General features: G+C 46.6%; 40 protein-coding genes and 1 pseudogene (1 of these 41 only partly in view). 20 read left to right on the top strand and 21 right to left on the bottom strand.

What is annotated here, in order from left to right:
- Positions 1–12 precede the first annotated feature (12 nt).
- From EOPP23_RS16435 to EOPP23_RS16420, 4 genes are all read right to left on the bottom strand, one after another.
- Positions 13–2,868, bottom strand: a complete 2,856-nt coding sequence (locus tag EOPP23_RS16435; protein WP_153767069.1) for a valine--tRNA ligase — start codon at positions 2,866–2,868, stop codon at positions 13–15.
- Between the two features lie 140 nt (positions 2,869–3,008).
- On the bottom strand, positions 3,009–3,380 hold the full coding sequence (locus EOPP23_RS16430; protein ID WP_153767068.1) for a hypothetical protein: 372 nt from the start codon (positions 3,378–3,380) through the stop codon (positions 3,009–3,011).
- Positions 3,377–3,835, bottom strand: a complete 459-nt coding sequence (locus EOPP23_RS16425; RefSeq protein ID WP_153767067.1) for a DNA polymerase III subunit chi — start codon at positions 3,833–3,835, stop codon at positions 3,377–3,379. The genes EOPP23_RS16430 and EOPP23_RS16425 overlap by 4 nt, the downstream gene beginning before the upstream one ends.
- Positions 3,836–4,027: 192 nt before the next feature.
- Entirely contained in the window at positions 4,028–5,518 is a 1,491-nt protein-coding gene (locus EOPP23_RS16420) for a leucyl aminopeptidase (protein ID WP_153767066.1), read from the bottom strand.
- Between the two features lie 585 nt (positions 5,519–6,103).
- Here EOPP23_RS16420 and lptF point away from each other — a divergent pair.
- Together lptF and lptG are read left to right on the top strand one after the other, a co-directional pair.
- On the top strand, positions 6,104–7,225 hold the full coding sequence (gene lptF / locus EOPP23_RS16415) for an LPS export ABC transporter permease LptF (protein ID WP_153767065.1): 1,122 nt from the start codon (positions 6,104–6,106) through the stop codon (positions 7,223–7,225).
- Positions 7,218–8,276 carry an LPS export ABC transporter permease LptG gene (lptG, locus tag EOPP23_RS16410; protein ID WP_153767064.1) on the top strand — a complete coding sequence of 353 codons (1,059 nt, stop codon included), beginning with the start codon at positions 7,218–7,220 and terminating at the stop codon, positions 8,274–8,276. The genes lptF and lptG overlap by 8 nt, the downstream gene beginning before the upstream one ends.
- Before the next feature lie 561 nt (positions 8,277–8,837).
- On the opposite strand, the gene EOPP23_RS16405 is transcribed toward lptG, so the two are convergent.
- Positions 8,838–9,317: an RDD family protein gene (locus tag EOPP23_RS16405; RefSeq protein ID WP_153767063.1), complete on the bottom strand. Its 480-nt coding sequence runs from the start codon at positions 9,315–9,317 to the stop codon at positions 8,838–8,840.
- A gap of 78 nt (positions 9,318–9,395) precedes the next feature.
- Between EOPP23_RS16405 and EOPP23_RS16400 the strand changes: the two genes are divergently transcribed.
- Both EOPP23_RS16400 and EOPP23_RS16395 read left to right on the top strand, forming a co-directional pair.
- Entirely contained in the window at positions 9,396–10,970 is a 1,575-nt protein-coding gene (locus EOPP23_RS16400) for a bifunctional aspartate transaminase/aspartate 4-decarboxylase (RefSeq protein ID WP_153767062.1), read from the top strand.
- 370 nt (positions 10,971–11,340) lie between these two features.
- Positions 11,341–12,642, top strand: a complete 1,302-nt coding sequence (locus EOPP23_RS16395) for an anaerobic C4-dicarboxylate transporter (RefSeq protein ID WP_153767061.1) — start codon at positions 11,341–11,343, stop codon at positions 12,640–12,642.
- A 103-nt stretch (positions 12,643–12,745) separates the two neighbouring features.
- Here EOPP23_RS16395 and EOPP23_RS16390 read toward each other — a convergent pair whose 3' ends face one another.
- The gene (locus EOPP23_RS16390) at positions 12,746–13,177 is read right to left on the bottom strand and encodes a globin domain-containing protein (RefSeq protein ID WP_153767060.1); all 432 of its coding nucleotides are present in this window, start codon (positions 13,175–13,177) and stop codon (positions 12,746–12,748) included.
- 213 nt (positions 13,178–13,390) lie between these two features.
- Positions 13,391–16,102 carry a hypothetical protein gene (locus tag EOPP23_RS16385; protein WP_153767059.1) on the bottom strand — a complete coding sequence of 904 codons (2,712 nt, stop codon included), beginning with the start codon at positions 16,100–16,102 and terminating at the stop codon, positions 13,391–13,393.
- A 613-nt stretch (positions 16,103–16,715) separates the two neighbouring features.
- Between EOPP23_RS16385 and EOPP23_RS16380 the strand changes: the two genes are divergently transcribed.
- On the top strand, positions 16,716–17,297 hold the full coding sequence (locus EOPP23_RS16380; protein ID WP_153767058.1) for a hypothetical protein: 582 nt from the start codon (positions 16,716–16,718) through the stop codon (positions 17,295–17,297).
- 69 nt (positions 17,298–17,366) lie between these two features.
- Here EOPP23_RS16380 and gcvP read toward each other — a convergent pair whose 3' ends face one another.
- Both gcvP and EOPP23_RS16370 read right to left on the bottom strand, forming a co-directional pair.
- Positions 17,367–20,249, bottom strand: a complete 2,883-nt coding sequence (gene gcvP, locus EOPP23_RS16375) for an aminomethyl-transferring glycine dehydrogenase (protein WP_153767057.1) — start codon at positions 20,247–20,249, stop codon at positions 17,367–17,369.
- A 148-nt stretch (positions 20,250–20,397) separates the two neighbouring features.
- Positions 20,398–21,765, bottom strand: coding sequence for an L-serine ammonia-lyase (locus EOPP23_RS16370; protein WP_153767056.1), 1,368 nt, complete (start codon positions 21,763–21,765; stop codon positions 20,398–20,400).
- A 424-nt stretch (positions 21,766–22,189) separates the two neighbouring features.
- On the opposite strand from EOPP23_RS16370, the gene EOPP23_RS16365 reads away from it, so the two are divergent.
- The 3 genes from EOPP23_RS16365 to sthA all read left to right on the top strand — a co-directional run bounded on the left by EOPP23_RS16365 (position 22,190) and on the right by sthA (position 25,200).
- Positions 22,190–23,308 (top strand): FAD:protein FMN transferase, encoded by a 1,119-nt coding sequence (locus EOPP23_RS16365; RefSeq protein WP_194842641.1) that lies wholly within the window; start codon positions 22,190–22,192, stop codon positions 23,306–23,308.
- A 48-nt stretch (positions 23,309–23,356) separates the two neighbouring features.
- Positions 23,357–23,605: a (Na+)-NQR maturation NqrM gene (gene nqrM, locus EOPP23_RS16360; RefSeq protein ID WP_153767054.1), complete on the top strand. Its 249-nt coding sequence runs from the start codon at positions 23,357–23,359 to the stop codon at positions 23,603–23,605.
- Between the two features lie 200 nt (positions 23,606–23,805).
- Positions 23,806–25,200, top strand: a complete 1,395-nt coding sequence (gene sthA / locus EOPP23_RS16355) for a Si-specific NAD(P)(+) transhydrogenase (protein WP_153767053.1) — start codon at positions 23,806–23,808, stop codon at positions 25,198–25,200.
- Positions 25,201–25,220: 20 nt separating this feature from the next.
- Here the strand turns inward: sthA and EOPP23_RS16350 are convergent, their stop codons facing one another.
- Positions 25,221–30,047, bottom strand: a complete 4,827-nt coding sequence (locus EOPP23_RS16350; protein WP_153767052.1) for a hypothetical protein — start codon at positions 30,045–30,047, stop codon at positions 25,221–25,223.
- A 241-nt stretch (positions 30,048–30,288) separates the two neighbouring features.
- Here EOPP23_RS16350 and EOPP23_RS21850 point away from each other — a divergent pair, with 241 nt between their 5' ends.
- Together EOPP23_RS21850 and EOPP23_RS16335 are read left to right on the top strand one after the other, a co-directional pair.
- Positions 30,289–30,486 (top strand): FAD:protein FMN transferase, encoded by a 198-nt coding sequence (locus tag EOPP23_RS21850; protein WP_153767239.1) that lies wholly within the window; start codon positions 30,289–30,291, stop codon positions 30,484–30,486.
- Positions 30,458–30,913, top strand: a pseudogene (locus EOPP23_RS16335) (NAD(P)(+) transhydrogenase); the annotation flags it as partial. The gene EOPP23_RS21850 and the pseudogene EOPP23_RS16335, both read left to right, overlap by 29 nt.
- Positions 30,914–30,933: 20 nt before the next feature.
- Here EOPP23_RS16335 and EOPP23_RS16330 read toward each other — a convergent pair.
- Positions 30,934–35,877: a hypothetical protein gene (locus EOPP23_RS16330; RefSeq protein ID WP_153767050.1), complete on the bottom strand. Its 4,944-nt coding sequence runs from the start codon at positions 35,875–35,877 to the stop codon at positions 30,934–30,936.
- Between the two features lie 252 nt (positions 35,878–36,129).
- Between EOPP23_RS16330 and EOPP23_RS16325 the strand changes: the two genes are divergently transcribed.
- Together EOPP23_RS16325 and EOPP23_RS16320 are read left to right on the top strand one after the other, a co-directional pair.
- On the top strand, positions 36,130–37,524 hold the full coding sequence (locus EOPP23_RS16325; protein WP_194842639.1) for an alkaline phosphatase: 1,395 nt from the start codon (positions 36,130–36,132) through the stop codon (positions 37,522–37,524).
- A 115-nt stretch (positions 37,525–37,639) separates the two neighbouring features.
- Complete coding sequence (locus EOPP23_RS16320) at positions 37,640–38,560, top strand: patatin-like phospholipase family protein (protein WP_153767048.1); 921 nt, start codon at positions 37,640–37,642, stop codon at positions 38,558–38,560.
- Between the two features lie 7 nt (positions 38,561–38,567).
- On the opposite strand, the gene EOPP23_RS16315 is transcribed toward EOPP23_RS16320, so the two are convergent.
- Positions 38,568–39,128: a Smr/MutS family protein gene (locus tag EOPP23_RS16315; RefSeq protein WP_153767047.1), complete on the bottom strand. Its 561-nt coding sequence runs from the start codon at positions 39,126–39,128 to the stop codon at positions 38,568–38,570.
- 189 nt (positions 39,129–39,317) lie between these two features.
- Here EOPP23_RS16315 and prmB point away from each other — a divergent pair, with 189 nt between their 5' ends.
- The 3 genes from prmB to EOPP23_RS16300 all read left to right on the top strand — a co-directional run bounded on the left by prmB (position 39,318) and on the right by EOPP23_RS16300 (position 42,933).
- Positions 39,318–40,277: a 50S ribosomal protein L3 N(5)-glutamine methyltransferase gene (gene prmB / locus EOPP23_RS16310; RefSeq protein ID WP_370514790.1), complete on the top strand. Its 960-nt coding sequence runs from the start codon at positions 39,318–39,320 to the stop codon at positions 40,275–40,277.
- A gap of 66 nt (positions 40,278–40,343) precedes the next feature.
- The gene (gene aroC, locus EOPP23_RS16305; RefSeq protein ID WP_153767046.1) at positions 40,344–41,438 is read left to right on the top strand and encodes a chorismate synthase; all 1,095 of its coding nucleotides are present in this window, start codon (positions 40,344–40,346) and stop codon (positions 41,436–41,438) included.
- Between the two features lie 205 nt (positions 41,439–41,643).
- The gene (locus tag EOPP23_RS16300; protein WP_153767045.1) at positions 41,644–42,933 is read left to right on the top strand and encodes an MFS transporter; all 1,290 of its coding nucleotides are present in this window, start codon (positions 41,644–41,646) and stop codon (positions 42,931–42,933) included.
- 31 nt (positions 42,934–42,964) lie between these two features.
- Here EOPP23_RS16300 and EOPP23_RS16295 read toward each other — a convergent pair whose 3' ends face one another.
- The 9 genes from EOPP23_RS16295 to EOPP23_RS16255 all read right to left on the bottom strand — a co-directional run bounded on the left by EOPP23_RS16295 (position 42,965) and on the right by EOPP23_RS16255 (position 53,137).
- Entirely contained in the window at positions 42,965–43,522 is a 558-nt protein-coding gene (locus tag EOPP23_RS16295) for a DUF3157 family protein (RefSeq protein ID WP_153767044.1), read from the bottom strand.
- A 94-nt stretch (positions 43,523–43,616) separates the two neighbouring features.
- Complete coding sequence (locus EOPP23_RS16290) at positions 43,617–45,419, bottom strand: long-chain fatty acid--CoA ligase (protein WP_153767043.1); 1,803 nt, start codon at positions 45,417–45,419, stop codon at positions 43,617–43,619.
- Between the two features lie 292 nt (positions 45,420–45,711).
- On the bottom strand, positions 45,712–45,804 hold the full coding sequence (locus EOPP23_RS16285) for a MetS family NSS transporter small subunit (protein WP_153767042.1): 93 nt from the start codon (positions 45,802–45,804) through the stop codon (positions 45,712–45,714).
- Positions 45,805–45,807: 3 nt separating this feature from the next.
- A complete protein-coding gene (locus EOPP23_RS16280) occupies positions 45,808–47,298 on the bottom strand; it encodes a sodium-dependent transporter (RefSeq protein WP_153767041.1) in 1,491 nt (496 codons plus the stop codon).
- 237 nt (positions 47,299–47,535) lie between these two features.
- Positions 47,536–48,576: a hypothetical protein gene (locus EOPP23_RS16275; RefSeq protein WP_153767040.1), complete on the bottom strand. Its 1,041-nt coding sequence runs from the start codon at positions 48,574–48,576 to the stop codon at positions 47,536–47,538.
- Positions 48,577–48,861: 285 nt separating this feature from the next.
- Positions 48,862–49,458: a hypothetical protein gene (locus EOPP23_RS16270; RefSeq protein ID WP_153767039.1), complete on the bottom strand. Its 597-nt coding sequence runs from the start codon at positions 49,456–49,458 to the stop codon at positions 48,862–48,864.
- A 116-nt stretch (positions 49,459–49,574) separates the two neighbouring features.
- Positions 49,575–51,017, bottom strand: a complete 1,443-nt coding sequence (locus tag EOPP23_RS16265; RefSeq protein ID WP_153767038.1) for a TrkH family potassium uptake protein — start codon at positions 51,015–51,017, stop codon at positions 49,575–49,577.
- Positions 51,018–51,209: 192 nt separating this feature from the next.
- Positions 51,210–52,187, bottom strand: coding sequence for an MDR family oxidoreductase (locus EOPP23_RS16260; RefSeq protein ID WP_153767037.1), 978 nt, complete (start codon positions 52,185–52,187; stop codon positions 51,210–51,212).
- A gap of 134 nt (positions 52,188–52,321) precedes the next feature.
- Positions 52,322–53,137 carry an inositol monophosphatase family protein gene (locus tag EOPP23_RS16255; RefSeq protein ID WP_153767036.1) on the bottom strand — a complete coding sequence of 272 codons (816 nt, stop codon included), beginning with the start codon at positions 53,135–53,137 and terminating at the stop codon, positions 52,322–52,324.
- Positions 53,138–53,559: 422 nt separating this feature from the next.
- Here EOPP23_RS16255 and trmJ point away from each other — a divergent pair, with 422 nt between their 5' ends.
- The 5 genes from trmJ to EOPP23_RS16230 form a co-directional block, all read left to right on the top strand.
- Positions 53,560–54,369, top strand: a complete 810-nt coding sequence (gene trmJ, locus EOPP23_RS16250) for a tRNA (cytosine(32)/uridine(32)-2'-O)-methyltransferase TrmJ (RefSeq protein WP_370514789.1) — start codon at positions 53,560–53,562, stop codon at positions 54,367–54,369.
- A 178-nt stretch (positions 54,370–54,547) separates the two neighbouring features.
- Positions 54,548–55,342, top strand: coding sequence for a serine O-acetyltransferase (cysE, locus tag EOPP23_RS16245; RefSeq protein ID WP_153767034.1), 795 nt, complete (start codon positions 54,548–54,550; stop codon positions 55,340–55,342).
- A 166-nt stretch (positions 55,343–55,508) separates the two neighbouring features.
- The gene (locus EOPP23_RS16240; RefSeq protein ID WP_153767033.1) at positions 55,509–56,402 is read left to right on the top strand and encodes a hypothetical protein; all 894 of its coding nucleotides are present in this window, start codon (positions 55,509–55,511) and stop codon (positions 56,400–56,402) included.
- A gap of 347 nt (positions 56,403–56,749) precedes the next feature.
- Entirely contained in the window at positions 56,750–57,226 is a 477-nt protein-coding gene (gene iscR / locus EOPP23_RS16235) for a Fe-S cluster assembly transcriptional regulator IscR (protein ID WP_153767032.1), read from the top strand.
- A gap of 94 nt (positions 57,227–57,320) precedes the next feature.
- Positions 57,321–57,671, top strand: partial view of an IscS subfamily cysteine desulfurase gene (locus tag EOPP23_RS16230; RefSeq protein WP_153767031.1) — the start only. 864 nt of this gene lie beyond the right edge of the window; the window shows 351 of its 1,215 coding nt (coding positions 1–351); it begins with the start codon at positions 57,321–57,323; the stop codon falls past the right edge of the window.

Raw genomic sequence — 57,671 nt, 5'->3', positions numbered from 1 at the left:
TTTGATTATGTCTTACAGAGCTTTAATCGCTTCCAGTTGCTCAACCAGACGATCTCTGGCAGACAAAGCATCTTTCAGTTTACCGCGCTCTTTTTCAACCACATCCGGCTTGGCATTGCTGATAAACTTCTCGTTGGACAGCTTGCCTTCAAAGCGGCTCACTTCCTTGTTCAGTTTTTCAACCTCCTTGCTCAGACGGGCAACTTCCTTCTCTTTGTCGATTAGGCCAGCCATTGGCACCAGAACTTCCATCTCGCCCACCAGCTGAGTGGTCGACATGGGTGCGTCTTCACCGTCGGCCAGAACTGCAATATCATCCAGCTTCGCCAGAGATTTCAGGAAGGCGGTATTGTCAGTCAAACGACGCTGATCGTCAGAAGACAGGCTTCGAACCAGAACGTTCAGTCCCTTGTTCGGGCCAATGTTCAGTTCAGCTCGGATGTTACGAATACCGGTGATAAAGCCTTTCAGCCATTCGATATCCTGTTCAGCCTGTGCATCCAGTTTACTCTCATCCAGAACCGGGTAGCTCTGGGTCATCAGGGTTTCACCCTCAACACCGGCTTCTGCCTTGAGATTCTGCCAGATTTCCTCGGAAATGTACGGCATGAACGGGTGAATCAGGCGAGTGATGGTTTCCAGAACACGAACCAGTGTACGACGAGTTCCGCGTTTCAGTTCAGCAGACGCATCTTCATCCCACAGAACCGGTTTGGACAGTTCCAGATACCATGCGCAGTATTCGTTCCAGATAAAGTCGTAAAGATTCTGGGAAGCGTGGTCGAGACGGAAGTCAGCCAGATTTTTTTCAACCTGAGCTTCAACGCGCTGCAGGCGGGAAGTGATCCAGCGATCAGCCAGAGTCAGTTCAACGTCACCGCCGTTCTGACCACAGTCTTCACCCTTGGTGTTCATCTCAACGTAGTTGGCTGCGTTCCAGATCTTGTTACAGAAGTTTCTGTAACCTTCCAGACGCTTCATGTCCCAGTTGATGTCACGGCCGGTGGAGGCCAGTGAGTACAGGGTGTAACGCAGAGCGTCGGTACCGTGAGCAGAAATGCCTTCCGGGAACGCCTTGCGGGTACGCTTTTCAATCTTGGCGGCCAGTTGAGGCTGCATCATGTTGCCACAACGCTTCTCAACCAGATCTTCAAGTTCAATACCGTCAATCATATCCAGAGGGTCAAGCACGTTACCCTTGGATTTGGACATCTTGTCGCCGCTTTCATCACGAATCAGGCCGGTGATGTAAACGTGTTTGAACGGAACCTGTGGTTTACCGTCTTCGTCTTTCATGAAGTGCATGGTCATCATGATCATTCTGGCGACCCAGAAGAAGATGATGTCAAAACCAGTCACCAGAACGTCGGTCGGGTGGAACGTCTTCAGGCGTTCAGTGTTTTCAGGCCAGCCCAGAGTACCAAAGGTCCAGAGTGCGGAAGAGAACCAGGTATCCAGTACATCGTCATCCTGTCTCAGGGCAACGTCAATCGGGATATTGTTCTGTTCACGGACGTCAGCTTCATCACGACCAACAAATACATTGCCTTCGTCGTCGTACCAGGCTGGGATTCTGTGTCCCCACCAGAGCTGACGGGAAATACACCAGTCCTGAATATCACGCATCCAGGAGAAGTACATGTTTTCGTACTGTTTAGGGACGAACTGGATCTCACCGTCTTCCACGGCTTTAAGAGCGGGTTCTGCCAGTGGCGCAGCACGAACAAACCATTGGTCTGTCAGCAGAGGTTCAATAACGACACCGGAACGGTCACCGTAAGGAACGGTCAGATCGTGGTCTTTAATTTCTTCCAGCAGGCCGGCTGCTTCAAAGTCAGCAACGATCTGTTTACGAGCGGCAAAACGCTCCATACCACGATACTGTTCAGGAATATGAGTATCGATCTCGTTGTTAACTGTGCCGTCAGTATTAAACGCTTCTGCCTGATCGCGAATGTCGCCATTCAGGGTCATGATGTTGATCATGGGTAGGTTGCAGCGCTTGCCGACTTCGTTATCGTTGAAGTCGTGAGCTGGCGTGATCTTTACACAACCCGTGCCTTTTTCCATGTCAGCGTGTTCGTCAGCGACAATGGAAATACGACGGTTAACCAGTGGTAGCAGGATGTCTTTGCCAATCAGAGCCTTGTAACGCTCATCTTCAGCGTTTACAGCAACACCGGTATCACCCAGCATGGTTTCCGGACGGGTAGTTGCGACAACAATGTAGTCTTTGCCTTCAGAGGTCGTTTCACCGTCAGCCAGTGGATAACGTAAGTGCCACATGTGGCCATTGACGTCTTTGTTTTCCACTTCCAGGTCGGAAATAGCGGTGTGCAGTTTCGGGTCCCAGTTCACCAGACGTTTGCCACGGTAGATCAGGTCGTCCTTATGCAGACGGATAAAGACTTCCTGAACCGCCTTGTAGAAACCCGGGTCCATAGTGAAACGTTCGTTGTCCCAGTCTACGGAAGCACCCAGACGACGCAGTTGGCGGGTAATGTTACCGCCGGACTCTTCTTTCCATTCCCAGATTTTATCGGTGAACGCATCACGACCATAGTCGTGACGGGTCTTGCCTTCTTCGGCCTGAACTTTACGTTCCACAACCATCTGGGTAGCAATACCGGCGTGGTCGGTACCGACCTGCCAGAGCGTGTTGCTGCCTTTCATGCGCTGGTAACGAATCAGGGCGTCCATAATGGAATCCTGAAAGGCGTGGCCCATATGCAGACTACCAGTCACGTTGGGCGGCGGAATCATAATGGTGTAAGAATCACCTTCACCGGAAGGGGCAAAATAGCCTTTCTCTTCCCAGGTCTGATACCGGCTGCGCTCAATAGCGTGTGGGTTGTATGTTTTTTCCATAACTTCAGGATTCGACTGGTTCTGAACTAAACCGCGAATTATACAAGAAAGGGTGAGGCAGTGTTACTGGTTAATTACCGGTAGTCTGATGGCTGGTGAGGACTGCAAACACCGCAGGGTACGGTGTTTGCATAGAGGTATCAGCTTTTTGTGAGTTCCTGCTGATTCAGCCAGTGCTCGAGATAGCTATTCAGTTCACGATTCAGACGGCTTTCAACACGCACCAGCTCTTCGTCGATGATTTCCTGAATGACCAGCTGAGCCTGATTTTTCAGCTGAGTACGTAAGCCGGGTTCAGCATTGACTGATGTAAGGCTTGCCATAGTGCCGGTTACAGTATTCGGAGTAAAACGGGCAGCTGACAGGTGTTCAGTGCCCGTAGCCAGACCTTCCGCAACATCGGTCAGTACCGGAATATGCTGATTCAGGTCGCTTCGGTCTTTTTCTTCTCTGAGCAGTTGACGCAGTCGTTCCAGCTCGTCCAGTAATCCGTGGGTGCTTTCTGTAGTCATAATCGTTTACCCGCAGCTATATCGTGGGCTTCAGGTTTGATGCCATCCTTCTGGTAGGCTTTGAATTTTTCTCTGAGAATCTCAACCGGTCCCGGGCTCTTGTCCACCACCTCGCAGGTGCGGTCAAAGTCACGGTAAAAGGCTGGTATTTTTCTTGCCATATTAATCAGCAGTGTATTCTCTTCAGGTTTGCCGGGGTTAATGTGGCTGATCGTCACCGGTGTGCTGATGCTGTTTTGGTCATCGTTATTATTTTGCTTTTTGATTTCATGGGGAATAAAGCTGTCTTCCCGCCACTCCCACAGTAAACGATCATAGGTTTCTGACTGAATCTGGTTGTCAGTGTGGATATGCACTTTCATACCTGACGTCCAGGCTTTTTCTGTCAACTTGCAGACGAAGCTTTTGACTGCCTGACTTGACTGCTGTTGTAACAGATAAAAAGTGACTTGCATTGTATGCGGTTATCCTGACCCATGCAGCGACCGGAAGTGGTTGCAAACTCATTGGTTATAAACGATAGAGTTTAAAGATATTGGGGCTGACAGGAAAGGGGTGGGCGCAGAGAAAGGAAACAAAGTGAAGATGAAATCAACATCTTCACTTTGTTGTTAGAGAAAAATCCGCTGAAAAAATCAGTCAGAGATTTATTTCTCCAGTTGGTTCAGCAGATATTGAACCAGCATAGGCACAGGGCGACCCGTTGCGCCTTTGTTTTTACCGGATGTCCATGCTGTACCAGCAATATCCAGGTGAGCCCAAGGCGTGTCTTCTACGAAACGTGACAGGAAGCAACCCGCAGTGATGGTGCCGGCAGGGCGTCCACCGATGTTAGCCATGTCTGCAAAGTTGGAGTCCAGCTGAGCCTGGAACTCTTCACCCATTGGCAGCTGCCATGCTTTATCAGCAGCATCCTTAGAAGCCGTCATCAGTTCATCAACCAGATCATCGTTGTTGGAGATCAGGCCGGTGATGTGGTGGCCCAGAGCAATGATGCAGGCGCCGGTCAGAGTAGCGATATCAACAATGGCCTTTGGCTTGTAGGTTTCGCCAGCGTAGGTCAGAGCGTCGCAGAGAACCAGACGGCCTTCGGCATCGGTGTTCAGGATTTCAATGGTCTGGCCGGACATGGACTTAACAATGTCGCCCGGACGGGAAGCATTGCCAGCTGGCATGTTTTCAGCCGCAGCTACCATACCAACGACGTTCATTTCCAGACCCATGGCAACGATAGCCTGCATGGCACCGAAGACACTGGCAGAACCACACATGTCGTATTTCATCTCGTCCATGCCAGCGCCTGGCTTCAGAGAGATACCGCCGGTGTCAAAAGTAATACCTTTACCCAGCAGAACAACAGGAGCGTCGTTTTTCTTGCCGCCTTTGTATTCCATCATGATCAGACGGGATTCTTGAACGGAAGCCTGACCGACAGACAGCAGGGAGTGCATGCCCAGCTTGGTCATTTCAGCTTCACCAAGAACCTTGGTGGTCAGCTTGCTTTGACCTTTGGCCATTTCCTTAGCCAGTTCGGCCAGGTAAGTAGGGTGGCAATCATTGCCCGGCATATCGCCCAGACGACGAGCCAGGTTACGGCCTTCAGCAATAGCGAGGCCCTGGTCTTTACCGGCAGAGGCTTCGTCGGTGTGCTTGCGGTCAACCAGCAGGGTAACCTTGGTCAGAGCTGGTGCTTCACCGGCTTCGCTCTTGTATTCTACAAAGCGGTAGAATTCGTAGATAACCGCTTCAACCATTTGGCGAGCTTGCCACTGAATATCACGGCCTTTAACTTCAACGCCTTCCAGGGCGATAGTCGCGTCTTTGGCCGTCAGACCTTTCAGGTTGGCCGCGGTTGCTTTGGCCATCTTGATAAAGTCAGCTTCGGAGATGGCTTCAGCCTTTTCAGACAGAGCTGCCAGCAGCATGCGATCTGCAGCTGTTTCCGGAGAGTGTTGCAGCAACAGGGTCTTGCCTGCTTTGAAAGACAGGTCGCCACGCTTCAGGATTGCGGCCAGAGCACCTTCGCCTGCGTCATTGATCGCCTGAGCGGAATCAGACAGTTTTGCCTTTTGAACCGGCAGAACCAGGCAGGCAGTTTTCTGCTTTTCAACTGCGCCACTTTTAATTACGAATTGCATAGTTGCTCCTGTTTTGAACAATCAGATATTCAAGTACGTGCGTTTAAGTACCCGAACATATGAATTCACAAGCTGTATCACCGCCACCGGCAGGGATACAGCCATTTATATTCGATTAAGTGTGTCTACATACTTACACACTTAACAGGCAAGTTGTCTGAACCATGAAGGTCAACCGTCAGGGTTATAGCCAGAATGTTTAATGACTCTGAAAATAAATCAAGAATGACTCCTGAGAGCAGAAGTTAAGAAACGATTTTGAAAAAAGACGGCTATAAACTCGAACGGCTTTAATAGATAATTGCCTGATATAAGTATTTGAACAGAGTCTGCGCCCTATGTGAATGGATTCAGGCGAATTTTGTCCCTGTTTGAAATACTTTGTAGGTAATATTTTGTAGATAGTACTTTGTAGCTAATACTTTGCAGATAGCACATTGTAGATAGCACATTATAGATAGTATCCTGAATACAGAGAGCTACCAAGCATCAATGCAGGTGGCCGATTAAATTAAGATCAGGGACTGACCTGTGGCTTTCAAGGCCAGTCCATCATGATCTATCGGAAAACAGTGACCACTGAACATGCCTTCGATCCTCTTTCGATACCTCGCCAAAGAGATGCTGCAGGTAACCCTGGCAGTGACTGGCGTCGTACTCCTTATCATTATGAGTGGGCGTTTTGTAAATTACCTGGCCCAGGCGGCCAACGGTACGCTTAACGCTAACTTTCTGTTTGCCATTATGGGCTATCGGATGCCGGAATTTCTGGTGATGATTATTCCACTTGGCTTGCTGCTTGGCATAGTTATGGCCTACGGCCGACTTTATGTCGAGAACGAAATGACCATTATGAGTGCCTGTGGTCTGAGCCAGAATCAGTTATTAAAGATGACTATGGTGCCTGCACTGGGCGTTATGCTACTTGTCGGCCTGCTCAGTCTGTTCGTTGCTCCTCAGGGGTTGCAAAAGGTTGAGGCCATCTGGGCCAAGCAGGACTCATTAACCGAATTCGATACATTGGTGCCCGGCCGCTTTCAGACCTTCTCTGGTACCAATCGAGTGACTTATACCGAAACCCTGACTGATGATAATCAGAAAATGGAAGGTGTTTTTATTGCTCAGGGTGCGACGGACCCCGACGGTGGCTCGATTTCTCTGGTACTGGCTGACTCTGGCAGAATTTCCAACACGGAATCCGAGCAGACAAAATACCTGATTCTTAATGATGGTATTCGTTATGACCTAAGCCCCGGTGGTCTCAAAGTTCGAGAAACCGAGTATAAAACTTACGGTATTCGAATGCAGAACAGCAAGGTTTCTCAGGAGATTACCCGCGAGCAGGCGTTACCGACCAGTCAGCTGTTGTCGTCCGATACCCGTGAGCACAAAGCCGAATTGCAATGGCGCTTTTCGATGCCACTGCTGATTCCTATTCTGGTATTGCTGGCGGTGCCACTGGCCAAAGTTAACCCAAGGCAGGGACGTTTTGTAAAACTGTTGCCCGGCGTATTAACCTATCTGCTTTATCTGTCTCTGCTGATTTCCACCCGAGGTATGATTGATGAAGGGAGGTTGCCACCGAGCATAGGTCTCTGGCCGGTGCATGGGGCTTTCCTCTTATTAGCGTTGGGCGTTTATTTTAAGGATTCAGTATTAACACTTTTGTCTAGGAAGAGCATGGCACGGAGAAAACTCAATGCGTAAGCTGGACCGATATATCGCATGGAATGTTTTTGCCGCCATGGTGATGGTGCTGATTATTCTGGTGGTGCTGGAATCGCTGTTCTCTTTTCTGGCTCAGCTGGATGATATGCGCGGCAACTACCAGTTTATGGATGTTATCGTTTACACCCTGCTGATGATTCCAAAGAAGATCTATGAGTTCATTCCTGTGTCAGCACTGATTGGCTGTCTGGCGGGTCTGGGCTCCATGGCTGCTAACAGTGAACTGGTGGTTATGAGAGCCTCAGGTGTTTCCCTCTGGCGTATGGTCTGGTCGATTATGAAGCCAGCACTGTTGCTGGTCGTCATTGGTATCACCCTGGGTGAATATGTTGCGCCGATGACTGAACAGATTGCCGAGACCCGTAAAGCGATTGCCCGCTCCACCAATGGTGAGTATTCGGGCGAAGGTGTCTGGCATCGTGAAGGCAATGAATACATGTACTTCAATGCTGTTGAGCCTAATGGTGTGCTCTACGGCGTCAGTCGTTTTGTTTTTGATGACAATAAAAAACTCATTGAAAGCTCTTTTGCCAAGCGTGCTATCTATCAACAGGATCACTGGATTCTGGAAGATGTTACCAGTAGCCGAAAGGTAGGTGACCGAATTATTTCCAGCAGTGCAACGACTATGCCCTGGGAAACGAGTCTAACGACGACTCTGCTAAAGGTCGTAGTGGTAAGGCCTGATGCTCTGTCTATTTCTGGCCTGCACACGTATACCGAGTATTTGAAAGAACAGGGGCTGGATACAGGCGAGTACTCGCTGGCGTTCTGGACCAAGGCGTTGCAACCATTGTCGGTGTTCTCATTGGTGCTGGTAGGCATATCCTTTGTTTTCGGACCACTGCGTTCCGTAAGTATGGGCTTCAGAATCTTCTCCGGCGTGATTACCGGTGTCGCCTTTATGATTATTCAGAACCTATTGGGACCATCCAGTCTGGTGTTTGGCTTCCCGCCACTGATCTCGGTGATGCTGCCGGTGATGATTTGTATCTTTGTTGGTTGGTTGTTGCTCTGGCGGGCAGCGTAAGCCTTTTCTGGTATAAGTCGGGTGGAAGCTTGTTATCCCACAAGCATTATTTGTTGTTCATGTTAATGCCTGTGGGATTTTTGTTCTGAGTAGCTCTGAACAAAAGAAAGCTGGGTATCTGAGAAAATCAGTGAGGGTAACGAGTTTTTCGGGCAGGTATTCGCGTCGACTGAGTTGAGTCTTTGAGTTTTATTTCTGCTCGAACCAGAAGTTTGCTTTCCGGTACGACTCTACCTTCTAAAGAGATGTTTTTGAGCAGTTGAGTTGCTCTTTTCATCAGCCGATCTAGCAGCAAAATAAACATGATGCTTTCCTGAAAGATGGTGTGAACCTGTAAAAATGCCTGATTGTTTTTCTCAAATCAGGTTCCAGATGCAATTATAATTCGGCTAGGTAAAAGTGCCTACAATTTATCGGCATTTACATAATCTAGACAAACCCGAAATGCATCAGGCTTGTCTTGAAGTAAGTATTCAGATAAATAAATTCTTATGTCATTTCCCCGCAGTAAGCGGGGGAATGACAATCTAATATTCGACTACGTGTGACTACACACTGATTTTATTTCTTTGCCGGTATATAGAGTGTACGGGTGCCGGAAAGACGATCCTGCCAGCTGCAACCTTCCTTGTCCCAAAGGCTCCAGAAAATACCCAGGCCACCAAGAAGCAGTGAAGGGATCGCAATAAACCAGCGAACCAGGCATTGCTGAAGCGTGATGTAATTGCCTTCTTCGCTCAGAATACGAAGCTTCCAGGCTTGCATTCCCAACGTCTGACCTCGCCTGGACCAGAAGAAAGCGAAAAAACTGAAAATAGTCAGAAAGAGCACTATATAGAAGGCCGGTCCGCCCACTGACTGGCCACTCTCGGTCATAGCCTTGAGTTCTTCACTGCCATAAATTTGCATCTGGATACCCAGATTAATGAAGCCCACAAGAAACATAATCGCCAGTACTAAAAAGCTGTCGTAAAGGATGGCGGCAAACCGACGCCATACCGGAGCAGGCCCTACGGCTTTGTTGTTGCGCTCTGCGGTCATAAAAACTCCTGTTAAAGCAGCGTCTATTCTAACTGGCTCAGTCTATTTTTAGAATCACCGACTGACAGGAGTGACCCTATGGCAACCTCGGATCTGTTTGTAAAAGATAGTAGTGTGCTCAGCCCTTTTGAATTTAAGGATCAGTTACTGGATCTTGCCAGCTCTCATGCTGACCGAATGATGCTCAATGCGGGTCGTGGGAATCCAAATTTCCTGGCCATTGCCCCACGCAGGGCTTTTCTTCAACTCTCTGAATTTGCCTTACAGGAAGCAGAGCGTTCTTATTCCTTTCTTCACAGTGGTTTTGGTGGTCTGCCAGAAGCCAGTGGAATTCTTGGGCGTTTTGAATCTTATATGCAGAATCATCATGACAGTTCAGGAATGAATTTTATTCGTGCAGCCCTTTGTCTGGTGAATGACCATTTGGGAATTGAAGTGGAAGCCTTTCTGTTCGAAATGGTTAATGCTGCACTGGGTTGTTATTACCCTGAGCCGGTTTCGATGCTGAAGTATTCAGAAGCTGTTGTGAAGGAGTATCTTCAACAGGAGCTAATGGCAGGCAGTACTAACGGTGGTGATTTCAGGCTGTTTGCTACTGAAGGTGGTACAGCTGCCATGAGTTATCTCTTTCACTCACTGAAAACCAATCAGTTTCTTGGTAAAGGGGACTTTATCGCTATTGTGACACCGGTTTTTGCTCCTTATCTGGAAATACCTGAGCTGGATGATTACAAGCTGTACGTCAATGAGTTGGTAACTACTGACTCCGGCGAATGGCAGCTCAGTGATGAGGTAGTGAGGAAGCTGGCTAACCCCGCTATTAAAATGCTCTGTCTTGTTAATCCAGCTAACCCGTCGTCTTTTTCACTGTCTCGGGAATCCTTGAACAAAATAAAGCTGCTGGTTGAAACAGATCGACCTGATTTGATTATCGTAACCGACGATGTTTACGGCCCTTTTGCTGACAATTTCTGTTCGCTGTTCAAAGTCTGCCCTGAAAATACCCTCTGTGTTTATTCATTTTCCAAGTACTTTGGTTGTACTGGCTGGCGGCTTGGCGTTATCGCCATTCATAAGCAGAGCCTGTTCAATCGAAATCTCGCCACAGGTCAGAGGCGCAGTCGTTACAGAACGGTTTTCAGAGCAGGGCAGGAGAGTGACTTTATTGACCGGATGGTGGCAGACAGTCGTGCAGTGGCACTGCATCACAGTGCAGGACTTTCTACACCGCAGCAACTGCAAATGGTGTTATTTGCTCTGTCCAGTTTGATTGACAGTGAAGGTGTTTATCAAAGAGAAGCGCAAAGACTGATACGCAGTCGACTGACAACACTTTATAAAAGTATCGGAATTGAAGAGCCAAAAGGGGCTGAGTTAGTGGGCTATTACACGCTGCTTGATCTGCAGCAACTGGCGACGTCTCTTTACAACGAGCAGTTTTCCGCATGGTTTATCGAGCGACACAGCTGCAGTGAGTTACTACTGACTCTTGCAGATGAAACGGGTGTGGTTTTGCTGCCAGGGGAAGGGTTCGACGTTAAAAAGCCCGCTGTTCGAGTATCTCTGGCCAATCTGACGTTAGCCCAATACAAAGCCATAGGAGTCTGTGTACGAAAAGTGCTCGCTGAGTTTTACCAGGAATTTACCTGTTAAGTCTTGTATGTTTAATTAAGTGAATAAGTTAAATAGTTTACTGAATAGGTGTTTGTTTTGCTTTTTTGTTGCTATGCGAAATAAGGTCTAGGATAAATAGGTTTTTATATTTTTGCTGTAGGTGTGGAGCTTGGCTTTGATAGGGGTAAGCATTAGATAGTTAGTATAATAAGCGATTATTTTTTGTTACATAAGTTAATAATATTGAACCATCGATTTTTTACTGGCTGACTAAAGGTAGCCGGACATACGAAATCAATAGCTCTTTGATTGCCACAGGCGAGCGGAGAGCAGCTTAATATTTGATGATGTTTGTCTGAACACTTGAAAGTACAGCCACAAAGTAACTTTGTTTCAGGGGAAGTAAATTATGCTTTGGGTTCAATTAGCAGTGGTTCTTGGAGCCATTTTTCTGGGGGCTCGTCTTGGCAGTATTGGTGTAGGCTTCGCCGGTGCTGTAGGTGTTCTTGTTCTCACGCTGGGTCTTGGCATGGAGCCGGGCTCAATACCTGTTGATGTTATTCTGATCATCATGTCCGTTATTGGCGCAGTTGCTGCCATGCAGGTTGCTGGTGGTCTGGATTATCTGGTTCAGATGGCAGAAAAAATTCTGCGCAGCAAGCCAAAGTACATTACCTTTCTGGCACCAACCGTTACTTATGTGATGACGCTGTTGGCGGGTACTGGTCACACTGCTTACTCCACTTTGCCGGTTATTGCTGAAGTAGCGAAAGAGAACGGTGTTCGTCCATCCCGTCCGCTGAGTATTGCGGTTATTGCTTCTCAGATTGCCATCACAGCGTCTCCTGTATCTGCGGCGGTTGTCGTATTCAGTGGTCTCCTTGAGCCAATGGGCATCGGTTACCTGCAATTGCTGGCGATCTGCATTCCTACTTCCTACGCTGCTATCATGCTGACTGCTGTAGTCTGCAACTTTCTGGGTGTAGACCTTGATAAGGACGAGATTTATCAGGAGCGCCTGAAAGCGGGCATGGTATCTTTGCGTAAAACCAAAGAGCGTCAGGAAACCAAGCCTGGTGCAGCTCTGTCTGTTGCTATCTTCGGTATCAGTATTCTGGCGGTGGTTCTTTATGCGACAGCTATCAGTAGCACAGTTGCCCTGATCGAGAATCCGGTTCTGCCACGTAACTCTGCAATTATGGTCTTCATGATGGTGGCGGCAACGTTCATCACCATGCTGTGCAAAATTGACTCTGCCGAGATCATCAATGCCCAGACCTTCAAGTCCGGTATGAGTGCCTGCATCTGTGTGCTGGGTGTGGCATGGCTGGGTAACACCTTTGTAGGTGCCCACATCAACGAGATCAAAGAACTGTCCGGCGATATTCTGAACGACTACCCTTGGTTGCTGGCTGTCTGCCTGTTCTTCGCTTCCATGCTGCTTTACTCTCAGGCTGCGACCACTCGTGCTCTGATGCCTGCGGCTCTGGCTCTGGTTGATCCGGTGACTGCGATCGCTTCTTTTGCTGCAGTATCTGCACTGTTTGTACTGCCAACCTACCCAACCCTGCTGGCAGCGGTTGAAATGGACGACACAGGTTCCACACGAATCGGTAAGCTGGTATTCAACCACCCATTCTTCGTGCCAGGTACTATCTGTATTACACTCTGTGTAGCGTTTGGATTTGTCTTTGCTCCAATGGTTATATAATTTGGTGATCTGACTGAACATCAAATTTTAGCAGAAAAAGCCCACATTTTTGTGGGCTTTTTCGTATCTGGAGTCAGCGGTTACTGACTAGAATAAGGAATGTTCATAGCTCATGCTCCAGAATTGCTTTATGGAATAAACCCTTCAGACCACTCACCGTGTCATTCCAGCACTCTTCGGTTTCTGCCGTCCATACTTCCTTCAGCGAGTGTTTCAAGCAGAGAGGAACGGTTTCCATCAGGATAAAATAATATTCTTTATGTTTCAGGTCATAGATGCTGTGCCGGATAGCTTCATCGGCAACGGCTGACTCTGCATAACCAGGGTGCTTCAGAGTATCAACGATCAGGTCAAGTAACAGCTGAAATTTTCGAGGGGCCAGTACGGGAATGCTGCTGATATCAAACAGAGACTTTGTTTCCGGATAGTAGTCAAAAAGACGATCAAACAGTCGGCTGGAAAGTTTCTCGATTCCGTCTTTTTCAATGGCTGACTTAATGGATGACTCTATGACTTGAAGATGGCGTTCTAGCATTACTCTTCTCTTATTTTTATACTTTTCTCTCATAGTAATTGAGTCGGGTGACTTGATCTATCGAATGCAGGTAAGTTGAACGTCTTTGGAGGAATAGTTAGAGATTTCCTGATGATAGTCAATATTTCACTGAAAATACTCAGAGAGAAGTTGACGATCATACCCTGCTGATACGGTATTGGCATTTCAATTCAAATGCAGTGATTAAGCCACCTACCTTCCAGGGTGGCCTTCAAACACAACATGGGATTCAGGGGCAGAAAGACCCAATTGTGCCCTGAGTTTATACAGCAGTGTTGCCATGTACTTCAGCTGAAAATATTCAAGAACCTGCCCTTCCTGAAGGTGCTGGCAGAGCAGTTTTTCAATAGCGTCGGCAATACTTCCACCGTCATCTTGATAAAGAAATTGCTGAAAAGCATTAAACAAAGCAGCGCGAGTGCTCTGTTCGTAGGAAGCCTGGGAAAGAATCTGATAAATTTCTCTGATACCTTCCTGAATGTTATAAAGAAATGCACTGAAATCAATGCTGTTTGAACGGTATTGCTGCTGATAAATGTTCACAGCCGATGCCAGCTGATTAAAGGTTCGAGTCAGTTCAGTTGATAGCGTTTTAGTAGGATCCTGCACGGTGACGTAGAATACCGGGACAGGCACTATCACTACAGGTAGTAGAAAGAACGTTGGCACGGCAGCGGCAAGTAACGTGTCAGATTGAGCTTCTGTTGACGCTTCGCGTAACAATGTTTGTTCAAGTTCGGCAACCGTCAGTAGCTTCCCGGCGATGTCTGCCAGCGGCAGTGGTCGCTTTTGACTGGGAACTGCACCAGAAGTAGCAAGTTGCTTAATAATGCGATGGCCACTGTCTCGAGAATGCTCAGAGGGCGTACTATGAAGATCTTGTTGAGTGCATGCAGGTTTACGTATCTGTGTACAAACTGTTGCCTCGTTAGGTAATAGTTTGGTCACAGCCGCGGCTATGTGAGGGCGGCCAGTAAATCCATTGAGGTTTTGGTGAATCCTTTGTATGAGTCTCTGCTCACGATCCTGAAGTTTACAGCCGTGTATTGAGGTTAACTCGTTACACCAGTCCATGATCGTTTTCAGTTTTTCTGCAAGCTTCGGCCGTACTTCCTTGCTTTCAGAAGCCATTCTGGACAAATTATCAACAGCTTGTAAAAAACGGGTTCGAGTGAAGCCACAAGGTAATTCTGGAGCCTGCTTTTGTAGTTCTAATATGAAATCAATATCATCTTCAACCAGAATTGTTTTTTCTTTCAATCTGGTCAGGCCTTGTGCCCAGATCTTGCAGGCCGTTAGTTGCCAGTTTTTTAATTGTTTTGGCTTAAGAGCTGAAATAAACTCCTGACTTTCGATGCACCTTGACAAATACTTTTCCATTCGAACAATCTGACCCTCGTAATTTGCACCTGCATTAGCGGCTCTATCTCTCTCTTTAAGAATGGGTAAGAAGCATTCTGTAAAAGCAATTGTCTCCATATTTTCTAAACGCTGTTTGAATCTTTGTCCCCAGCTATAGGTAAGGATGGCGGCCTTATTCTGCAGTAATGGAGCTATCAGTTTTAGTCCTTTACTGGTTTCTCTCAATGTTTGATCCTTAGGGAAGCAGAGGAAGACTTCGTTAATGCGACTATTAATTTCTTCATAAGACAATTCTAGTGTTTCAGTACTGACTTTTAACTGACCAGGGGTAGCTTCTGCCGCAGTCATTAATTGTCGGCAAGTGTTGGTCAATAGGTTGTTTTTTTCCAACCAGCTGATCATGCGAACAGCATTTGACTCAAGTTTATGCTGAAGCTTTTGTCCCTCAATAATTGTCACATATGTTTGTTCGACGAGGCTGGAGCATAAGAGTCTCAGACTTTTGATAATACAGGGTATGTGTTGTATGACGGGGTAAAATTCTTTTGCGTATTTGCTGAGGGCCTGCAGTAATATAAGCTTTTCAGCGTGAGATAAATCTCCTTTGATCATTTCGGTGATTTCTTCAAGGTCATGACGGAGTATATCTCTTACCATCCTTGCTTCGAGAAAAGTGCCATCGTTTTTGACGACAAACTTACCGGCTTCTAGCAGCTTTCCGTTTGCTATGTAGCTTGAAAAAGTACTCTGAATTCTTCCGGGTTGCAGTCTTCTTGATCTTGGCGGAGCTCTGCAAATTTCCAGTTCTGCTCTGTACTCGTCATATTTTTCTTTAGTGAAATAGTGCCTATTCAGGCAAATACCATCTGGGGCCAGTAATTTTTCCAGTCCTCGAATGGCTTCATCCAGATGTCTTCTGTCGTTGAATTTCTGACGAAATTGAATATATTCCAGTTCCTTTTGTACGAACTCATGTAACTTGGCAGAGGCTTTTTTGAAGATCGGGTGAGACCACCCGGTTTTTTTCATCAGGATGGAGCTGTGGCTAAATACCTGAATGAGCGGGTGGAGATAGAGACGACCTCTCTGGCAGTGAATCTCTTCTTCAATGAATGTAATGAGGGGGCTCAGACACTCAACAAATTTTTCTCTGAATATGGATCTTAAATATTCAGAGTCATCAGAGGGTACCTGGCATTTTGTAAGCAATGTTTTGTACTGGTTGCCAATGAGAATACAGGCTGAAAAAGGTTCTTCCCTGTTGTATTGAAGGCTACCCAGTTCCTGGATAACTGTCTCTGCATGAGCCCTGAAAGCTGCAGAAGGCATTTTTGATGTTGTCTGAGGTGTACGATGGCTGATGTCCGTTTTTACAATATCCTTAGGTTTCCCCCCGGTTTGTATTGATAGACCGCCTGGTCGAGGTACTGTTGATGCAGTTCTTCCAGCACCACTCGACCTGCCACGCCCTCTTCCCACTGGTTTGTCATGAGGTGTAATCAAATTGACTGTTGCGCCAAGTGCTGGGGTTCCGTTTAGCATTGCCTGTCTCCGGGTTTTATTATGAGCTTTGATCAATTTTCGGAGTAAAAGTGCAGTGGCAAGCGGAAGAATGACAGCATGGGTGACAGCAATGACAGCAATAGTAACGATTGAATAGCAGTATGGACGCAGACTGAAACCATATAGAGCAGAAAGCCAGTAGATAAAAAATATAAAGATATATTTACCTTACAAAGACGTCCTTAAGGTGTGTAGTGATGTTTATGCGTCTGTCAGGTTTTATAGCTATTATTGTTTTTAACTGTTCTCTGGTTTCAGGCTTTTCACTGTTGCCAATGCCTCTGTATTAATCACTGAGCAGAATAAATGGTTAGTGTTATTGACAGCTCTGTCAGTGTATCTCTAAGCGGTTTGATCGAATATCCCTTTCAATATAAGTGAATATTTATGGCTTGAATTTAAAGGAGGAGGGGAGCATATGAATACATTGCAGTCAGATGATAGACACAGCCCGTTGAACCATCCATATCAGAATGGCAATAGAAACATCGCAGCAGCTGGAGTCAATTCTGGTGGCTGTGTATTTGGCAGGAAAGTGAAAGAGTTTCGTGGGTGGGTTGGCAGGAATTCAATGAAGGCCATGAACTGTTTAATGGTGATTAAAAAAACGATAGCTGATTTTTCTTTTGGCATTATTAAAAGTTTGCAAACAATAACCAGAGGCAGTGTCAGGCGACCAGATGAAAATAGCACTCAGCCTGAAAAATTTGAGACCTGTGACCAATGGATGGATGATATTTATTTCGGAGAAGAAGGTGATTTACGACCAAACATGGTAAAGCGGGCTGGTCGAATGCTTTGCGAAGGTTGGTATAGGGCAGAGTTTCCTGTAAAGGTGCAAAAGTACAAGGAAAAAGCAGCAAAGCTTGGTCCATATAAAGAGTTTATACCCGTTTCACCGTTGAGTTGTTTTCCATACCTTAATAACCCAGCCGAAGCTGAGTTGTTTGATGTTTTTCGAGCGGCTGAAGAAGCTGAAGAGAGATTAAAAACACCTTTTGATTTGGGGGAGATAGTAGAGAACTGTGATTTGGACGGAATGAGTGCTGATGAATTACAGGAATACTCTATGCTGCCTTCAGAGCCTGAAGAATCAGGTGTCGATATGGGGGAACTTCGACCAGTATCACCTCAGACACACTTTCCATACCTTCACAATCCCTCTGAAGTTTAATGGAACATTGATGAAGCAGCAGGGTAAAGAGTGAGAGTACACACTTTTTACCCTGCTTGTCTGGTCTGTTTACTTATAATTGTCGATAGAAGGGCAGGAGCAGATAAAGTTACGATCACCGTAAACGTTATCTATCCGGTTGGCAGTGGGCCAGTACTTGCTTGCTGTCGTATCGTTGATCGGAAACATGGCTTCTTCGCGACTGTATGGGTGCTGCCAGTCACTTTCAACCAGATCTGCCATAGTGTGGGGCGCATTGATCAGAGGATTATCTTCATTACTCCAGTCACCACTTTCCACTTTGCGGATCTCTTCCCGAATAGCAATCATCGCACTGATAAAACGATCAATTTCCATTTTTGATTCGGACTCTGTCGGTTCAATCATCAGAGTGCCTGCCACCGGGAAAGACATGGTCGGCGCATGGAAGCCATAATCCATCAGTCGTTTGGCAATATCTTCTTCCGTGATGCCACTGCTTTCCTTCAGTGGCCGAATATCAATAATGCACTCATGGGCGACACGATCATTGCGGCCGCGATAAAGAATGTCGTAATGGCCTGCCAGCTGTTCAGCCATATAGTTGGCGTTGAGAATGGCCAGTTCACTGGATTTCTGTAGACCTGCTGTTCCCAGCATTTTTATATAGAGATAACTGATAGGCAGAATGGAAGCACTGCCGTACTGGGCAGCAGATACCGCACCCAGACCTGTTTTGTTATCCACAACCGGGCTGACACTGTGATCTGGCAGGTAAGCAGCAAGGTGACTTCTGACACCAATGGGACCCATGCCCGGACCACCACCGCCGTGTGGAATGGCGAAGGTTTTGTGCAGATTCAGGTGCGAAACATCGGAACCGAACTTACCCGGTTTGGCGATGCCCACAAGCGCGTTCATATTGGCGCCATCCATATACACCTGGCCACCATGCTGATGGACAATGTCGCATATTTCACAGATGCGCTCTTCGTAAACACCGTGAGTGGACGGGTAGGTGATCATCAGGGTGGAAAGCTGATCACTGTGCTTCTTAGCCTTTGCTTTCAGGTCCTCAACATCGACATTGCCGTTTACATCACAATCAACCACGACTACTTTCAGGCCAACCATGGCAGCAGAGGCAGGATTGGTGCCATGTGCTGATGATGGAATCAGACAAATATCCCGCTGTTCCTGACCATTGTCTTTCTGGTAGTTACGAATCGCCAGCAGACCTGCGTATTCTCCCTGAGCGCCGGAATTGGGTTGCATGGAGATTTTGTCGTAGCCAGTGATCTCTTCAAGTGATGTTTCAAGCTCCCTGATCATGGTCTGGTAACCATTTAATTGATTCACCGGAGCAAAAGGGTGAATGTTGGCAAACTCGGGCCATGACACCGGAATCATCTCGGCGGTGGCATTCAGCTTCATGGTGCAGGAACCCAGAGGAATCATGCCGTGGGTCAGTGAGTAGTCCTTGTTCTCCAGGCGCTTCAGATAACGGAGCATATCGGTTTCTGAATGGTAACGGTTAAATGTCGGGTGCTGAAGAACCGCATCTTCTCTCAACTGTTCAGGTTTAATGCCAAACACCGTCAGTTGCTGGTCGATTTCGTATATGTCGAGATCGGCGCCAGGACCAAGAATGACATTAAACAGCTGGTTTACATCTTGTGCTGTGGTGGTCTCATCGAGACTGATACCAAGGCGATCATGGGAAATGCGGCGAAGGTTACAGCCGGAATTAAGAGCTCGCTGGTAAATAGCGGACTGCTGACTGCCAACATTCAGAGTCAGCGTATCAAAGAAACTGCTGTTGCACTGAATGCCCAGTGTTGAGAGGCCACGATACAGGACAGTGGTCAGGCGGTGAATGCGCTGGGCGATGGACTTGAGGCCTTCCGGGCCATGATAAACCGCATAGAAAGCAGCCATGTTAGCCAACAAGGCCTGAGCCGTACAAATATTGGATGTCGCTTTTTCCCGACGTATATGTTGCTCGCGGGTCTGCATCGCCATGCGGTAAGCCTGATTACCACGGCTATCAACAGAGACACCAATAATACGGCCAGGAATAGAACGCTTAAGCTTTTCACTGGTGGCAAAGAAGGCAGCGTGTGGGCCACCAAAGCCCATAGGCACACCAAAGCGTTGACTGCTGCCAAGCGCAATATCGGCACCCAGTTCGCCCGGTGATTTCAGCAACATCAATGCCATCAGATCAGTGGCGACAGACACCATGGCTTTCTGTGCCTTGGCACCGGCAATGATAGACGGCAGATCAGTGATATGACCGTAGCTGCCAGGATACTGTAACTGGGCCGCAAAGATTTCATGCTTGTCCAGCTCGCTGACAGGGTTACCCACAACGACCGGAATGCCCATGTATTCAGCGCGGGTTTTGATGACATCAATGGTTTGTGGATGGACATCGTCAGCCACAAAAAACACCTGGTTCTTGCTGCGGTTGCTGCGACGACAGAGCGCCATGGCTTCTGCTGCGGCTGTAGCTTCATCCAGCAGGGAGGCATTGGCCACTTCCATGCCGGTCAGGTCGATGATCATTTGCTGGAAGTTCAGCAGTGCTTCCAGTCTGCCCTGAGATATTTCCGGCTGGTAAGGCGTGTAGGCCGTGTACCAACCCGGGTTTTCCAGCACATTTCTCAGAATCACGCCCGGAACATGGGTGTTGTAATAACCCATGCCAATATAGGATTTATTGACAGTGTTCTGACTGGCCAGCTTTTTAAGCTCGCTCAGAGCATCGACTTCGGAAAGGCCTTCCGGCAGAGCCAGTGGCTGCGCAGAACGGATAGTTTCCGGAACAGTCTGGTCAATCAGGCTTGCTAATGAATTCTGACCAAGAGCACTGAGCATGGCTCTTTGTTGAGTGTGGTCAGGCCCGATGTGTCGGTCAGTAAATGTACGGCTTTGGCTGAATGACTGGCCAGCCTGTTGCTCAGCAGACATAGTGCTACCTTCGTTACGGACTGTCCGGTGGATGCTGACAGTCGTTGGTCTTAATGTTGTGCTCATGATTTTTTAGTATTTTTTGTTGCGAGACTAAAACGTCATCTCGCATTTATTATTTGGCGTGGCAGGAAGCTGAATGTATCAATCAACAAACGACGACGTTAACAGCCAGCCCTGCCAGTGCGGTTTCTTTGTATTTGTCCTGCATGTCCATGCCGGTTTGATGCATGGTTTTAATCACGTTATCGAGAGAAACCTGATGTTGCCCTGTGCCTTGTAGAGCAAGACGGGCGGCATTGATGGCTTTTACTGCCCCCATGGTATTTCGCTCAATACAGGGAACCTGTACCAACCCGTCGACAGGGTCGCAGGTTAGCCCAAGGTTGTGTTCCATACCAATCTCTGCGGCATTTTCAACTTGCTCGTTGTCTCCCCCGAGCACCGCACAGAGTGCTCCTGCGGCCATTGAACAGGCAACACCTATCTCGCCCTGACAGCCTACTTCTGCTGCAGAAATAGACGCATTCTTTTTATAAAGCATGCCGATGGCTGCAGCGGTGGCTAAAAAGGTTTCAATACCCTTTTCATTACTGCCTTTTACAAACCGGTCGTAGTAAGCCAGTACGGCCGGAATAACACCGGCAGCGCCATTGGTGGGTGCGGTGACTATACGGCCGCCGGCCGCATTCTCTTCATTGACTGCCAGGGCAAAAAGATTGACCCAGTCCAGCACAGCTAGTTGGTCATCAGAGGTGGAATGACTAAGAGTTTTAAATATGTTGGCTGCACGCCGTTGCACCTGAAGCTTTCCTGGTAATACACCGGTCTGTATACAGCCACGCTCTATGGACTGTTCCATTACTGACCAGATGTTCAACAGGTCCCTGGTGATGGTGTTGCTGGCCGTCAGCTGACGTTCATTCTCAAGCACAATCTCGGCAATGGTTAGCTGGTGTTTCTTCCCCAGTTCCAGCAGTTGTTCGGCATTGTCAAAAGGGTAGGGCAGAGGTTTGCTTTGTTGGCTGGTGGCTACCGTCATTTCATCCTTGTGCAGAACAAAGCCGCCACCAATGGAGAAATAGGTTTGGTTGAGCAGTGGCTTTTTCATGCGGTCAAAGGCAGTGAATTCAATGCCATTAGGGTGCTCAGCCAGAAAAACAGCTTCATGAAAGTGGAAATCGGTGTCGTAATCAAAATCAACCGTGTGTGAGTCAGAAAGCTTCAGCTTTTGATTCTGAATGGTCTGTTCAATGATTCCTGGCACTTTGTCAGGGTCAACCAACTCTGGTTGTTCACCCTGTAAGCCAAGAAGAACTGCGGTATCAGTGCAGTGACCTTTACCTGTTAATGCCAGCGAACCATAAAGATCTATGCGAATCGAGTGGACAGAGAGTAACTGTGCGCGGCTATCCAGGTCATTGATAAAGCGGTTGGAAGCTACCATGGGACCCATGGTATGCGATGAAGAAGGACCAATTCCTATTTTAAACAGGTCAAATATGCTCAGTCCCATTGCCTGCCCTGCCATTGCTGTCTTTTATTACATAACTGTTTTTTTATACATCTTAAACAGATGAAACTATTGGCTGATCAAAAACGGATGACACCTGTTCAGATTATCAATGCCTTGTTTTCATATCAAGACAAAAATTTCCAATAAGAAACAAATGTGTATTCGTTAATACTAAAGGAATACTATGGCGGTGAGAGTTTGTAAGTATGTAGGCGCAGGTAATCGAATAATAGATTGTCATTTCCCCGCAGTAGTCGGGGAAATGACATATGGATTCATATGTCCGGGTACTTACCCTCTTTATGAGGTGACGTACTCATTTAGGAGTCGGATGACTATAGAGAGGGCTGATGATAAAATCGCCGGCTTCTTTAGACTTATCACTGGCGATTGGCCACTTTCGGTTTCAAACAGGAGTTTTGTGTTGTTGACCCGATCCCACAAACGATCGATTTTTACTGGCCTTGTATTGCTGGTGGCCGTTTTTTATGTGCTGGTACAGCGCCCCCAGTTAAAAGAGTTTCAGGGCAAAACCATGGGCACTACCTACAGTATTTCTTATGGCAGTAATTATTTTGAACACTCAGCCCCTGATCTCAAAGTCGAAATTAATCAGTTGCTTGAACAGATAAACGACAGCATGTCTACCTATCGACCGGACTCTGAGCTAATGCAGTTCAATGGCTATCCTGTTGGTAAACCATTCAGGGCATCTCCTGAACTACTGGAAGTGATTGAATTAAGTCTGGATATCTCCAGACTTTCTGGCGGAGCCTACGATGTCACGGTGGGTCCTCTGGTGAATGTCTGGGGTTTTGGGCCAAGAACTATCAAAGGAAAACCGGGTCAAAAGGCGGGTAATGAAATGCAGGATATAAAGGCGCCTGAGTTCATTAAGTGGATGCTGGCAAATTATCCCGCCGAGTTGCCCGAGCAGTCTAATGTCGATGCCGCCAGAGCACGTGTTGGATATAAGAGTCTTGTCGTCAATAAAGAAGAGGGCACCCTGACTCGGGGTAAGGATCTTTATGTTGACCTGAGTTCGATTGCCAAAGGCTATGGCGTTGACAGAGTGGCTGCTTTGCTGGAGTCAAAAGGTATCACCAATTATATGGTCGAGATTGGCGGTGAAGTTAAACTGTCCGGATTTAAGCCTGATGGTTCACAATGGCTTCTGTTAATTCGAGGTTCTGCCATAGCAGGCGATGAATTACCGGCACTGATTTCATTAACGGACAAAGCCGTGGCAACATCAGGTGATTATCTGAATTTCTATGAAGTCGATGGCCAGAAATATTCCCACACGATTGACCCTAGAATTGGCCACCCTGAAATGGGACGACTGGCTGAAGTTGCAGTGATTGCAGATACTGTTGCAAAGGCTGATGCTATGGCGACCATGTTTATGGTGCTGGGTGATAAGGAAGGCCTGAAACTGGCGAATCGTGAAGACATAGCGGCTTATTTTACCTATCACTCGGATGGCAGCTTTGAATCTGTCAGTAGTGATGCATTCAAGCCATACTTAGAAACAATTCACTGAATATTCTGCCAGCCGGTAAAAACCTGGTTGGCTCGAGGAGGAAAAGGCATGACAACATTGATGATTACTTTTGGTGCCTTTCTGGCCATTATCGCTATGATGGCCATTGGCGCAATTTTTGCCAATAAACCGATTAAGGGTTCCTGTGGAGGTCTGAGCACACTGGGCTTGAAAGACGGCTGTATGATTTGTGGCGGTGCCGATAAAAACGATCCGTTTTCTGAAGCAGCCGCTCAGGGACAAAATCTGGATCATCTGTTTTATGACGCAACCGCGTCTGATAAAAAAAGCAGCTGACCATTAGTCGTATTGCCGTGAATGCTGGAAAAATATAAAAAGTAACGACAGTTACTTTACTGTCAGGGTAACCATTATCGATGGCTGCCCTGATTCAATAATAACAACCTGCCAGAACAGGTGAGTGATGGTTCTGTAAATTATCCATTTATAGTCAACGATCAAACAATAATAAACCGGAATGCTTTGAGGGGAATTAAATGGGCGTAGGTAAATATGACCTGGTAGTACTGGGTTCCGGTCCGGCTGGTGAAGGCGCAGCCATGAATGCCGTAAAACTCGGTAAGCGAGTTGCGGTGGTTGAACAGAGTGCTTTTGTCGGCGGCAGTTGCACTCATATGGGCACCATACCGTCCAAAGCGTTGAGACACTCTGTCAAGCAGATCATGGATTTCAACACCAACCCCATGTTCAGAGAAATCGGTGAGCCGCGCTGGTTCAGCTTTCCTAAAGTACTGAAAGCCGCAGAGAAGGTTATTCAGAAACAGGTTCAGTCCAGAACCATGTACTATGCCCGAAACCGTATTGATCTCTACTTCGGTCATGCTTCCTTTATTGATGAGCACACCATTGAGGTGCAGCAGGAAAACGGCCATGCCGAGAAGCTGCATGGTGATAATGTTCTGATTGCTACGGGCTCTCGTCCCTATCAGCCTGCTGACGTTAACTTTCGACACCCCAATGTCTTTGACAGTGATTCTATTCTTCAGCTGACAACGACTCCACGTCGTATGATTATTTATGGCGCTGGTGTTATCGGCTCTGAATATGCGTCTATTTTCTCAGGCCTTGGCGTGCTGGTAGATCTGGTGGATACCCGTGATCGTCTACTGTCTTTCCTGGATAAGGAAATATCGGACGCGCTGGGTTATCAGCTTCGCAAGATGAATGTAATCGTTCGCCATAATGAAGAATATCAGAAAGTTGAAACGCTGGAAGACGGTGTCGTGATGCACCTGAAATCCGGTAAGAAACTGAAAGCCGATATTCTGTTGTGGGCCAATGGCCGCACAGGTAACACCCAGAATATGGGGCTGGAATGTATTGGTATGAAAGCCAATAACCGTGGTCAGCTGGATGTAAATGAGAACTATCAAACCAGTATTGATCATATCTATGCAGCAGGTGATGTTATTGGCTGGCCAAGCCTTGCCAGTGCTGCCTATGATCAGGGACGTTCGGCAGCCGGTAATATGGAACAGGCTGATCAATGGCGCTTTGTAAATGAAGTGCCAACAGGGATTTACACAATTCCTGAAATCAGTTCGCTGGGCAAAAACGAAGAAGAGCTAACAGCAGAGTCTGTGCCTTATGAAGTAGGTAAAGCACTTTTTGCTCGACTGGCCAGAGCTCAGATTACCGGTGAGAAAGTCGGCATGCTGAAAATTCTGTTCCACCGGGATACCGGAGAGATATTGGGTATACACTGTTTTGGTGACCAGGCCTCCGAGATCGTTCATATCGGTCAGGCGGTTATGTCTCAAAAGGGTGAAGCTAATAATATCAAGTATTTCCTTAACACCACCTTTAACTACCCAACCATGGCTGAAGCCTATCGTGTTGCGGCTCTGGATGGTCTGAACAGGTTGTTCTAACCGACTGATTTTTTACACCCCTAGGGTAAAATAACTCGAGGGGTGTAAACCTGTTCTTTTTCCTTTCTCATCATGTGCGTAAACTCATCATCTTTATATTTCACATGAGTCTGCTTTGGAATCAGTAACGGTGAAGGGTGAGTGTTGAAATCTACTTTTGTCGTGTCGTTATCGGGTTGATAGGCGGTTGAATGGCTGAAGGGCGTGGATAACCATTGAGTGGCAACATTCGCGATGCCAGAGGCTAACGTGTACCAGTATGATTCTTGGTGACCCGGAGAAAGGCGTGGTAAATGGTGATTTAGCCCTGTCACCCATGGTCCCGGTTTTTCAGGGCTGCCGTCAATCCAGTTGAAGGTGGGTTCAAGTACCTGTTTCGCCCAGCCAAACTCATTAAACAGGCCGTCGTAAGCTGTGCTTGCTCCCATAAGAACTGCGCCACCTGTCAGCATATTGGCTGCACCTATGACAGAGAATACAGCGGTGGTCGGAATCAGGCTCATTTTTGTTCTGCTGTAAGAGAGAGGCTGGCCTGAGAGGAATCTGGATACAGATGCAAATCCAGGGTGTTTTGGAACAATTACGTTTCGACTGTACTTGGCAACCGCTCTAAAAGTGGTGGTGGCAGAAGAGTAGGCCAGCGCATGATTTACAAGGCTGCCCACAGGTCTCAGTGGTTGTAAAGTTTTAGATCTGTTGCGAATGTATTTTGTCACGCTGGGGTATGCTTTTCGATACGAGCTGTCACTATGGGCTGATAATTGCAGGTCATAGATTTCGCTTTGAGATATCGTGTCAGAAAGGCTCTCAGCAGCAGCATCAACATAGTCTTCCCAGTTCGGAAGACTTAATTTCAACAGCCATTCTGCAGTCTCATCAGCAAGTTTCTGGTACTTTTCCTCGGAGATGTCGGCATTAATAAACTGTTTTCTGGCCATGCTTCGTTTGACCTTAAGGTGCGACTCCAGCTCTTTGACTGAGTCAAATCCCTGCAACAGGCTGAACAGCATTAAAAGGTGGTCACCATTCCAGGTCAGGTCCGAGAATGTCTGCATTGCTGCGGTATTAAAGGTTGTTATTACATTATGCAGGCTGAATGTACTTGGAGACTCATGGAAGTAACTGATAGCGGTAAAGTAGTTCCCCCAGAGGTATGAGCCCAGTAACGGAGCTGCTACGTATTGTAATACGCCATTCTGTGGTTCAGGTGCCTTGTAGGATTCTTTCAAACTCGTCATCATCATAGAAACCCTTTCAGGATCCCCAAACCCGGTCATTTGGAGTAACCCTTCGATAGAGTCAGCGATCTGTTCAACGGTATGCACGCCGCCTGTCTGATAATAGTCACGAATGAGTTGAGCAGTGAACCAGAAATAGGCTGTTTTCAGGACGTCTTTACCAAGGTCTTTAGCCAGATTAGTTTCCAGTTCATAGCTTGTGCGGCTTTGAGAGTACTTGTTCTCAGACTCAGTTGTAATCGAACGTTGAAAAGTGCCCGGTTCAGTCGTTTGTGCAGACTCAAAGTTGGACGAAGCTGCTGATGCTTCCGTGATTTCAAGTCCTTTAGCCGAATCTAACAGCTCTTGTTCGGTTTCTTCCTGAAAAACACCTGACTTTTTTGCCCACTCAGGCACTTTCACAGGACGCCTTTTGATTGTTTCACGAACAGTCTTTGCTTTTGGTAGCCCTGATTCAGATCGTTCAGCACTGTTCGGGAGTACTTCATTTTCCTGTGTAGAGCTGGAGCTGCTTTCAAATGAAGGTAATAGTTCTGCTTTGTCAAAAGCTGTACTGAAGGTAGATCCTTTCTCACTCTGAGCTATGTCAGGGTTTACAGGATGTTCTGTGATAGGTCCTGGCACAGCCTCTGTCGTTGTCTCTGCACCAGTCTGCGGCTCTAAAAGGTCAGCTTTTTTAGCACTTTGAGAAGTATCTTCTTCGCTTTTACTGGAAGATGTATTGTGCTTTATCTTTGTTGGCTGTTTAGTAGTAGTTGAAGTAGGGCGGTGTACAGTAGCAATTTCCACTTTTTCATTGTCAGTCAGTGACATGCCCAATAAAGAAACCTCAGGTTTAGAGGGTGTCCTGGAAAGAGAGGGAAGGTGGGCAGACGCCATGGGCGTTGGATAGCGAAGACTTGTGGGAAGTGGCCGCTTTCCTGATGCCTTCCTGAAGGCAGAGGGAGTCTTTTGTGTGTGCTGGCTAAGGTAATCTTCAATTTCACCGTCTATTTTAATTCTATGTGGTGTATCCTGTAGTCTGTTTAAAGTTTCTCCTTCATCTTCTCCATATGCCCTGCATTCATCCGCAAGATTGTCATTTTTATGAACAGTTTGTAACTTTTTGCTGACGACCTTTGCTTCAAAACCTAATGGTCTTACAAGCTCTTTAACCATGCCGATGCCTGGGTGTCTTTTTTCAAAGTCTGCTGAATAAGCATCTTGATGAAGCTCCATGCCAATGGGAATAAGTTCAAATGAAAGATGCTTTCGATCAAAAAAAGATTTTTGTCGCAATATTTCTGCAGCTTGATCATAAGCTTTCAGTAGTCGTAATTCATACTGATCCTTAAGTGCTTGATCAACAAGGTAAACGGTTTCTTCGTCATATTCTTGTGCCGCTATGGTTTTTATTGTTGATTTTCGTTGAGTGAATTTTTTGTTTTCAACTTTTTGTTGAATGTAATCATTCTTACCATGCTCTCTTTCAGCTTTGATCTCTAGCTCTATGCCCTTCTTAACCTGCTGCTTAATAGTTTTTATTCTCTTTCGGCTTAAAGTACTGGAATCAATTTCTTCATGAACTGTTTTTAGAGTTTCTTCTTTTACTAGTAAATTAAGGTCGTCAAGTCTGAAAAATACTCTTAAAGAGTTTATAACAGCAATTCGATCGTGATGTTCAAGTAGGTAAGGGTGGGCAAGATAAGATCTATAGTGAAAACGATCTTGTTCAGGAACGTTATATTTATTGAAAACTGCTTCAAGCTGCTGTAGTACTCGAATGTGCTCAGGTTTTTTATGCTCGGTCTCAATGATGGGTTTTGACTGGTCTTTGTCGGGTGTTTTAGAAGGTTTAGGGGCGCTTCCTTTCCAGATCTTTCGATCATTTTTAAATGATTTTTTTTTGAAACTTTTTCTTTTCTCTGATCTTGGTTTGGATTTTGATTCAGATATTGATCTGTCCAAAGCAGATGTTTCAGTTTTATCGACGACTAGTGCTTCAGTTTTGGTTTTATCGATGGTTGATGGGGTATGCGCCGCTTTTTCAGTAGTTGTGGTGATGGGTAACGTCTCTGTTCTTTGTGATAGTTCTCTTTTTTTATTTTTATTGTGATAGGCTTCAAATAGTTCTGTTAGTTTTTTGGTTTCTAAAGCTTCTTCCTTTCTTCTGGTTTCTTCTTCTTTTTTAAGAGCTGCGTCAAAGGCTTTTATTTCTTCCTGACTTTCCAAAGATTGTCTCTTTCTAATTATCTCTGCCCTTTTCTCGGTATCTGATTTTATTTTGTCCTCTAGTTTTAATAGAGCCTCCTGAATTGGGCTAGGCTTCGGCTTACAGATTTCTTCCTGAAGAGAAAGTTGAGTCGATTCAATGCTAACTGGTTGAATAGTTTCTTGTTCGGGTCGATTGAAAAATGGGTCAGAGCAACGGAGTAAACCTTTGTCGTTTAGCATCAGGTCAATTAAATCTATAGCGAGTTTGTCAGGCTGCTCATGGGTAATGATCAGTTCATCATTATCCAGATTCTCTTTGAATAGGAGTAAATCAAAGTGTGGATATCTGATGCCTTTTTGTTCTCTCCAGATAATTGATTTTGGATGAGTTTGTTGTCTTCCCATAAAAATAGTAGGAGGATTTTCATTACTTGGAATAATGGAAACTAATTCAATGAATTCTGGAATGGGTCTTTCAATGGGTAAGGGTTGTTTTGCCATGTCCCAGAACAATGCAATTTCAGGCCTTAATAAGGCTAAGTCAGGTGTAGTCTTCTGTGTCACTGTAAACTTCATGATTTTTAGAAATGTGTCAAAGCTGATACTCTCTTCAAATCGATGGAAAATTGTACCATGAATTGCGTCTTCAGCAGTGAATGTCGGCCACGTTGCTATATGTGATAAATGCTGAAATAACCAGGAAAACTCATTTTCATCAGGTAAGTTATATGAAACGAACGTTGCTGGTGTTATTCCCTGATCAATATGTCTTTTTATTTCTTTTTCAGATAGATTTTCCAGCTCGCTCTTTATTCTACTTCCGGATTCAGTTTTATTAACTTTGGACTGATGTCCTTTTTTTGTGCTTTCTTTATTATACGGTTCTGAATCCGGTTCAGAATTCGACTCTGGATCTGCTGATATGTTTTTTGATTTTTTGTGTTCCATTGAAAGTTGGGTGAGTCTGAGAAACTCGGCTTTGATTTTAGGATGTAATGAATCTTCCTCTGTATTAGGAAGGACACCTTGTTCGTGCAATTCCGATTGAGTGATTTGAAAGAGAAAAAGTAGGCCCGTGTGAGGCTCGAACGTCATTAGGTTGTTTTCGGGATTATAACCAATAGTTAATGCTGGATTTTTAGCTGCCCTGTATCCGTATGTAGCAAAAAGCCAGTCTGTATTGTCTTTCATCTTTGTGTATGATTGACGAAGAACGATATCTTGCTCAAAGTCAATTTCATCAGCGAAAATATTACTGTTGTACAGAGCACTGGAAAGAAATGTCAGGATGAGAGTGGTGCGTATCGTGATGAAATAAAATAGCTTCATATGGTCCCCGGTCATGAGGTGTGACTTCGCACCCATCATCGGTACTTTTGTTTTGACTGATGTACATACATATTTATGATTATTCATATTAGCTTTCTTTTATGTCTTTTCAAGAAATCTATTTTCAGATTGTTCTCTTAATGCAATGCCCCCTAATAAGAGCAATAAAAAAATTGTTTAGAGCTTTTATATTTATGCTTCAGGGATAAGGGTTCTTATTTGACAGAGTGGCTGCTGTGCTGGAGTCAAAAGGTATCACCAATTATATGGTCGAGATTGGCGGTGAAGTTGAACGTCCGTATTTAAGCCTGATGGTTCACAATGGCTTCTGTTAATTCGTGGTTCTGGCATAGCTGGCGATGAATTACCGGCACTGATTTCATTAACGGACAAAGCCGTGGCAACATCAGGTGATTATCTGAATTTCTATGAAGTCGATGGCCAGAAATATTCCCACACGATTGACCCTAGAATTGGCCACTCTGAAATGGGACGACTGGCCAAGCCTTGCCAGTGCTGCCTATGACCAGGGACGTTCGGCGGCCGGTAATATGGAGCAGGCTGATCAATGGCGCTTTGTAAATGAAGTACCAACAGGGATTTACACTATTCCTGAAATCCGTTCGCTGGGCAAAAACGAAGAAGAACTAGCAGCAGAATCTGTGCCTTATGAAGTAGGTAAAGCCCTGTTTGCCCGTTTGGCCAGAGCTCAGATTACCGGTGAGTAAGTCGGTATGCTGAAGATTCTGTTCCACCGTGATACCGGAGAGGTATCGGGCATACACTGTTTTGGTGACCAGGCTTCAGAGATCGTTCATATCGGTCAGGCGGTTATGTCTCAAAAGGGTGAAGTTAACAATATCAAGTATTTCCTTAACACCACCTTTAACTACCCAACCATGGCTGAAGCCTATCGTGTTGCGGCTCTGGATGGTCTGAACAGGCTGTTCTAACCAGCTGGTCTTTTACGCCCCTAGGGTAAAATAACTCGAGGGGTGTAAACCTGCTCTTTTTCCTTTCTCATCATTTGCGCAAACTCGTCATCTTCATACTTCACCTGAGTCTGCTTTGGAATCATTAGCGGTGAAGGGTGTGTGTTGAAATCTACTTTTGTCGTGTAGTTATCGGGCTGATAGGCGGTTGAATGGCTGAAGGGCGTGGATAACCATTGAGTGGCAACATTCGCAATGCCAGAGGCTAACGTGTACCAGTATGATTCCTGGTGACCCGCAGACAGGCGAGGTAAATGGTGATTTAGCCCTGTCACCCATGGTCCCGGTTTTTCAGGACTGCCGTCAATCCAGTTGAAGGTGGGTTCAAGTACCTGTTTCGCCCAGCCAAACTCATTAAACAGGCCGTCGTAAGCTGTGCTTGCTCCCATAAGAACTGCGCCACCTGTCAGCATATTGGCTGCACCCATGACAGAGAATACAGCAGTGGCCGGAATCAGGCTCATTTTTGTTCTGCTGTAAGAGAGAGGCTGGCCTGAGAGGAGTCTGGATACAGATGCAAATCCAGGGTGTTTTGGAACAATTACGTTTCGACTGTACCTGGCAATCGCTCTAAAAGTGGTGGTCGCAGAAGAGTAGGCTAAAGCATGATTTACAAGGCTGCCCACAGGTCTCAGTGGTTGTAAAGTTTTAGATCCATTGCGAATGGATTTTGTCACGCTGGGGTATGCTTTTCGATACGAGCTGTCACTATGGGCTGATAATTGCAGGTCATAGATTTCGCTTTGAGATATCGTGTCAGAAAGGCTATCAGCAGCAGCATCAACATAGTCTTCCCAGTTCGGAAGACTTAATTTCAACAGCCATTCTGCGGTCTCGTCAGCAAGTTGCTGGTACTTTTCTTCGGAGATGTCGGCATTAATAAACTGTTTTCTGGCCATGCTTTGTTTGACCTTAAGGTGCGACTCCAGCTCTTTGACTGAGTCAAATCCCTGCAACAGGCTGAACAACATTAAAAGGTGGTCACCATTCCAGGTCAGGTCCGAGAATGTCTGCATTGCTGCGGTATTAAAGGTTGTTATTAAATTATGTAGGCTGAATGTACTTGGGGACTCATGGAAGTAACTGATAGCAGTAAAGTAGTTCCCCCAGAGATATGAACCGAGTAATGGGGCTGTTATATAATGTGACACGCCATTCAGTGGTTCAGATGCCTTATAGGATTCTTTTAAATTCGTCATCATCATGGAAACCCTTTCAGGATCCCCAAGCCCGGTCATTTGGAATAATCCTTCGATAGAATCAGCGATCTGTTCAACGGTATGTACGCCGCCTGTCTGATAATAGTCACGAATGAGTTGAGTAGTGAACCAGAAATAGGCCGTTTTCAAGACATCTTTCCCAAGGTCTTTAGCGAGATCAGTTTCTAGTTCATAGCTTGTACGGCTTTGAGGATGCTCATAGCCAGTTTCAGGTAGGGCTTTCGTATCTTGGCCGGGAAAGTTTTCAGATTCAGCTCCAATTGCCAGCTGGGTGGTGTCCGCGTCAGCAGCTGGTGCTGATGGGGTAATAAGGGGAGTGGTCACGGTGGTAATAGCAACTAATGAAACTGTCGAGTCCGGATCATTGATATTCTTTTCATCGGTTTCTGCTCTTGCCAGCTCTTCATCATTTTCCTCTTGTAGTGGGGTGATTGTTTTTGTCCATTCAGGTACTTTTATAGGGCGTTCGTTGACTTTTCTAGTAGTAGTTTTTGGTTGTGATGCTTCAGATTCGGATTGAGGTTGCACGTCTATTGCGAGAGGCGCTTCAGTTATCTTGGAGGAGCTGGAATCACCTTTCTGTGTTTCTGATGGCTCTTCTTTCTTCTCGGAGGCTGGGCTGATTGTAGACGTTTCTTCGATCAAAGTCTGATCAGGTTGTGCTGTGTTTTCTGTAACCAGTAGAGTTGTTGCATCAGGTGTAGCGGTATTGACGAGCGGTTTTGTGGAGTCTGGTTGACTCACAATCGCTGTAAGACCTTCACCACTTTCCCCGGAGGAAATCGAGTCCTCTAACCTGAGTGGAGCCTTAACCTTTTCATTAGAGCTCTTACGACCTCTATATCTCTCTCTTAATGAGTTAGCAAAGGCAATTTTTGCTAACTCTGCCTCTTCTTGTATATGATTTTTTGATGAATCAGATTCCGATCCTGATACAGAAGAGCTCCGGGAGAAGGGATAGGTTAAGCTGATTTCCATGGGAACGGGCGTAACGATTCTTTTGGGAAGTCCTGCAAGTTCTGACTGATAACTCATATTTTTAGTAAATGTAGCAAAAGCTTGAGGCATGTGTTCATCAAGGTATCTTGCTATTTGTGTATCAATTTTTTTTCTGTGAGTGGTGTCCTGCAATCTGTTTAAGGTTCCGCCAGAACTCTCTCCTATCGATCTGTTGTAATCAGTAAGGTTGTCTCTTTTATGGGTTCTTTCCAGTGCTTTAGTGACGACGAGTGCTCTGAAGCCAAATGGTGAAATCAGTTGATCAATCATCTGAATTCCAGGGTGCTCTTTTTCAAAAGCAAGGGCGTAGCCATCTTGTCTCAGGGGCATGCCAGTGGGAATAATTTCTATTGAGTAATGGTGCTGCTCGAAGAAAACAGCTTTTCTCTTTTGCTCAGTGCTTTTCTCACAAGCAGCGAGGTACCTTGATTCATATTGATCCTTGATTGCTTCTGCAATGATACGATCAGTTTCTTCGTCAAACGTTTTTTCGGCTTTTGTTCTTATTTTTTCTTTACGTTGGAATCGTCTTTTATTATCTAATTCCTTCTGAATGTAATCTTTTTTTGCTTCCTCTCTTTTTATTCTGACTTCTGATGCTATTTCATCTTTAACACTTTTTCGGATAACTTCGGTTTCTCTTCTCCGTAATGTTCCAGTATCAATTCTTTCATCCGTGCTGGAGAGTATGTCTTCTTTCAATTTAGAGTGTATGTCGTCTAAATTAAAAAATGCTTTCAAGGACTGGATGATAGGGGAACGATATGGATGTTCGAGAAGCTCCGGCTGTGTCAGGTAAGATAAATAGAGTGCTCTTTCCGAAGCCGGTATTTTGTGTTTAGTCAGGATATCTTCAAAACGTCGGGCTAGTTCAATGTGTTTGCTCTCTCTGGTACTTGCTGTTGTACGTTCAGAGACAATGCTTTCTTCATTATGAACAGCTTCTTCAGTTTTAGTCTCCTCCTTGGGTTTTTTCTTTTCTTTTCCTTTGTTCCAGCTCCTGTTTTTTGATTGTTTGTTTTTTATTTTGCTTTTGCCTTTTTTGGCGCTTTTTTCAGTACTGATCGTTGGTTCAGGGTTTTTGCTTTTGATATCTTCATCTGGTATTGTTGATGCAGCAGTAGATTTAAAATTAGTTGCTTCTTCTTTTGCTTCTTCTTTTTTTACAGGCTCTGCTGTCTCTGTTTTTTCCTTCGCTTCGTGAAAATCTTTAAAAATCTTAGCCAGTTTTATGGATTCTTCTTCATCGCTGTGTTTTCTGGCTTCTTTTTCACTCTTGATAGCGAGTGCTGCCGTTTCATCAGATTCTGCTAATAGTTGTTTGTGCTTTTCTTCTTTAGCTTGTTCTATCAACGCAGCAAACGCCTGATCTATAGGACTTAGGGCAGGCTCTTCGCCGGTTTCACTAAAAGGAAAAAATTCTGATGGTATAATTCTGGACGGATCCAGTTTGACACCTGATATTTTATGAAATAATGGGTCATCCCAGGAAATATGGCCAAGACCATCGATCATCTTTTCCAGTATTTCTTTTGCCAGCTCATCAGCAGTTTCATAGAAATTCCGCAATTCATCAGCATTAAAATGGTAAGGATCAAGCACAAGGTTAAAGTGTGGGTATCTTATGCCATGCATCCTTTTCCAGATGATTGATTCAGGATGAAATTGTGGCTTTTCCATCATAACAGCCGGAAGTTGTCCAGGAATTGGAATGATTGAAACAATTTCAACTCTTTTTGAAATAAACTCTTCATCGGCTAAAGAGATAGGTTTTACGGCTTTATCCCAGAATAATGATATATCGGGTTTTAATGAATCGAGTATGGCTAATTGTCTTTGTTCAACGGTTGACTTCATAATGTTTAGAAATGTGTCAAAGGCGATATGTTCATTGAAACGATGGAATAGGTAGCCGTGTTTTACATTTCCAGGTTTTAAAGTTCGCCAGCTTGCTATCACGGAAGAGTGTTTTCTTGCCAGTTTGCGAATAATCTTTCTATCAGGGAGCTGGTGGGTTACCCACCTCTCTTGCTTTATTCCCAGCGATTCTTGTCTTTTTAACTCTTTCAACATTAACGCTTGCAGCTCTGTCTCAGGTACAACTATTTCTTCTTCCGTAGTCACTTTTCGCGATTGCGAGCCTTCATCTGAGCTTGAATCAGAATCGTCATCTGAATCTGACTCATCACCTGAGTCTGGCTCATCGTCTGAATCTGGTTCATCATCTGATTCAGCATTAGAGTTTTTGCCTGGTTCTTCATCAGAGGGTAAGGTTTGATGGTCTTTTTTTTCCGGGTTTTTAGCCTCACTTTCGTCTAACTCTTCCAGGTTTCTCTGAACTATCTGAAGAAACATGGTTTTGCGTTTGGGGTGTATTTCTTTGCTCTCTTCGAGAGGAAGTATACCGTGCTCACGGAGTTCTGATTGAGTCACATAGTAGAGACTAAGTATTGACTCATCAGGTTTGAAGATCAGTAAATCTTCAGCAGGGTTATAGCTAATAGTGAGTGATGGTGAATTTTTCTTATGCCCATATTGAGCATGGAGCCAGATTACCCCCTCCTTCTTATTGGCGTATGACTTAATAAGGGGGATATCTTGTTCAAGATCTGTTTCATCTGCGAAGATAGCACTGATGTGCAATGTGCTTGCAAGAAGCGTCAGGATAAAAAGAATGCGCATCGCGACGGCATAAAATAGATTCATACGGTCCCCGGTCATGAGTTAGTACTTCGCACCCATCATCGGTACTTTTGTTTTGATTTATGTACATACATATTTATGATTATTCATATTAGCTTTCTTTTATTTCTTTTCAAGAAATCTATTTTAAGATTGTTCTCTTAATGCAATAAACCCTGGTAAGAACAACAAATAAACTGTTTAGAGCTTTTATATTTACGTTTCAGAGATTAGGATTCTTATTTGATACTTCCGTACATAATAAGAATGAAAACTATGTTGTCTGATGCACTTAAAAAAAGTTTTAGCCTGTTTCTTATTGGCCTCTGTGCTCTCTCCGGTGCCTCCTTTGCTAAAGAAAGAAATATCATTCTTATCATCGGTGATGGCATGGATGACCAGCAGATCACTCTGGCCCGAAACTATCTGGAGGGTGTTCAGGGCAAGCTGAACCTCGATCGAATGCCGGTCAGAAGTGCGGTGCAGGTGCTCAGTGTTTCAGATAGAGAGCCGGAAAAGGTTGTTTATGTGGCCGACTCCGCCAACAGTGCCACAGCTGTCGCAACGGGTGTGGTGACCAGTCGTGGCCGTATCGGTACCAGTGCCGGAGAAGATAAGGATCTGATCAGTATCATCGATCTGGCTGAAAAGGCGGGTATGAAAACCGGCATAGTAACCACGGCCAGTATTACTGATGCGACTCCCGCCTCTTTTATGGCCAAGGTAAAGCAAAGAGAGTGTGAAAACCCGTCCATGATGGTTAATGCGCTTTACCATGACCGCAAGCCTGTGGACTGTTCGTCTGATACCAAAGCCAAAGGTGGAGCTGGCTCGATTGCCGAGCAGATTGCTGATTCAGACGTTGATCTGTTTCTGGGGGGAGGTTTCAAACACTTTGAATTCGAAGCAGAGGGTAAAAAACAAACTGTTCTTAATAGTGCAAAAAAGAATGGCTTTCATGTACTGGATGCATCGTCAGATCTGAATGGATTGCCAGCGGATAAGAAAATATTGGGATTGTTTGCAGAGAAACATTTGCCGGAGAGCTGGGCCTTTAAAGGTGACAGGGAAGCTGAAAGGCCTTATCCCAGCATGCTGAATTATGTTCACAAGTACCTTGGTTCAGTAAAAATGCCGGAACCGGTTGAGTGTGTGACAAACCCTGAGTTCGGCAATACACCCTCTCTTTCAAGGATGACGACTGCTGCCCTGAATCATCTTTCCAGTGATAACGATAAAGGCTTCTTCCTGATGATTGAATCGGCTTCAATCGACAAGGCCTCTCACAGACGCAGAACCTGCGGTCAGTTGGGTGAAGTGAAACAACTTACCGAAGCACTTGATCAGGCTCTGGCTTTTGCGGACAAGAATCCTGATACGTTAGTTCTGGTTACAGCTGACCATGGTCAGGCAGCGCAGCTGGTGCCGGACACCAGCATTTTTTCCGGTTTTGATTTGCCGTTCTATACACCGGGTTATCTGGTTCGAGTGAAAACACCGGAAGGCAGTGTCATGGCCGTGAATTATGCGACCAACGGTTTGTTTGCTGAAGAACACACAGGTGTTAATGTGCCATTGTTCGCTAATAAGGAAGGTTTGGGGAAAGTGCCTGCCATGATCACCCAGCCGGAATTGTTTGATCTTATGACCGGCTATCTGAACCTCAGGTAATTACCCAGACATACGAATTCATAAGTTGTTTGCCCGCCGCAAGCGGGTAAACAACCATTTAATATTCGATTACGTGTGTCTACACACATGATCATTCATGGGCAGGAGTCATTCTATGTCAAACCGTGTCGCTCTGGTTCTCGGTAGTGGTGGTGCCCGTGGTTACGCTCATGTTGGTGTTATTCGCGAGCTGGAAGCCAGAGGCTACGAAATCGTTGCGGTTTCTGGTGCATCCATGGGCGCGCTGATTGGCGGCCTCTGGGCAACCGGAAAGCTGGAAGAATATTGTAACTGGGCTGAAAACATCGATTATCTGGAAATGATTCGGCTAATGGATATCTCTCTCTCAAAACCCGGCGTCATCAAGGGAGAAAAGCTCTTTTCACGCATCAGGGAAATAATGGGCAGCCATCGTATTGAAGAGCTGGCTGTACCTTATACGGCTGTGGCCACCAGTCTAAGCACCCGTAAGGAAGTCTGGTTTCAGCGTGGAGACCTGGTGACAGCAATTCGTGCCTCCTGCGCCATTCCATCACTATTCAATCCGGTAGAAATGCAAGGGCAGCTATTGGTGGATGGTGGGGTGTTGAATCCACTGCCGATGGCACCCGCTGGCTCAGCGATGGCGGATATGGTGGTGGCAGTCGATTTGCTGGGTGAAGCGAAGCCTGACCTCCACAAAAGCCTCAGCAAAGAAGATGAGTCGGAATCTGTTCTGGAAGGCTGGTTCAGAAAACTGTCGGGTAATAAAAAGGAGAAGCAGCCGGAAGCAGCCTTGCTGGATTCTCTTAACCTGATGGATGTGTCCAACCAGGCTATGGAAGTGATGCAGGAGTCCTTGTCCCGATACAAGATGGCGGGCTATCTGCCGGATGTGCATATATCGGTACCAAGAAACATCTGCCAGTTTTACGAGTTCCACCGATTTCAGGAAATTGCTGAAACCGGCAGGCAGTTGGCAGTAAAAGCTCTGGACCAGTGGGAAGCGGAGAAAACCGATCAGCCTCACGCATTGCTCGAAGCTGATTCTGTTTAAATCCGGTTTATTGCTTTCGTTTCAGAAGGACCAATACCGAACCCGTTCCGCCTTCGGAAGGTGGTGCTGAACAGAAGGCCAGAACGTCTGAAAGCTGCTTTAACCAGTGGTTAACATGGCTTTTGATGGTGCTCTGGCGATCCTGAGTTCGGTGGGATTTACCATGCACTATACGAACACAGCTGTAACCTTTTTGTCGTGACACCTGTAGAAACTCGTACACCAGTTCCCGAGCTTCCTCGACCTTATAGCCGTGCAGGTCAACCTGATAACGAACCTCTATCAGGCCCTGACGCAGTTGCCGCATACGGGTTTGTTGAATACCCGGCCGACTGAAACTGAGCTTCTGCTCCGGTTCGATAGGTTCAACCCAGGCTTCTGATAGCGCGGCACCACCACCCATATCTGCTTTTTGTGCCGCAGCACGACGGGCCTGAAGGGTGCTTTCCGGTATGAAATTGACTGGCTTTTGAATATCAGCCTGCTTATTGCCTTTTTTCAGTGGTGTGACACCACTCATGGCCTCCATAAAGGAGTCAGGCAGATCATCATCGTCTTGGTCAATCATTGCTCTGAGGGTCTTGAGTAGTGAAAATGAGACAGTAGAAGAACGCTATTCTATCCCGAAGTTTTGATTATGAGCCAGCCTGAGGCCGACAAATGCCTGTAAACTATGCTATTTTACGGCGATTTACCGGGTTATATGGAAGGCAGCTCAAGGTTTCTTACAAGAGCATGCTCTTTCGGAGGATTATTCGTGAACCCAACAGTTAATGACCAGTCAGCCGTTTCTTTTGAAGGGCTGGTCAGTATTAGAGACTTTATCCGCTGGGGCGCTTCCCGTTTTAATGAAGCTGGCCTGTTCTTTGGTCATGGCAGTGATAATGCCCTGGACGAAGCCATGCACCTGGTCTTTCAGGTATTACAATTGCCGTGGGAATTGCCAGAGTCTTATATGAACTGTCGTTTATCACTGCAGGAGCAGCAGCGGGTAGCAGATCTGATTGAACGACGGATTACCGAACGCAAGCCTCTGGCTTATCTGGTCAATCAGGCCTGGTTCTGTGGCCAGCCTTATTATGTGGATGAACGTGTTCTTGTACCACGGTCGCCTATTGCCGAATTGATTCAACAACAGTTCCAGCCATGGTTGGGCGATGTTCGGGTTGAGCGAGTGATGGACCTGTGCTCCGGTTCAGGCTGTATTGGTATGGCAACCGCCCATGAATTTCCTGAAACCATTGTCGACCTGCTGGATATTTCCGAGGACGCCATTGAAGTGGCAGGCATTAACCTCGACCAACATGAGCTGTGGGGCAGAGTGCAGGCGGTAAAATCTGATCTGTTCAGTGCTCTGGATGAGATGGAAGAGAAACCAAAATATCAGTTACTGCTCAGTAATCCTCCGTATGTAGATGCTGAAGATATGGCTGACTTCCCGGAAGAGTTTTCCCATGAGCCGGAACTGGGTCTGGCGGCCGGTGAAGACGGTCTGGACATGGCGCGTACCATTCTGGCTCGTGCCGCAGACTTCCTTGATGAACAGGGGCTGCTGGTACTGGAAATTGGTAACAGCCACTGGGCGCTGAGAGAAGAATACGCTGAAGTGCCGTTTATCTGGCCTGAGTTTGAGGCGGGTGGTCACGGTGTGCTGATTCTGGACGCAGAAAACTGCCGTAAATATCAGCCACTGTTTCAGAGTCGCCTGCAGGGCTGATCACAAATATAATAATTAGTTAATGTCGGCTGCTGTCAGTGGCCGACCGTTATTCAGGGGAAGATTATGGCAGGCAACAGCATAGGCCAGTTATTCAACGTCACCACGTTTGGTGAATCCCATGGTATTGCTCTTGGCTGTATCGTTGATGGCTGTCCTCCAGGGTTGGAACTGACTGAAGCGGATATTCAGCAGGATCTCGATCTCCGTAAACCGGGTACCTCCAAATATACGACGCAGCGTCGTGAACCGGATCAGGTGAAGATTCTTTCCGGTGTCTTTGAAGGTAAAACTACGGGTACGCCTATTGGTTTGATGATCGAAAACGTTGATCAGCGCTCGAAAGACTATTCCAATATCATGGACCGTTTTCGTCCGGGACACGCTGATTACACCTACAGCCACAAATACGGTTTTCGTGACTACCGTGGTGGTGGTCGTTCATCCGCCCGTGAAACCGCTATGCGGGTTGCGGCTGGTGCCATTGCCAAAAAGTTCCTGAAATCTCAGGGTATTGAAATTCACGGCTATCTTTCCCAGATTGGTGGTATCAAAATTGAATCCATGGATCTGAACCAGGTTCGTCAGAATCCTTTCTTCTGTCCGGATGCGGATAAAGTACCGGCGATGGAAAAACTGATCGATCAAATGCGTCGTGAAGGTGATTCTGTCGGTGCCAAGATCTCTGTTATGGCGACGGGTATGATGCCGGGACTGGGTGAGCCGGTCTTTGATCGACTGGATGCTGATCTGGCACACTCACTGATGAGCATTAATGCTGTAAAAGGCGTGGAAATCGGTGACGGTTTTGAATCGGTCTCCCAGCGTGGCACTGAGCATCGTGATGAAATGACACCGGAAGGTTTCCTGTCCAACTCAGCAGGCGGTGTTCTTGGTGGTATCAGTTCCGGTCAGGACATTATTGCTCATATTGCCCTGAAGCCAACGGCCAGCATGACCACGCCGGGTAAGAGCATCAATATGGACGGCGAGCCGGTAGAAGTGGTTACCAAAGGCCGTCACGACCCTTGTGTGGGTATTCGTGCGGTACCCATTGCTGAAGCGATGATGGCGATCACTCTGATGGATCACTTTATGCGACACCATGCGCAAAACCGTGGTGTAGTGAGTCCCGCTCCTGTTATTCCTGCTCAGGCTTAAATCTGTCAGCTCGCAGCTTTATCAATTAAGGTGAAGCTGCACCTCTGGGGGACTTGTTTGCAGGTCCCCTAACATCCTACTGTCGTTTTTATATCATCTGTTTGCATGACAAATGGCCGAATCTCTCGTGCTACTCTTTTGAATTCCTACTGATTGTTACTCCTGATCGTTACACATAAAAATAATAAAAAACGGGGAGCAGCTCGTGTCTCAAAAAAACGTTACACCGCTTTATAGAAACTATGTGCTGGTACTGCTGGTCATTGTCTATGCGTTTAATTATATCGACCGACAGTTGATGACCATTCTGCTTGAGCCTATCAAGAATGAGTTTCAGGCCAGTGATACGGTCATGGGACTGCTCACCGGTTTTGCTTTTGCTGTGTTCTACGCAACTCTTGGTGTCCCTGTGGCTCGACTGGCGGATAGCTGGTCGAGAAAAAAAGTGCTGACTATTTCCCTGGCTTTCTGGAGCGGTTTCACTGCGCTTTGCGGTATGGCTACCAGCTTCTGGCAGTTGGCGTTACTTCGTGTGGGTGTTGGAATAGGGGAGGCCGGTGGCACATCGCCCTCACAAGCGCTGATTGCTGAATATTTTCCTCCTGAAAAGCGTTCTACAGCACTGAGCATTCATGCCACAGGCACACACTTTGGTGTACTGATTGGTATGTTTGGCGGTGCAATGATTGCAGATGCCTTTGGCTGGAGAATGGCGTTTATTGCTTTTGGCCTGCCGGGTGTTCTGCTGTCATTGTTGATGGCTTTTTCTGTCAGAGAGCCTGCTCGAAAAAAGACAGAGGAGGCCTTTCCACCGTTGTTGAAAACGGTTAAGGAGATCTGGAATACGCCAGGTTTCAGTCGTATAACCATAGCGGCGGCATTTACGGCATTGTCCGGCTATGGCCTTGGCGCCTGGGCGCCCAGTTTTATGATCAGGGTTCATGGTTTGAGTCTGGTGGAAACAGGTCTGATTCTTGGCATTATCGGAACAGCCAGTGGCTTGCTAGGCGCCATTCTGGGCGGCGTGCTCTGCGACAGGTTGAGTAAAAAGGATCAACGCTGGCAGTTATGGTTGCCGGCAATCGGTGCCTTTCTTTCTGTGCCATTTCAGGGCGCATTTTTGCTCTGGCCTGAGCAGGATCAGTTTCAGCTGTTTGGCAGTCAGATTCCGGTAGCGACTCTCTTTATGATCGCAGGTGGCATTGTTGCTGCTTTCTGGATAGGGCCAACCTATGCCGCGATACAAAACCTGAGTCCGGATCATATGCGAACCCAGGCTTCAGCAATTCTGCTGTTGGTTTTCAACCTGGTGGGTATGGGTATTGGTCCTGTGTTGGTGGGCGTCCTCAGTGACCAGTTAATGCCTGCCTACGGTAACGAGAGTATCCGTTTTGCTCTGGTCTCCAGCCTTTGTTTTGTCTTTTTTGGCAGTTTTCTGTACTTGCGAGCCGCTACTCATTACTGTCAGGGTATTCAACGAATGGCCATGACATGACAGAGCTGCCTCAGCGGGTATAGACATAAAGCTAGCGAACTTCTACTTCATCAATACTGGCTTCAAGCCAGTATTGATCTTTCTTGGGTACGTTGAATTTCAACTGATTTCCGGTCTCGATTGTTCCGGCTCTTAAGTAACTGCTGGATAATCTTTTGATCGATTGCCATACGACCTGTCTGCCACTATCCAGTACTTTGTTCTCAGCGTCCATTATCCGATATTCAATTACGGCACGAATAATTGAGGCTGTTCCCTGATTGGTCAAATTGGTGGTTATAACTAACTGGTTACTCTGGTATTCAGGGTTTGCCAACAGCAAGTCCAGTCCGGAACGGGTCAGTTGCAGCAGGCTCATGGTTTCACCTGGCACAACCCTGACCTGTCTGTTTTTAGAATTCAGTGGGATAGAAAGGGTAGCCGGTCTGTCCAGATGGCTGCTTTCATCCGCAGAAAGGTATTCCCATGTGAAATTATTATGCAGAATTACCTGTTGACCCGTATCCAGTTGAACAACCTGATCTTGTGCAAGCGCAGCAGTGCTCAGCAATATCGTGATAATCATCAGATACCGTGAAAATAAAGGCATACACACATTCCTGATTTGAATTTGGACGAGAAAGAAAATAGTTGGGACAGTATAGGTGGGAATCGGGCCTGATGGTGATCAGACCCGAGGTCAATCAAGATCTGTTTGGCTTATACATGGCTTCAATTTCCTTGCGGAAACGTTCCATGATGATCTTTCGACGCAGTTTCAGAGTAGGGGTGATTTCACCCAGTTCGATGGAGAACTCTCTTGGCAGCAGGGTGAACTTCTTTACCTGTTCGAACTTTGCCAGTTCATCCTGAATCTTGTCGAGACGCTCCTCAAACATCGCCTTGATTTCGGCGTTTTTGATCAGTTCCTTTTTACTTTCGTACTTGAGGTTGATGCTGCGGGCATGTTCTTCAAGCGCTTCGAAAGCGGGAACAATCAGAGCGGAAACATAGTTCTTGGCGTCAGCGACAATAGCTATCTGCTCAATAAAACGGTCTTTGCCCAGCGTGCCTTCAATATACTGCGGGGCAATATATTTACCGTTGGAGGTTTTCATCAACTCCTTGATGCGCTCGGTAATTCTCAGCTGGCCGTGTTCATCAATAAGACCTGCGTCACCAGTTTTTAACCAACCTTCGCTGTCAAAGGTCTTGGCGGTTTCTTCGGGCTTTTTGTAGTAGCCCTTCATAACCGTGCCGCCTTTAACAAGAATTTCTCCACCCTCACCAATCTTCACCTGTATGCCGGGCAGAGGCGAGCCACAGCTGCCAAACTGGTAACCGGTGTCACGGAAGCAGGTAACCGTTGCTGTGGTTTCGGTCATGCCGTAGCCGACTTTGACGTTGATGCCCATGGCGTGAAAGAAGCGACAGATGTCGTCATCAATGCGGGCGCCGCCACAAGGCATAAAACGAATATTGCCACCGAGCTTGGCTTTAATCTTGCCGAACACCATCTTGTCAGCTATACCATTCAAGGTCTTCAGCCAGCCGGGAATGTTTTTCCCTTTGCGGTGAAGATTCATATGGGTATTGCCGATTTTAAGTGCAGTATTAAAGATCAGTCGCTTGGTGAAAGACGACTGCTGCAACATACCCTGGACGCCGTTGTAAATCTTTTCATAAAAACGGGGGACAGCGCAGAGAACGGTAGGTTTAACTTCCGGCAGTGCTTTGGAGATAGCCTGAGGGTCGTTAAGGTAGCAATTGGTAGCACCCATGCTCAGCGCATAGAAGCTCCAGGCTCGTTCAAAAATATGACTGAGTGGCAGGAAGCAGAGTGACGTATCGGTATGATCGATATGAATCAGGTTTTTATGTGCTTCAAGAGCCGAGCTTAGCGTGTTGAAGTCGAGCATCACCCCTTTAGGTTGACCGGTGGTACCCGAAGTGTAAATGAGAGTGTAGAGGTCATCCATGCTGCGGGAAGCCAGTCGCTCTTCCAGCAGTGGGCTCTTCTTAGGGGCAATATTCAGGAACTGATGGAAGTGGATGGCGTTAATGCAACCTCTGAGGTCAACAGTCTCATCAAACACCACGATCAGTTTCAGGTGTGGGCACTGGGACAGAATTTCCAATGCGCCAAGGTATTGAGTCTCTTCGCCAACAAACAGAACGGGTGCTTCAGTTTCATTCAGAATGTAACTGGCCTGGTCAGCCGTACTGGTTGCATAAATAGGAACCGTTACGCAGCGAGTCTGTAAAACCGCCAGATCAGTAAAGGTCCATTCCGGCATATTCTGGGACCAGATGGCGATATTGGACTGAACCGGCAGATCGCCTGTCAACAATGCTCTGGAAGTCTGGTCGATTTTGTCACCAAACCTGTGCCAGGTCATGGACTGCCACTGTTCGTTCTCGCAGTACTTGATGGCCGTCTGGCTGGCATTACGAGCGATGCGATCACGAATTTGGCTGATCAGGTGTGACTTTGGTAGGTCATTCATTTGTATAGGAATAATTACTGCTTGTAGTTCCTGATATCCATTGAATTTATAATATTATTTCAGGGCCAGACTCTGGTTATTCTGAAAAAATTCAATGGCTAATAAGCGAACAAGGATACTACAGGAAGTGCCTTAAATCCCGTTTTGATTTACATCAGATAACAGACTGAAACAGCTGGAATAAAAGTTGTGAGGTCTGTTTTGGGATGGGTGGAGGCTATAAAGGAGCTAGAGCAGGAAACGTTCGGTATGGATCAGCCCGGGAAAAGAAATTCCCGGGCTGACAGAAGAATCAGCTCTTCATGGCTTTACGGATGCAGATGATAGCGCCACCCCAGGTGACAGCGAATCCGAACAGCATCATAGCGATAGCAGCAGTACTCATGTCTTATACCTCGGAAACCAGTGAATATTGATTGTTACGGCTGGCGATAAAAGCGCTGCCAGCTAGCATCAGGGTCAACAGACCCCAGCCAAACAGTAATTGGTCGCTGGTAGCATAGCCGGCGTAATTTTCGCTGACTGCGGTCACCAGGTTGTTGCCGACGATCAGAGTCAGCAGACCAACGCAGATAAAGCTGATGGTGTACTGCCACCATGTGCCAATGCTGAAGTCAGACACAGAGTTTACGTGACTTCTCAGTTCAGGCAGTTTCTTGTACACCCATGCCATCAGGAACAGTTCAGCCAGGCAGCTGCCCAGTAGAGCAACGTTATTGATGTAGTAATCAACAATATCCAGCAACAACAGACCGCCGTTAGTAGCAAACAGCAGCGACAGAACCAGACCTGAGCCGCAAATAACGGAAGCGGCTTTCTTGCGCGTCCAGCCCATCTTGTCGATCGCGGAAGAGATGATCGCTTCCATGATTGAGATATGAGAGCTCATGCCGGCAACAACCAGTGCCAGGAACAACGCAGGACCGAGCAACCATGGCAGTGGTAGTAAATCGATAGCGGAAGGCAGAGTAACAAAGGCCAGACCAACGCCAGCGCTAACCACTTCAGTCAGGGCAACACCTTTCTGTTGAGCCATATAACCCAGTACAGAGAAGATCAGAACACCGGCCAGCAGCGAGAAACCGCAGTTGATGAATACGGTCATCATGGCGTTGTTGTTGATGTCAGACTTCTCTGGCAGGTAGCTGGAGTAAGCAATCATGATGGCAAAGCCAACACTGAGCGAGAAGAAAATCTGACCGTAAGCCGCTGACCATACTTTTGGATCAGTCAGAGCACTGAAGTCCGGTTTGAACAGCCAGTTCAGGCCTTCAGCCGCACCAGGCAGCATCACTACGCGAATGGTCAAAATCAGAACCATAACGAACAGCAGTGGCATCATTACTTTGCTTAAACGTTCAATGCCGCCTTTAACGCCAGTGAACGTAGCGTAGAAACTTACTGCCCAGGCGATAATCACCGGTACAACAATATGCCATTGCAGGGAGCCCAGCGCAGATGGGCTGTTGTCGTCGCCCAGATTCAGGTACTCGCCAAAGAAGAAGGCGTTTGCATCAGGACCCCAGCTCTGGGTGAAAGAGAAACCCAGATAGGAAATAGCCCAGCCAATAACAGCTACGTAATAAACGGCGATAACAGCAGCTATTAATACCTGGAACCAGCCAAGGATTTCCAGTTTTGGACTGATGCGGGAAAAGACGGCTGGTGCAGAACCACGAAGCTTTTGACCTAGGCCGAATTCCATAATAATAAATGGAATGCCTGCGGTGAGCATCGCGAAGAAATAAGGAATAAGGAATGCGCCCCCGCCATTTTCATAGGCCATGTAAGGGAAACGCCAGATATTGCCAAGGCCGATAGCCGAGCCCACTGCTGCCAGAATAAACCCGGTGCGTGTGGCCCATTGTTCTCGTTTCATATGTACTCCGACTACACGAGATAAATAGGGTAATTGCCAGGTGTCGTTGGTCTTTGATGGCAGACACTGTGTAAGTATTCAGCAGAGGTGGCGCTGAAATATACGAAACGACAAACGCAGCCGGGTAAGCTGCAGTCGAATAATAACCTGATTTTTTAGAACTTGGTAGTATTGAAAGGACATTGTAAAGAGTGCCTGAGTCAGTTGGTTATCTGACTCAGGCTTGATGGAAACGAATTATGGAAAGTCGAGATCAAACTCTGCTGTCAGTGATTCATTCAGGTTGTCTATAGATAAATGGTTTTCTGATCTTATTCTCGCGTCAAGATTATTCACTGAACGCTCACTGAAATCATAGATGTTGTCCCTGCTGCTCCCTACAGCGATGTAGTGGTCTTCTGTTTCAGGCTCAGGCTCTGAGTGAGTAAAAAAACCCATACTACCAGTCGTCGTATGAATTTTTCTGAGCTCTAGCCAGCCTTCATTGAAGCCAAGAAAGGTGTGTTCAACACGTTCAATAGCGTTCAAAACCTGATCCACATCCTGAGTTGGAACATATCCTCCTGAAGAAGCAGCAGCAATGAAAGGCATATCTGTTTCAGTTGCGCAGCCGACAGATGTTTCCAGGTTGTCGAACATGCTTTTAAGCGTCACGGAGTCGGCGGCACTATAATCGATAATTCGACTTGAAATGGTTAACTTACCAAGGTTGGCAGCCGTGCTGTCAGCTATCTTAATAGCTTTATAATCACCGCTAAAGTTTGAACTATTGCCTTCACCGTCATTTGTAAGTACCTGAACGGTCATATTCATACGAACATCATCGGTGTCTGTTACCAAGGTCGAATCAACAGTAATTCCTTCGCCCTGACCATCAACGAGAATGTCAGGAGCAACACCGTCATAGGTAAACCAACTGTCGCCGACGAAGCAGAGACGCACCTGACTTTCGCCCGCTGTAAGTGTTGGGCGAATAGTAAAGAACATTCGTCGCTTTCCAGTGCCGCTGTCATTGGCTAAGTCAGTAGTGACAGAGACGGTATCATCTCCGGTAAGAACCCATAAACCGTACAATGACTCTGAGTTGACTGTACGGCCACGATAATTATCGATGTTCCAGCGGGGATCATCTGAAGTAAAGCCACCATCATTGTTTGAGGCTGGTGTCTCCTGAGTTTGGCCTGAGTCACTGCCTGAAGAAGAACTGCCAGAGCTTTTGCACCCTGTTATGAGTAATACACTGCATAGCAATAGAAGAGGCGAAATGATTTTATTCACTTGGTTTCCTTGTGAAATTAATTGATCAGGGCGGTCCATGCTTTGAAAGAAGCGGTATAACTTCGATAAAAGTCAGTGCCAGATATTAATGTCTATATAAGCAGGTAGCTTAATGCAACTTTATGAGCGGTGGTTGACTGCAGTTGACGACATATTATTGAGTTTCAGGAAAATTCTAGTTCGAAGAAGTAGAAAGAGCAGATAAAATTGTGACAAGGCTTTAACAAGGTAAGTAGTGACCAGAGAGCGCTCTCAAATGGCGAATGCTCTCTGGTATTGAATAGACTACTTCAGGTTATTAATATTATTTGCTGCATGATTGAGCAAGGTGGCTCGTCGTTCGGTGAGAGCCTTATCAAGATATGTACCAGCAACGGTATTTAATCCGCTTAAAATGGCTGTGCCAGCCGTCAGCGCAATCCCGGATCCTGAAAGCATATATAAAGAAAAAGCAGAGAAAAACAATGCCTGAAACATCAAGCCTTTATCGAATATCTTTTTTTTGTTTGCTTCTTCTGATTGTTCATTTGCTTTTTCCTGGAGCAGCTCTTTCTGTATCTTGTGGAGTCCGCCTTTAGGACCTACATTTAGCTGCTGCCTGATTTTACAAGCTTGGATCTCAGCCTGGTCAGTCTTCCGACCCTGATAATAATTTAAAATAGGCAGTGCAACCGGTAGAGCGATAATTCCGCAAGATAAGGAGTAGGCTTTAGCGCCTTGTGCCAAAGTAGGCATCCCCAGAAAAGAAGCGGTTTTCGCAACGTAGTCAGTTGTACTCTGAAGAGTAGATACCGCATAGCCTGCACAGTAGCCAAGCACTTCCTTGCACGCAGATAGGGATGGTAGACTCGATACTGCACCGGTGAGAGTAGATGGTTCCATTGGGTACCTCCTTGTCTATTTTGTTTTATGGGTTCCTCTTTTAAGACCATGGTTCAATATAAATGTTCACATAAATATATGCTTATTGATTTATGTGAGCAGAAGATTCTATAGGATTAGTCGTGCCAGAAGTCAGGAGTAAATAGCACTAGAACGGTAATAACTTCCAACCGTCCCATTAACATACCAATACTTAATAGCCATTTTGCCGCATCGGGCAGGGTGGCGAAGTTGCCTGCCGGGCCAATGATGTCACCAAGACCCGGGCCAACATTGGCAATGGCCGTGGCGGCACCACTCAGTGCAGTAATCAGGTCCAGTCCCATCAAGCTCAGCAGTAATGTCAGCACAGTAGTTAAAAGCGCGAAGAAGAAACTGAAGGCTATCAGTGAACGCAAAATATCACCGGTAATCTGCTGACCATTATAACTCTGAACAAAGCAGGCTCTTGGATGCATAAGTTGTTTCAGTTGAATTCGAAGCAGTTTTGCACCTATCTGAAAGCGGAATATTTTTACGCCCCCAGTCGTTGAGCCAGAACAGCCGCCGACAAAAGTCAGCATAAAAAACAGTGTCGCGGCAAAGCCTCCCCATAGGGTGTAATCTGTCAGGGCAAAGCCTGTAGTGGTGATAACGGAAGTGGTGTTAAAAGCGACCAGAGTAAGAGATTCGAACAGGCTGTAATCGCTGTTGGTGAACAGCCAGATACTGAAGAAAAACCACAGCACTAAAAGGAAATTAACAAACGCCTGAACCTGATTGTCTTTGGTGAGTGCATCAATGTCTCCACGAAGGCATTTCACAAATAACACAAAAGGCAGTCCGCCCAGTAGCATGAAAATCGTACTGACCCAATAAATAAAGGGATTGCTGAAGTGAGCCATGGAGTTATCCGAGGTGGAGTAACCACCAGTGGAAAGGGTGGTCATGGCGTGGTTGATTGATTCGAAAGCATTCATACCGCCCAGAAAGTAGAAATAGGCGCAGAGAATGGTTAATCCGAGATAAATAATAACGACTCGTTTGGCTATGCTGCCGGAGCGAGGCATGGCTTTATCAGACCAGTCGGATGATTCACTCTGAAACAGCCGCATACCACCAACTTTCAAAAACGGCAGAATAGCGATAGCCAAAACAATAAAGCCTATGCCGCCTAGCCACTGAAGAAGTGATCGCCAAAGCAGGGCGCCAGTGTTCATAGAATCCAGTCCGCTTAATACGGTTGAGCCAGTTGTCGTGATGCCTGACATAGTCTCAAAAAAAGCATCGGTGTAACTGATGTTCAGCAGGAAAAACAGGGGTAAGGCAGAAAATGAACTAACAGCCAGCCAGGAAAGATTTGTCAGCAGAAAAATCTGGCGTGATTTCAGCTGGAAGTCAGCGTCACGATAAAACCAGAACAGCGGCAAGCCGCTGAAAAAGGTAATGGCTGCGGAAAGAAGAAAAGCCTGACTGCCACCTGCATGGGTGAGTGCATCATAAAAGGCCGGTAGCAGCATAAGTACTGACAGTACCATCAAAAACAGACCTATGACGTGGAGTACCGGGCGTATATTCATGAAGAGGGTTCGTGGTGGATGGGTGGAAAGACTATTGCACTAACATCGCTTTTTGTATTTACGCACTAATACTGGATGAGATCTGGGGTTTTTCAACTGAATAGAGGAAAGCCCGAAGGAGTGGGGGGAGATATTTCGGTTAGGTGATGATGCAGGGCCTACTGGAATGCTGAAGACCCTGCCTGGCAAGTTCTAGATCCTGATCAGAACTCTGCCGGTTACCTGGCCATTAGTAATGGCTTCAGCCTGTTCGGCTGTCTCTTCAAGAGAAACTTCCGTACAAGCTGCTTCATAATAGGATTCAGGCAGCAGCTTAACAACCCGGTTCCATGCCTCTGTACGTTTAGCCAGTGGACACATAACAGAATCAACACCCTGCAGATTCACACCACGCAGAATAAACGGCATAACAGTGGTTGGCAGATCAAAGCCAGCCGCCAGACCGCAGGCTGCAACCGTACCTTCATAGTTCATTTCGGAAAGCACTTTCGCTAGAACCTTGCTGCCAGCAGTATCAATAGCACCTGCCCAGAGTTGCTTGTCCAGTGGCCGAGCCGGTTCTTCGAAACGACTTCTTGGTAGCACTTCTTTAGCCCCCAGGTCTTTCAGCAGCTGAGTGTTTTCTTCGCGTCCGGAAACAGCTACGACACTGTAACCAAGTTGCTTCAAAAGAGAGATAGAAACACTGCCTACGCCACCACTGGCACCGGTAACCAGAATATCTCCCTGCTCAGGTGTTACACCCGACTGTTCCAGAGCCATGACGCACAGCATGGCGGTCAGGCCGGCGGTGCCGATCATCATTGCCTTACGGCTGTCCAGATCTTCCGGCATCTTAACCAGCTGGCTGGCTTTAACCCGTGCTTTCTGGGCCATGCCGCCCCAATGGTTTTCGCCCACGCCCCAGCCGGTCAGGATAACCTTATCACCTTCGGTAAACTGGCTGTCAGCAGAGTCAATCACCGTACCGGCGAAATCAATGCCGGGCACCATGGGGAAGTTGCGAACTATTCTGCCTTTGCCGGTAATGGCCAGACCGTCTTTGTAATTCAGGGAAGAGTATTCAACTGCGACAGTGACTTCACCTTCCGGTAAACGACTGTCGTCCAGCTCTTGAATGGAGGAAGAGGTAACTTTACCTTCCTGTTCGAGTACCAGAGCTTTGAACATAGAGACTCCTGTGCGTTGGAGTGAGGGGAAGCAGTCAATATAAGCAGAAGAACGAGAGGGAGGGAAGTGCAGGTAAACCCGCATACGACGAAGGTCGTACACGGGAAAAAGATCAGATCATAAGCAGTTTGTGCTTATCGACCCATCTCCTCAGTAGCAAAAGGACGAATGCGTTGCAGCATTTCCTTAAAGCACTTAGGGTTTGCAGCAACGATCTGATTTTTCTCCAGGAACTTGTGGTTACCGGAAAAATCACTGCAAAGACCGCCTGCTTCCTGAATCAGCAAGGAACCAGCAGCCATGTCGTAGTCTTTCAGGCCGAATTCCCAGAACGCGTCCAGACGACCACAGGCAACATAAGCCAGGTCCAGTGCAGCAGCGCCACCACGACGGATACCAGCGGTATCGCCCAGCATGGCGCTCATCATGTTCAGGTAGTTTGCCTTGTAGTTCAGGTTGTTGCCTGAGAAAGGAATACCGGTGCCGATCAGTGCGCCTTCCAGGCTGCGTCGATCGCCAACACGAATACGCTTGCTGTTCAGGGTTGCGCCCTGACCACGACTGGCACAGAAAGCTTCGTCATGAACAGGGTCCAGAACAACGGCGTGTTCTATGCGGCCTTTGTGCTGACAAGCAATTGAGATAGCGAAGGTAGGAATGCCGCGAATGAAGTTGGTGGTACCATCCAGCGGATCGATGATCCAGAGGTAGTCCTTGCCTTCATCCTTGCCTTCAATGTGGCCGGATTCTTCGCCGTAAAAAGCGTGAGTTGGGTAAGCTTTTTGCAGAGCAGAGATGATTGTCTTTTCAGAAGCACGATCTACTTCTGTGACAAAGTCATTTCTGTCTTTTGCATCTACCTTCAGGCTTTCGAGATCCTGATGGGCGTGCATAATAATTTCAGCGGCCGCGCGGGCTGCGCGCAGGGCCATGTTAACCATGGGTTGCATAGGCTGGACTACGTCTGAATGTAAAAGATCAATACAGGCTCACCGGTATATTCGTCGCCTTCGCAAATGCTGCTGGCGATAAACCGAGGCCGAAAATAGCAGTACTTTCGTTCGGAAATGCAGTTAATCATTTCGGGTACTGGCAGAAAATAAAGCTGGCGGAGTATAACAGAAGTTTTTTTTCGATGTTCAACCTTTCGAGCAAAATAAGGTAAACTTCGAGGTTTGTTCGTATTTTTACTCAGCGTCAGGGTTATGCCTGTTAAGGGGTGTTCCTGAGTAATCCAGACACACCAATTCATAAACCCTTCTTTCCGGCTGTGGCGGGAGAAAGGGTGATTCAATATTTGATTGCGTGCGGCTGTACACTTATGACGCTGAACTGCGAGAATTTTTCTGTGAATGACACAGTGAGTGGCATAGTGAGTGAAAGATTGAGTGACACCTCCGCAACCGAGCCTGCGGCTCGATCCGTGGCTGTCGAGCCATCCATTCTCGACAATATTTCTATCGTTTTAATCAATACCACCCATCCGGGTAATATTGGTTCTGCTGCTCGTGCCATGAAAACCATGGGTTTGAGTAATCTGGTGCTGGTGGAGCCAGCTGAATTTCCGTCTGGCAAGGCCTTTGCGCTGGCCTCCGGTGCTGATGATCTGCTGGATAATGCTCGAGTGGTATCCACTCTTGAAGAAGCTGTGGCTGACTGTTCGTTTGTGGTTGGCACCAGTGCTCGAGTGCGTGGTGTTTCCCTGCCACTGGTAGAGCCAAGAGTCTGTGCTAGTCGTATTCTGGGTGAGGCAACGGGTGGCAAGATTGCCCTGGTCTTTGGTCGTGAAGATCGTGGTATGACCAATGAAGAGTTGATGATGTGCCATCTTCAGGTTCATGTGCCGACCAATCCGGATTTCAGCTCATTGAATCTGGGAGCAGCTGTTCAGGTCATGAGTTATGAATTGCGTACGGCTTTTCTGGATTCTCTGGGTGGCGTTGAGCTGCCCAAGCCTCGCAGCCATGATCTGGCGCCACAGGAAGATGTGGAGCGCTTTTACGAGCATCTGTATCAAACCCTGATTCAAATAGGCTTTCTTGATCACAGCAGTCATGAGAAGATCATGGCCAAGCTGCGTCGTATGTACAGCCGTATTCGTCCGGATCGTGTGGAGTTAAATATCCTGCGGGGCATACTGTCTGAAACCAGTCGTTTTGCCGATCGCAAAAAGTCTGACTGATTGCGGTTATTATTGCAGCTACTGGCTACTGGCTACTGGCTACTGGCTACTGACTGTAAGTAACGATATAAGCAGCTATATAAAAAGCAGCCGTGATGAAAGTACTTTTTCTTCTTTCAGTTTGTGAAAGTATCGAGTCATGGTTAACAACAAACAGTGGAAATGATTGCGTTGACCCATGTTTGAACGTTTAAAAGAAGATATTAAAACCGTCATGGAGCGTGACCCTGCTGCCCGGGGCACCTTCGAAGTTCTTACCAACTACCCTGGTTTGCATGCGTTGTTGCTGCATCGTGTAGCGCACAGAATATGGAATGCAGGGTTGTGTTGGTTGGGTCGTGTTGTTTCTACTTTTAGTCGTTTTCTGACAGGGATCGAGATTCATCCCGGTGCATCCATTGGTCGTCGTTTCTTTATCGACCATGGTATGGGAGTGGTGATTGGTGAAACCGCCATTATTCGTGATGACGTGACGCTCTATCATGGTGTTACCCTCGGTGGTACTTCACCCAACCGTGGCAAGAGTCATCCTGCTAATCAGGGTAAACGACATCCGACACTGGATAACGGCGTGGTTGTCGGTGCTGGTGCCAAGGTGCTTGGGCCATTTCTGGTGGGTGAGGGCGCTAAAATTGGCTCCAACTCTGTAGTAGTTAAAGAAGTGCCTCCCGGCGCTACTGTTGTCGGTATTCCAGGTCGGGTTGTGCAAGCTCGTGCAGAAGTGGATCCCCGTCATCAGGAAATAGCTGAAAAAATGGGCTTTGATGCTTATGCGGTAACAGCAGAAATGCCGGATCCAACGGTGAATGCTATCTCTGCCATGCTGGAGCATATGAACGCTGTTGATAATCGTATTGAGCTGATGTGCAAGACCATGCGTGAGCGTGGCCTGGACTGTGGTGAGAGTGATCTTCCGGAACTTAAAACGGAAGGCTTTCAGTGCGTGAAAGAAGAAGTTGTAAGCACTAAGTGATTTTTTGAAATACAGGCCAGATTTTCTATTTGGTCTGTTCTCTAATATTTTTCCGTCGTCCCCATTGCTGCTCTGTTTTTGCTTCACCGCTAATATTAATTTTAATTTATATGTTTTTCGACTATTTCTATCTGTGCAATTCATTTACGACGTTGGTGGAGATGTTATGAGGCAGATTCGGTTTCTATGTTTCTTTGGTGCTATTTTGCTGGCTGGTAATCTGTTGGCTGACAAGGTGGATCCATTTACTGATAAAAATGTTAAGAGCAGGGTGTCTGAGTATCACGAGGACAACCTTGGCTTCTTGTTTAAGCTTGGAGCGCATTACAATACCCCGACTCTGGAGTTTCTGCTTGATCATTTAGTAGATGAATATACGCCTCAACAGCAGCTGGATACTTTGGTTTATGCCATAGAAAGTGGCCATATAGAGTACATTGCACTAGCCATAGCAAGAGAAGATATCCGGAATTTGATCGGTGCCCATGCAGAAGAGTTGCGGTTAGCGCTGAATAGAGAAGGGGGGGAGATGAGAGGCTTGGCAGAAGGCTTGGCAGAAGGCTTGTCAGCAGGAGAAAGTTGCCAAGTAGATGATAAAGGTGATGAATCTGAGTGTCAGTCAAGGCAGGAAGAAATGACACTGTATGCAAAGCAGCAATTGGGGCTGGCAGTGCTTGGACTTTCATGTGAATTTCCCCTTGAGTCCTTTGTAAAAGCCAGTGCATGGCTCATGGATAATGCTGCGTATTGCCGTGATAAGGCCGCTGCAGTAACGTCTGCTTCTTCGCAGTTGTTAAGCACTAATAAGGTGTTGGAGGTGGATTCTGTTGCAGTTAGGACATCCTGCTATCTGGAGAAGTCACTTCATCCGTACTGTAATCTGCTGAGAGTAAAGCTGCTACCAGCGAGCAAGAGATCTTTATGGGGTGGCGAGACAGGTAGTTTTCATGAAGTTCAAGCCTACTGGAATGTTGCTGAGCGTAATATAGAGTATGCCTATGATGAGTATGGAAATTTCGTAAAACGAACCTATACACCAAGGCTCTATCGAAATCAGTAGGGCATCAAAAGAGGTTTGGACTTTCCTTATATAGTTCTTTATCGAATGAAACCTCTTGTATAGAATGGTGGCGGGTTATAACCCCGCCGCTTCTTTTTTGACTGGAAGTTAATAAGAATAATTCTTAACTCTTTGATTCAGATCATTTTTTCCTTTCTTTCTATTCCGTTCAGCTACTCTTAATAATACTTGACTGTTTTGATCAGGTATTTCATAATCCGCTCGAATGCTGATGATAGCAGGTGTTTGCACCTTGCCCTGGTCAGCGGATGGGACATAGAGCAGATCCTTTTTCAAGGTTCTGGGCAATCGAACAGTCGGTTGCACATGTGAAGATGGGAGCCAACATGCGACTAACCACAAAAGGACGCTACGCCGTCACCGCCATGTTGGATCTGGCACTGCATGCAGGCCAAGGTCCCATTGCGCTAGCGGATATTTCCGAGCGTCAGGGTATATCCCTCTCCTATCTGGAACAATTATTTTCCCGCCTTCGTCGTGGTGACCTGGTCAGCAGTATTCGTGGACCGGGTGGTGGTTATCGCCTGAGTCGCGATGTTGAAACCATTTATGTTGCAGAAGTAATTGATGCAGTGAATGAATCTGTAGATGCAACACGCTGCCACGGCAGTGGTGCCTGTCAGAAGGGCGCCAAGTGCCTGACTCACGATCTCTGGCATGATCTCAGTTACCAGATTCACGAGTTTCTCAGCGGTATCAGTCTGGCCGATCTGGTGGCTCGGCGGGAAGTGCAGAATGTTGCGGTTCGACAGGATTCGCAACAGGAACAAGACAACAAAAGTGTAATCAACCAGCTTCTTTGATGAGGAGAAGCACGTCGTTTCAAATGGTTTGATTGCAGGGACAAAACAGCCTTGTGCGTAAGCAGATGTAAGCGCACACCTGGAGATGTACGGGATGAAACTACCCATTTACCTGGATTATTCAGCCACAACACCGGCTGACCCACGTGTTGCTGAAAAGATGGCTCAGTGTCTGGTATCTGAAGGCAACTTTGGTAACCCGGCATCACGCTCCCACGTGTTTGGCTGGAGAGCCGAAGAAGCAGTAGAAGACGCACGTCGTAACGTTGCTGATCTGCTGAATGCTGATCCGCGCGAGATTGTCTGGACGTCCGGTGCTACCGAATCTGACAACCTGGCCATCAAGGGTGTTGCTCATTTCTATCATAAGAAAGGCAAGCACATTATCACCTCCAAGATTGAGCATAAGGCGGTACTGGATACCTGTCGCCAGCTGGAGCGTGAG

It is taken from the genome of Endozoicomonas sp. OPT23 (assembly GCF_009653635.1).
Classification (GTDB): Bacteria; Pseudomonadota; Gammaproteobacteria; order Pseudomonadales; family Endozoicomonadaceae; genus Endozoicomonas_A.
This window is presented reverse-complemented; position numbering and strand designations above follow the sequence as displayed.

Coding starts and splice junctions, on each gene's coding strand:
- EOPP23_RS16280 (WP_153767041.1), bottom strand. CDS start 47,298: ATGAAACGAGAACAATGGGCCACACGCACCGGGTTTATTCTGGCAGCA.
- EOPP23_RS16400 (WP_153767062.1), top strand. CDS start 9,396: ATGGCAACCTCGGATCTGTTTGTAAAAGATAGTAGTGTGCTCAGCCCT.
- EOPP23_RS16315 (WP_153767047.1), bottom strand. CDS start 39,128: ATGATTGACCAAGACGATGATGATCTGCCTGACTCCTTTATGGAGGCC.
- EOPP23_RS16385 (WP_153767059.1), bottom strand. CDS start 16,102: ATGCTAAACGGAACCCCAGCACTTGGCGCAACAGTCAATTTGATTACA.
- EOPP23_RS16350 (WP_153767052.1), bottom strand. CDS start 30,047: ATGAATAATCATAAATATGTATGTACATCAGTCAAAACAAAAGTACCG.
- EOPP23_RS16425 (WP_153767067.1), bottom strand. CDS start 3,835: ATGCAAGTCACTTTTTATCTGTTACAACAGCAGTCAAGTCAGGCAGTC.
- EOPP23_RS16260 (WP_153767037.1), bottom strand. CDS start 52,187: ATGTTCAAAGCTCTGGTACTCGAACAGGAAGGTAAAGTTACCTCTTCC.
- EOPP23_RS16240 (WP_153767033.1), top strand. CDS start 55,509: ATGAGGCAGATTCGGTTTCTATGTTTCTTTGGTGCTATTTTGCTGGCT.
- EOPP23_RS16255 (WP_153767036.1), bottom strand. CDS start 53,137: ATGCAACCCATGGTTAACATGGCCCTGCGCGCAGCCCGCGCGGCCGCT.
- EOPP23_RS16370 (WP_153767056.1), bottom strand. CDS start 21,765: ATGGGACTGAGCATATTTGACCTGTTTAAAATAGGAATTGGTCCTTCT.
- sthA (WP_153767053.1), top strand. CDS start 23,806: ATGGGCGTAGGTAAATATGACCTGGTAGTACTGGGTTCCGGTCCGGCT.
- EOPP23_RS16325 (WP_194842639.1), top strand. CDS start 36,130: ATGTTGTCTGATGCACTTAAAAAAAGTTTTAGCCTGTTTCTTATTGGC.
- nqrM (WP_153767054.1), top strand. CDS start 23,357: ATGACAACATTGATGATTACTTTTGGTGCCTTTCTGGCCATTATCGCT.
- EOPP23_RS16435 (WP_153767069.1), bottom strand. CDS start 2,868: ATGGAAAAAACATACAACCCACACGCTATTGAGCGCAGCCGGTATCAG.
- EOPP23_RS16390 (WP_153767060.1), bottom strand. CDS start 13,177: ATGCTAGAACGCCATCTTCAAGTCATAGAGTCATCCATTAAGTCAGCC.
- EOPP23_RS16265 (WP_153767038.1), bottom strand. CDS start 51,017: ATGAATATACGCCCGGTACTCCACGTCATAGGTCTGTTTTTGATGGTA.
- iscR (WP_153767032.1), top strand. CDS start 56,750: ATGCGACTAACCACAAAAGGACGCTACGCCGTCACCGCCATGTTGGAT.
- lptF (WP_153767065.1), top strand. CDS start 6,104: ATGCCTTCGATCCTCTTTCGATACCTCGCCAAAGAGATGCTGCAGGTA.
- EOPP23_RS16430 (WP_153767068.1), bottom strand. CDS start 3,380: ATGACTACAGAAAGCACCCACGGATTACTGGACGAGCTGGAACGACTG.
- EOPP23_RS16380 (WP_153767058.1), top strand. CDS start 16,716: ATGGTGATTAAAAAAACGATAGCTGATTTTTCTTTTGGCATTATTAAA.
- EOPP23_RS16295 (WP_153767044.1), bottom strand. CDS start 43,522: ATGCCTTTATTTTCACGGTATCTGATGATTATCACGATATTGCTGAGC.
- EOPP23_RS16290 (WP_153767043.1), bottom strand. CDS start 45,419: ATGAATGACCTACCAAAGTCACACCTGATCAGCCAAATTCGTGATCGC.
- gcvP (WP_153767057.1), bottom strand. CDS start 20,249: ATGTCTGCTGAGCAACAGGCTGGCCAGTCATTCAGCCAAAGCCGTACA.
- EOPP23_RS16395 (WP_153767061.1), top strand. CDS start 11,341: ATGCTTTGGGTTCAATTAGCAGTGGTTCTTGGAGCCATTTTTCTGGGG.
- cysE (WP_153767034.1), top strand. CDS start 54,548: ATGTTTGAACGTTTAAAAGAAGATATTAAAACCGTCATGGAGCGTGAC.
- EOPP23_RS16320 (WP_153767048.1), top strand. CDS start 37,640: ATGTCAAACCGTGTCGCTCTGGTTCTCGGTAGTGGTGGTGCCCGTGGT.
- EOPP23_RS16330 (WP_153767050.1), bottom strand. CDS start 35,877: ATGAATCTATTTTATGCCGTCGCGATGCGCATTCTTTTTATCCTGACG.
- EOPP23_RS16285 (WP_153767042.1), bottom strand. CDS start 45,804: ATGAGTACTGCTGCTATCGCTATGATGCTGTTCGGATTCGCTGTCACC.
- EOPP23_RS16420 (WP_153767066.1), bottom strand. CDS start 5,518: ATGCAATTCGTAATTAAAAGTGGCGCAGTTGAAAAGCAGAAAACTGCC.
- lptG (WP_153767064.1), top strand. CDS start 7,218: ATGCGTAAGCTGGACCGATATATCGCATGGAATGTTTTTGCCGCCATG.
- EOPP23_RS16270 (WP_153767039.1), bottom strand. CDS start 49,458: ATGGAACCATCTACTCTCACCGGTGCAGTATCGAGTCTACCATCCCTA.
- aroC (WP_153767046.1), top strand. CDS start 40,344: ATGGCAGGCAACAGCATAGGCCAGTTATTCAACGTCACCACGTTTGGT.
- EOPP23_RS16405 (WP_153767063.1), bottom strand. CDS start 9,317: ATGACCGCAGAGCGCAACAACAAAGCCGTAGGGCCTGCTCCGGTATGG.